This is a genomic window from Mariniradius saccharolyticus AK6, assembly GCF_000330725.2.
Lineage (GTDB): Bacteria > Bacteroidota > Bacteroidia > Cytophagales > Cyclobacteriaceae > Mariniradius > Mariniradius saccharolyticus.
The window spans coordinates 115343-172122 of the sequence record NZ_AMZY02000009.1 but is presented as its reverse complement, the minus strand read 5'-3'; the positions used below and the strand labels follow the sequence as shown (position 1 = coordinate 172122).

Below are 56780 nucleotides of genomic sequence, written 5' to 3'. Positions count from 1 at the left end.
GCTTATGGAAGCCGACCCTACCCAAATACAAAAAAATGGTATGGCAATGTCGGCAACAGCTTTGTGGCCGTGGTCGAATTTGGCGAAAAGGTGAAGGCAAAGAGCCTACTAGCCGGTGGCCAAAGCGGTGACCCTAGTTCTCCCCATTTTACAGATCAGGCGGAAATGTATGCACTCGGGAAGTTCAAGGACGTCAGTTTTTATCGCGAAGATGTTTTGAAAAACACAAAGAAAACCTATCGACCGGGAGAAAAATGAATAACCTTGTACAAAGAAGAACGTCTTTTTTCTATACAACAGAAGGAACCTATGATTGAAAGGCCCGGTATATAGAATCCACAAAAAATGGGATAGAACCACTTTTTATTTTCAAATGATATTTCTAAATTTGTCATATGAAAAATATAAAAAAGTATCCCGAGCTGACACCAGAAGATCCTTCACTGTTGAATGAGTTTCAGGCTTCCTATGATTCCCCAAGCACTTTTGTGGTCCAAAAAGGAGGAAAGACGACCAGCTACAATGTCCTAAAGGGCTACGGGTACTATCTAAAAAGCCTCAAAAATATTCAAAGCCTGACTGACGTTGGAGCACTGCTGGACAGGAATCTGACTTTTGCCGAGATTAATGACATTGTTAATTACTTGGATATGAAAATGATCGATGTTGCCAAATCCGCATCAGTGTCTCCGAGTACGGTTTCGAGATGGACAGCTGATAGCCCGATAGGTACTCCGGGTTCCTATCAGTTTTTCAAAATAGATGAAGCCATCAAAAAGGGGGTCGCATATTTTGGCAATCCAAGCCGATTAAAATCTTGGCTCAATAGCCCCAATTTGGCCTTGGGACAAGCACGCCCAGCTGACTTGATGGTGTCTTTGACGGGCATTGAGTTGGTACATGAGGCAATAGATGCCCTTCACTTTGGAAATGTCCTTTAGTCATGCTGCACTATTACCGCATGATGTCCGAAAAGTACTACCAAGAGCCCTACAGCAGTTCCTTATCCGGTGGCAGATGGAATCCAAAAGGCATGCCGATGATCTATGCCGGAAGTTCGGCGGCATTGGCAGCCTTGGAATACCTCTGCATCAAGGGGACGGCCGCCGCGCTTGAACCATGGTATGTGGTCATTTATGGAATAGATGATGTCTCCATGGTGGGTGCATTGGACAAAGACAGCCTGCCTGGAACTTGGGATATGTTGCCGCATGGAAACTCCACCCAGGAATTTGGAAGGCTTTGGTTAACCGAACGATCCTTTCCTTTTCTGAAAGTACCTTCTGCCCGGCTTCATCCTTCTTTCTACCCAGACGAGCACAATCTCTTGGTAAATCCGAACTTTCCCGGTATTCATGACCTTTTCAAAGTCGTAGACACGAGGAGGTTTGAGTATAAGCTTGGGGGTTAGCTATATTTCGATTGCTTCGAAATCGGGAAAAACATTACGACTTATCGATTCTCAACGGCCAATTGGCCAACCTTCACCAGCCCTTTTCCCAGGCAAACCAAATCAACCTGCCTCCAAAATAAATGAGGACGACGCCGACGAGGTAATTGAGCTTGGCCATGAGCTTGGCGGTGACAAAGCGGGAAAGCTGCTTGGCGATAAAGGCTTTGAGCAGGTCGATCACAAACACGGTCAACAAGATTCCCGTGTAGAACAGCCAAACTTCTGCCCTTCCAAACCCTTCTTTGAGATTAACCAAGCCGGCGATGGAAATCCAAAATAGCATCACAAAAGGATTGATACCATTGATGCTGAAACCCTTCATGAAGCCGGTCCGCTTTTTTGCTTTGGGAAGTGGAAATCCGCCCGAACTTGGTCGGCTGACTCGTTTTTTTAGCAGCGTACTGACACCAAATCCCACCAAAACCAGTCCTCCGACGAACCCGAGGACCACTTCAAAATGCGGATTGGAAGCGAAAATAGAGACGCTGAGGTACGTTAGAATGACATAAATCAGATCCGAAACCAATATCCCCAAGGCCAATACTGCTGCATACCTAAAGCCGTTTTCCAGACTGTTTTGGATCAAGGTGAAAAAAACGGGACCGATCATGGCCGACAGCAAAAGCCCGATACTCAGTCCCTCCGCAAAGGCCTGCATCATAGGCTAAGCCCTTTCTTGTCGAGAAACTGTAGCCAGTCCAGCATCTTGTCCCCTTTGAGTACGCGGGGAAACTTGTTTTGGCCACCTTCTTTACCGTGCATTTTCATCCAATCGTAGAAGTCCGAAGGTGATAGCACAGTAAGTTCGATTTTTTTCAAGGCATGTTTTCGCTCCACCACATAGTCATCGTTGAGCGTCTTGAGGTTATCATCGATTTGTTTCAATAGCACTTTTTGATCCACAGGATCGTCAGTGCCGACAAACCAATGGTGCTTAAACAAGCTTCCGTCGGGCAAGCCCAAAACGGTGAATTCCCGAATATTGAGGTTCATCTGCTCGGAAACCATTTCAACGGCTCGGTTCATATTGTCCATGGAGAGGTGCTCTCCGCAAAGGCTCAAAAACAGTTTAGTCCTGCCCGTGATGATGATCTCGCTTTCTTCTTTGGAGACAAAGCGAATGACGTCCCCAATCATGTAGCGCCACGCCCCTGCACAGGTACTGATCAATAAAGCATAATCTACTCCTTCCTCTACCTCGTTGATGTGGAGTGTTTTGACGCTTGGCCGCAATTCGCCCTCTTCGTCAAAGTTATCGTCGTTGTAGGGGACAAATTCATGGAAAATACCATTGTTGAGCACCAAGCGCATGGATTTACGATTCGGCAAAGCCTGAAAAGCCAAAAAGCCCTCTGAAGCCAAATAGGTCTCCATATAGATCAGTGGTTTTGCCAACAGCGTTTCAAAGCCCTTCCTGTAGGGTTCAAACGACACACCACCATGGACAAAAATCTGGAGATTGGGCCAGATGTCGTGGATGGTTTTCAGCTTGTACCGTTCGATAATTTTCTCCAACAAAATCTGCAACCAAGCCGGGACGCCCACAATGATGCCGATGTCCCATTTGTATGCCTTCTCGACAATCTGATCGAGTTTTTCACCCCAGTTTTTATTCTTCGAAATCTTCTTTCCCGGCTTGTAGAACCTTTGAAACCAAATCGGCAACTTGCCTGCAGTAATCCCGCTCAAATCTCCCGAAAAGTAAGTGCCATTGAACTCCAAATCCGTACTTCCTCCTAGCATCAGGATTCCTTTTGTGAACAGCTTATTCGGCAAATCATATTTCGAAAGGCTAAGTATCTGTCTCACGCCTGTCTTTCGGATGGCGTTGACCATATCTTTGGTGATAGGGATATATTTTGAAGTAGCTCCTGAGGTTCCCGAGGTCAAAGCAAAGTAGCGGATAGCCCCGGGCCAAGTGATATCCTCTTCCCCTTTCTTAAGGCGGTACCACCACTCTTTGTAGATTTTGTTGTAATCGTAGATCGGAACTTGGGAGGAGAAGGCGTCGTAAAAATCATCCTCTCCTTTTTTAAATTCACGTAAGATTCCCTCGAATTGGTACTTCCGGCCAAATTCCGTGTCCGCAGCCTTAATCAGGAGTTTTTTCAGCTCCTGTTTTTGAAGGTCGAGGGGCGAGCTATACTCCTGCTCCAAAGATTCCCTCAGTCTTATTCCTTTTTTTAGCAAGGTACCCAATATCGCCATATCTTTGTTTGAAAAGTGTAGGGCCAAATTTACTGGAATGAGCATTAAGGCAAACCTTTCTTCAATAAAAAACAGTTTTTATAATCCTGCCTGCTTGCTCATCGCCGTTAGCAAAACCCAGTCTAGTTCGGCGATCTTGGAAGCCTATGGCGCAGGGATACGTGATTTTGGGGAGAACAAAGTGCAGGAACTGACCGCTAAGCAAGCCGAACTTCCCGCAGATATCCGCTGGCATTTTATCGGCCACCTACAAACCAATAAAGTGAAATACATTGCGCCCTTTGTCCACCTGATTCATGGAGTGGACTCGTGGAAGCTGCTATTGGAGATCGACAAACAAGCCGAAAAATCAGGTCGTGTGGTTTCCTGCCTCCTGCAGATTCACATCGCCCAGGAAGAAACCAAGTTTGGTCTTGATCGGGAGGAACTACTGGCAATACTTCAAAACCCCGAACTTCAGCATCTGAAAAATGTGCGGATCATCGGCCTGATGGGAATGGCGAGTTTCACGGAGTATATACATCAAATCAGAACTGAGTTCAGATTCCTGAAAAACCTTTTTGACGAATGCAAATCCCTTCAGCTACCAGAAAACGTACAACTTTCAGAACTTTCCATGGGCATGAGCGGTGATTATCTGATTGCACAAGAAGAAGGAAGCACGATGGTAAGGATCGGAACGGCGATATTTGGAGAACGAAATTATACTAAACAGTGAAAAACAGAAATTACATGCAAATGGCTGCCATGCTAGGGATGTTGGCGGTGGGGATCGGCGCATTTGGAGCACATGGACTTGAGCCGACTTTGGAAGCCAACGGCCGCACAGAAACCTTCGAAACAGCCGTGAAGTACCATTTCTACCATTCCTTGGCAATCTTGGCGCTGGCAATTTGGCTTCAGGTACAGCCGAAGCATACATTTTTGAAATCGGTGATGGGTTTGTTGGTTTTGGGAATATTGATCTTCTCGGGTTCACTGTATGTGTTGTCCCTGACGGGTATCAACTGGCTGGGTGCCATTACACCCATCGGTGGTGTGGCTTTCATAGCAGGATGGTTTTGGTTATTTTGGTCGGCACGCAAACTCCAATCATGATCGAAAAGCGTCTAAAGACCGTCATTTTCCTTTTTGCTGGCCTGTGGTATTGCCAAAATACCTGGGCACAGGATCCGGAAATCCGCGCCCATTATGTCGGCTTGGATAACCTGCTGAATGAGCAGTCCTACTTTGGGAACCACTTCACAGGGTTTATGCTTTTTGACCTGGACAGCCAAAGGGTATTGTTTGAGAAAAACAGCCACCTCAATTTTATCCCCGCCTCAGTCACCAAGCTGCTGACCTTTTATGGAGGAATCTCGGTCCTTGGCGACCGCCTTGCCGCTTTTCGGTACGTCGAATCGGGTAAATCCGTCAAAATCTGGGGAACCGGATATCCGCTATGGCAATACCGTGACATGAAGCATCCCGATATAGATGCTTTCCTCGCCAAGTATGATACGGTCTATTTCTCCGATCAAAACTGGAAAGATGAGCCATATGGCTACGGCTGGCAATGGGACGATTTCTTTTATTCCTATTCTGTGGAAAAATCCGCCTTCCCGATCTACGGCAATTTCGTGACGTTCAAAAACTCCAATCGGGTTCCCAAACCGAATATTGCCTACTTCAACAAGCCCCTACAAGTCAGTGAAAAACCCAGCAAAGAGGTGATGCGGGAGCTTTGGGCTAACAATTTCTATTTCAATCCCGCCACCTACACAGCATCCGAATCAGAAGTACCCTTCATTACCTCAAGTGAACTTTTCGCCAGTTTGGTCTCCGAAAGGATCAAAAAGCCGGTCGTGGTGATCAAAGATTCAATCCCTAGCGAGCATCTGGTCTTTGAGGTCGAAGGAGCAAAAGAAGTATGGCAGGAAATGCTGCAGGAAAGTGACAATTTCCTCGCGGAGCAGCTACTGTTGATGGCAGGCGAATACCAAACGGGTGAATTGAATACCGAACGCGCCATCGATTATATCCAAAAAACATTCCTATGGGACCTTCCCGACCAACCAAATTGGATGGACGGTTCAGGCCTTTCTCGCAACAACCTGGTCACTCCCCGGGCCATGATCCAATTGATGGTAAAGCTCGAACAACTCATCCCAAGGGAGGAATTGAAAAACCTGCTCGCGGTAGGTGGTGTCAGCGGGACGTTAAAAAACACATACAAAGCCTCGAGCCCTTATATTTTTGCAAAAACAGGAACGCTCAGCAATAACCACAATCTGGTGGGAATTATCAAAACCGACTCAGGAAAACACTTGGCCTTCGCATTTATGAACAACAATTACCTCCAAAAAGCCTCCGAAGTCCGCCGGGAAATGGAGAAGGTGATGGGGTATGTGAAGCAGCATTTTTAAACCCGGTAAATTGGAAACATGAAGATCGAAAATGCGAGATTTGACTTTTCATCCCCGAGGGAGAAAGAAAAAGAAGAATCGCCGAAATCAGGTCATTGAGCTACAACGAAAGGTTGGAGAGACTTTTCGCATTACTTGAGGTTTCCAAAATGTTTGCGAACGGGAAGGTTGTGAAGCGTGAGTAAAAATTTCCACGTGATAATTGTGCGAAGAGAAAGAAGCATTTATTGGGATTCTCTATTGCGTTTGTCGGAATACCCTATTTTTGAAAAGAAATTTCCCAATCATGAACAAACGCCATTTCCTCAAATCCACTCTACTGGGACTTGGGGCTTTTCCATTGCTATCCTTTGGCGAGCATTCCGAGGATTCGCCAAAACTCCTCCTTCCCAAACCTTTGCAAAAAGGAGACACCGTCGGCCTCATCAGCCCTTCTGCGGCCACCTCTGAGCGGATTCAGTTTGACTTTGCCAAGGAAGCACTAGAGGCTTTGGGATTTCAGGTGAAATTGGGGGAAAACCTCAAAAATCGGCGCGGTCACCTTGCAGGCTCGGATGCAGAGCGCGCTGAAGATCTCAACACCATGTTTGCCGACCCGGATGTAAAAGCAGTAATATGTATTCGCGGAGGCTCGGGCGCTGCGAGGATTCTTCCCCTGATCGACTACGAAACGATCAAAAAGAACCCAAAACCGATCTTGGGATATTCGGACATCACCGCGCTGCATTGTGCCATCCATAGCCAAACTGGCCTTGTTACCTTCCACGGACCCAACGGTTCCGGAAGTTGGAACAACTTCAATGTCAGTCAATTCCAAAAAATGTTCTTTGACCAATCCCTTGTCACATTCGTCAACGAGCAGGTGAAGGGAGACGATCTTGTCGTCAAACAGAACCGCACGCAAACCTTAGGTCCCGGCACCGCTCAAGGGAAAATCCTAGGTGGAAATCTAACGGTCTTGGTATCCCTATCAGGAACCCCCTATTTCCCGGATTTCAAAGATGCCATCCTTTTTATCGAAGATATCGGCGAGGATCCTTACAAAATCGACAGGATGATGAGTACCCTTGCGCTGAATGGAACGCTTTCAAAAATCAAAGGCTTTATTTTCGGCCAATGCAGCGACTGTAATCCGGGCGGTGGCTACGGTTCCCTGACTTTGGATGACATCCTTGACGACTATATCCTACCACTGGGAATTCCTGCATACAAGGGTGCCATGATCGGCCACGTAGCAAAACAATTCATCGTTCCGGTCGGCGCGAAAGTGGAAATGGACGCGACCCAAGGCACTTTCCGCATGCTGGAACCCGTTTTTCCTAAATGACATCAACCATGAAATACCTTTGGATATTCGCTTTTCTGATTACGACACTATTCCTTGATTGTATGGAAAAACCCGTAGATAATCCCATAATCCAAAACAAGCCTGCGACCTATTTGGCCCTCGGCGATTCCTACACCATCGGCGAAGGCGTTCCCGAAAATGAAAGATACCCCAACCAAGCGGTAGATCTTTTGAATGCGAAGGATATTCAGATCCAAAAACCCTTGATCATTGCCCGTACGGGTTGGACAACCGACGAACTGGGTGAGGGGATCAAGAATGCCAACATCGCGGGCAATACCTACGATTGGGTGACGCTGCTGATCGGCGTCAACAACCAATACCGCGGCAGACCCATTGAGAACTATCGTGCTGAATTCAAAACACGATTGGAACAAGCAATCACTTTTGCAAAAGGAAATCCAAAACGCGTCGTGGTACTGTCCATTCCCGACTGGGGAATAACGCCTTTTGCAACCGCAAGAGGCACAGACCAAGCCAAGGTTGCCAGGGAAATTGACGCCTACAATGCTGCAAAAGCGGAAATCACCAAACAACTCGGCGCGCATTATATTGACATCACCGATCACTATCGTGAAGTGGGTGCCAAACCCGAAAGTGTCGTCGCAGACCAACTCCATCCCAGTGGATTGATCTACAGGGCTTGGGCAGAGAAACTCGAAAAGGTTATTCAGTCGGAAATGCAATCCTCAGAAAAGTGATCTGGTCTGCATTTTTCGCAAACTATTTCTTGAAGATTAGTAAAAACGAATTACCGTTTCAATCACAAGCAAACTAAATTGACACCATGAAAATCCATTTACTGCTTTTCTCCTTGCTGATATTGGGAATGATTTCCTGCAAAACCGCCACCAAAAACAAGGCTCTGAATACCGTGGAAAAGACATTTTGGATCAATAGCGCAAAACTTCCCTGCCAGGGCGTCGGTCCGATGTCTTGCCTGCAGGTACAGGATGGCGAAAAAATCGAAGAAGGCAAATGGCAAAATTTCTTCAGCAACATCGAGGGATTTGAGTATGAGCCGGGAAATATTTACAGGATTGTCGTGGCGGTGGAGCAGCTTCCCCCTCCTATTCCGGCCGATGCTTCGAGTTTGCGGTACAGGTTGGTCAAGGTCATATCCAAAACCGCAGACAAGACCTTGGCGATTACGGACATTTGGTTGGTGGAAAAAGTCGGTGAATACGAAAAGCCAAAAGGCATGGGCGACAAATCACTCACCTTCGAATTCAATGCCTCGGAGCGCCGGATGTATGGTTTCTCCGGCTGCAATACCTTGCGCGGTCCGATCACAAAACTAACGGAAACGGAACTCGAATTCGGAAACCTCGCCAGCACAATGATGGCCTGTGGCCAAGCCAATATGGAACTGGAGCGGGCGGTGTCCAATGCCTTTTCCCAAACAAAAAAATACAAGTGGGACGGCATGCTGCTGACGCTGATAGGCGCAGGCAACGAGGTCCTGATGGTGCTACGAAAAGTAGATTGATGCGCTCAACCCATGCTCAAAGGCGAGGCTAAAGGGAAACCTAAAGCCTCCGCTTGTTCGGGTTCAAATTGACGTAGCCGATAAGCTCGTCGTAGCGGGAACCCATATCACGGTAGTAGAGGAAAACCTCGTATTCGTTTTCCGTTTCAAAGTAATTGCCTTCCAATTTGCCGGTATCGAACCCATCCTTGGTCAGGTAGGCATATTGATAGTCATACCAGCCTTGCTTGAGCAAAAGCGTAGCCTGATAGGTATTCGTCTTGTTGTTCAATTCCATCTTGGCGGTGGGTTCCTTGCCCCAGCGACTCATGGATCCGATGATATAGGGAGTTTCGGTCACTCCAGCCGCAGAAAGGTTGAACGTCACCAACATGTACTCGCTTTCGCGTTCGTAATTTTGTCGCTCCATGTTCATGACCGCATATTGGCCGTTGATGTCGAGGTATTCGGAATAGACTGATTGAGTACGGATTTTGTCCGTTCCCGCTTCGGCAAAAACCACATCCTCCTCCATTTTGACAGCGGCCACGTTCAGCCCCCTGGCACGTACAAATCGCAGGTCGACAAACCTGAATTCATTCCCTGCCCAAAAGGTATTGCTCCCATCAAACAACTGGTATTCGATCATCTTGATGTCCTCCCTAATCATCGTCGGATTGGGAAGCACACGCGCATTGTCCCAGCGTTGGTTTTGGCGGATAAAGACCCTCAGGTTGTTTTTCGGATCAAACAATTCCCGGCTTTTGTAATTGACATTGACGTTGATCTGCTGGACTTGGCGGCGGTTTTCGGTTTGGGCGGGTGGCACGATTTGCGCACCGAGTGCAAGACCTTTTTGATAGACCATAAACCGCTTGGTCAGGACCATTTGGTTTTGGTCCCTGCCCCGATAGACCAACACGGCGTAATTTCCGGATTTCCTGACCCGCGGCAACACGAACTGGTATTGGATGTAGGGGATACGCGTATCAATGGAGTAATTGTACTCTTGGACATTGAACTCGTTGTATTCACTCAAAATCTCCGGGTCCTTGAGGTCGGAGGGTGTCCAGTCAAAATTGCAGTGAACAATCTTAACCGAATACATATCAGGGTCATATGCCAAATCATCAAAAACCAACCTGAGCGACATACCCCCGAGTTCGACCACAGGCGACATCATCTGGGCCTCGTAGTCGGGCAGGTTTGGAAACAGCCGCGCCGATTGGATGTTTTCTTCGAATACCTTGTCTTCATAGACAACCTTCTGTTTTTGGGAAAAAGCAGCATGGCAAACAAAAAAACCAAACAGTAGAAATATGTTGAGCGATTTGATAATGACTTTATCCATAATTCAATGATAGAAAAAACTACGCTTTTGTCCTAAGACAATCCCTTTGCGATTGATGTGTTGCGAAAATCACTCTAAGGGTAATCACATTCAGAATCCCAAAAACAATACCAAACCTACACGAATTTGCAATCTTCAGGGTGTTCAACTATATTCCGTTTTGGTATTTGACGGGGAATACCAATTTCATCCCAACAATTGTCGTGGATGGAAAGAAAGAAAGGGTGGAATTGCATCCGCGATGAATATCGGGGTTTATTTGGTTTTGTTTCATCTTTCCAGGAAATGTAATGTAAGAACCGAAATCCTATATCATAGAACGGCTAAGCTACTGCTAGGAAAGGAACTAAATGAACATTTTTAGAATGACAACGACTAAAAAAAATTGGTCTCAGATAATTATGTGGTGGGAAATTAGAAGGATACCCTACAATATCATTATGTATCTCGTTGGACTGTTGAGTTTTCAAATCGGTTATGTGACTATTCCGCTTGTTTATCTGGTTCTCGGACTAGGCCTAAATGCTCTTTATACTTTTGGATGGATAGTTGAATTACTAGTTAGCAACAAACTGGCGGAAAAAGATAGAATGATCTATTATCCGAAGTATGCGTTTGCCACTTATTTGACCATTTCAACGGTAGTAGTTTTTGCCATCTCCATTTTAATTTCGATTGGATAATAGGATCGAAATTAAAATCAAGAAACAGAAATATTAACGAAAGAGACTTGGGTGATGAAAACAGCCTCCAATTTAACACACACCCCTTCCGAGTTTCGGTAAATCATTCTAAAGAAATTCACCTTCAATATACCTAACCTCGGTATGCAATAACAAAGGTGGTCGGTTAATTTCGTAAACCCCATTCAACCCTCGCCACGACTTCCAAAGCAACAAACCTTAAATTTTTTTCTTGACAACTTGTCAAGATGACTTTATCTTTAGATAAAATTATGTTCCATGACCTTAACCATGCACATTGGAGAGTTCAAGGCACGGTTTTCCGAAGTCGTCGAGCTGGTACGCGAAGGTGCGGTAATCAAGGTCGTCAAAGGAAAATCCAGTGAACTCGTAGGCTATTTTGGCGTGAGCAACAAGCCTGAAAAGACCAGCACTCGCAAGCTTGGATTTTTCAATGACCAAGATGTGGTGATCAAAAAAGAGGACATGCAATGGACTGATGAGGAACTTTCCGAGATGGGGCTATGAGGTATTTGCTGGATACGCATGTGGTTCTTTGGATTGCTTTCGATGATACCCAAATCAGCCAAAAAGCCAGAGATATCTTGTTGACCGACGATACAGAGATTTACCTCAGTGCCATCAGCATTTGGGAAATCTGCATCAAATACCGCCTCGGCAAGTTGGATCTCAAAAACCATACACCCGAAACGCTGGTAGATGGGTTCAAGCGGAATTTCGAATGTAGGTTCCTAGACTTGGAATTCGACGATGCAGTTTCATTTTTCAATCTCAATGCGGACCACCACAAGGACCCTTTTGACCGGATGTTGGTTTGGCAGGCGCTGCAACATCGGCTCTGCATCATCTCAAACGACGAAAAAATCCATGCCTACAAGGACACAGGATTGAAACTAATCTGGTAATTGAAGCTTTTTTTGAATATCTTTTTGAGCAGGTTGAAAACTCACTACGCAGTCCTTGTCCCCGTCTAGTCGTAGAATGACGCAGGCGCTACGCGTAGAATTACGTCAGCGATGATTCTCGGGACCCGCCTAGGCAAAAGCAAAAGTCTCAATTAGGATTGGGCGCGATCCTGCCGCTCAAAACGGAGTATTGGAAAAAACTTATATTTGCAATATGAACCTGGACAACTCAAGCATAGAATCAATCAAACAATACTTTAGGATGAAACCCGTCCTAAAGGCTTATTTGTTTGGATCATTTGCAAGAGGACAAGCTAACGATCAAAGTGATATCGATATCCTCGTCGAACTCGACTACTCTCAAAAAATCGGCCTTGGATTCGTCCAAATGCAACTTGACCTCGAGAAAATTCTAAAAACCAAGGTTGATTTGGTCTCTTACGACAGTTTGTCGAAGTATATCAAACCTCACGTTGATAGCGAAAAGCAATTGATCTATGCGAGGCAAATTGGGTGACAAGGCGCGACTTAGCCCACCAAGTCGTAAAATGGCGTAGGCGCTAGGCGTTATTTGAGATTAAGCCTTTGTATCAAAACGGTATTTGTAATTCACCTGATATCAAACTATATTCCGTTGTGGTATTTGGATTTGGATTCCAATTTCACCCTCCAACCCTGATCACATATGAACTCTATGAAGATAAAAACCATTTTCGCCTTATTGATTATCTCAACTTTCGGCTGTCAAACAACGAACGTACAAAAAAAGCTCAGCGAACTACAGAACCTACAGCCTCCAGATTTCAGCCAAATTAAAGAACCCCAACTGTCCGAACCAAAGGCTCAAATGGAGAATATACTGATGGAACTGTACGAAGCGGATACTGCTGCCATTACCGCAACTGGAATGTTCAAGTATGGAACCGATTCGACTGTTCTTATAAATCAATGGTTTAGAGCAACCTTTGTGAACTCAAAAAAAATTACTGATGCTACGAACGAGGAACTTTCTGACAACTTAGCCCGTGAAATCGGGATTTTCCTAAGAGCAAGAATCCTGAACCTTGAAGACTATGATAAAATGGAAATCATCTTTATCAATCAAACACCAACCTCAACTAATGTTGCGTCAGGATCGATTAAACAAAGAATACATTTGTCAATCCCTGAACTAAACTTCATAAACTAACTGAAAAGAGGTCCACTAATGAAAGGTGATTGGTAATGGGTCAAGGCCCCCTTTTTTAAAGGTAATTTCGGGACCTAGCCGCTCCCGAGTTTTAAAGGGAAGCCAGGAGCTGTTTTTCTTCCCCACCAAATCAAAACGGCACAAATCCAGTCTCCAAAACCTGAATTTGTGCCGCTTTTTTGTGGAATCAAATTAGCTCCAAATCAATTCCAAGGCTTTCTGGGGAGTTTTTCGTCCCGTTGGGCTGTGTTGTAGACCAAGGCAGCGATGATGACCGCCGCTTGGGTCATGTCCGCAAACTGCATCCGTTCGTACAGGTCCATGTTGGTATGGTAGCCTTTGCCGTAGTCGATTGGGTCTTGGATAAACTGAAAGCCGGGAATCCCTACCGCATCGAATGCCACGTGATCTGTCGAACCCGTATTTCTGCGTGTCACCGTATTGGCCCCCAATTCATGGAATGGCTCCAGCCATTTTTCAAAAATCGGCACTACCATGTCATTGCCTTCAACGTAGATGCCGCGGATTTTTCCGGAACCATTGTCAAGGTTGTAATAGGCGGAAATCTTATCCCATTCCGCCTTTTTTTCCTTCTTGGTACGGTCAGCGACATACTGCTGCACATAGCCCCGTGAACCATGTAGGCCTTGTTCTTCCTCACCCCAAATCGCGATTCGGATCGTACGCTTGGGCTGCACGCCGAGCGCTTTGAGAATCCGGATCGCCTCCATCATCACCACGACGCCAGCTGCATTGTCATTGGCACCCGTACCGGCATGCCAACTGTCCATGTGTGCACCGAGCATCACGATCTCGGATTTGAGGGTCTTGTCTGTTCCGGGGATTTCGGCCAGGACGTTGTAGCCTTTGTAATCATCGTCCAGCCATTCCACTTGCACCTCGGCCTCCACAGTGACGGGCTTGCCATTTTTGATCAGACGATAAATCCTTCCATAGTGCTCCGCAGCGATTTCGATCTCGGGAACGGTTGGCTTCTTGTCGGTGCTGTAAGATCCGGCACGTGTATGGAAAACGGTACCAAAGCTTCCCCGGGTACCCGTCAAACGCAGCGCAACCCCTTCTTCCAGTAGGAATGTAGCCAGCTTTTGGTCGAGTTCGCGCTGGGCGCGCATTTGTGCGAGGGCCTCGGGCGTATACCGGGAAGGCTGCACACCAGTAGATATCTCCTTTCTTTGTTCCAATTCCTCCTCTGTCCATCGCTTTGCTTCTGCTTCAAAGGCTGGATTCAAGGTCAGGTTGGCAGGTGCCATGACGATTTTCCCGCGGATTTTTCCCCGGTATTTTTCCAAATCCGCATCGGTGGATATTTCCAACAAAACAACTTCGGACGAAACTTGGCCTGCCGTGCCATCTGTCCATGCCTTGGGATAGCCTATGATCTGCGCATAATAGGGTGCCTTCATGGCGATGTAGGATTTCTTCACGTTCCAGCCGCGGCCAAATTCTCCCCAAGCATCAATCTTGACATTGGAAAGTCCCCATTCCTGGAATTTCTGCGAAGTCCAAGCCCTTGCATTGCGGAGATTCGTTGAACCCGAAAGCCGCGGCCCGATAAAGTCGGTCAGGTGGAAGGACAAGTCCTGGATTTGGGATTTTTGGATGCCTTCGGTCTTGATCCGGTACATCATCTCCAGGTCCACTTTCTCCTGCGCCACAATTGGAGAAATAAAGGCCAACCAAGCCAGTAGCACCAGCATTGTAGTGTTTTTGTAATTCATAACTTGCATCTAAAATTTTTGAACTATTTTGTGTCGGTCTAACGACCTGTTTAATATTCGCCAAAAATGGGAAAAATTCAAATCGCACCGTAACCACCAGTCAAATTCCTTGATCCATGGCAAATAATATTTCGGAAACCAGCACGGACGTTTTGATGGATGTCCTCAAGCATGCGGGCATCCTGAACGCGGGGGATAAGTTTTTGGAAATCTCCAAAGCTGGTGAAGGAAACATGAATATCGTCCTGCGGATGAAGACCTCGGAAAGGACCCTGATCCTCAAACAATCACCACCCTTCGTCAACAAATATCCCCATATACCTGCACCCGTCGAACGGATCAAGGTCGAATATGCCTATTACGGGCTTGCACAAAAAGACGCTTTTTTAACAAAATTCTCCCCAAAAATCATCGGTTTCCTCCCTGTTTATCACCTTTTGGTCATGGACGACTTGGGGCTGGGATTGGACTATCGCCATCTCTACGAACAAAAGACAAAGCTACCGGAGCATGACTTGGAGCTTTTGGTCAATTACCTGCTACGCCTGCACCAGTTGAAGGTCCATGCATATCCGGACAATCGGGGCATGCGACGGCTCAACCACGAGCACATTTTCAAATTTCCGTTCTTAACCGAAAATGGGTTTGACTTGGACCAGGTACAAACGGGGCTACAAGAAGCGGCAAGCAGTATTCGTTCAGATTCGAGACTGTTGCAGCTTATCGAACAGCTGGGCTCACGGTATCTCTCCAAGGGAAGGTCCCTGATTCACGGGGATTTCTATCCGGGAAGTTGGCTTGGAACAAGCGATGGAATTAAGGTAATCGATACGGAGTTTTCATTTATGGGCGATCCGGAATTTGACTTGGGTGTACTATGTGCACATCTGATGATGTCCAACACTTCCCCGCAGACTATTTTCCAGCTGAAAGCAATGTACATGGCGGAGAAGAAACTGGATTTGGATCTATTGGATCAGTATACGGGCGTAGAAATCCTACGGAGATTGATTGGCTTGGCACAGTTGCCAGTGACCCTCAGTCTGTCTGAGAAAAAAAGCCTAATCGATTATGCGAGAAACCTAATTTTGCACGCATGATGGCAAAAATCAGAGTTTGCTATTTCGTTTTCTTCCTTTCCTTTCTTTTTTCCTGTATGCCTTCCTCAAAGGAAGATCCTGGCCACCCTCCTCTCCAAATCTCCAAAGCCGAATTGTATGACAAAATTTTAGGCATGTTGGTCGGATCGGCAATCGGTGACGCCATGGGGGCACCGACGGAGATGTGGCCTAGACAGGAGATTGTCAGCAAGTTTGGATTCGTCACTGGACTGGATTCAGTCATCCGTGATGTTTCACCAGAGGGGGTCTGGATCAAAAATATGCCTCCGGGAGGTACCACTGACGACACCCGCTGGAAAAAACTGATTGTGGAATACCTCGTCGATGAGCCAGACCACAAACTTGACCCAAAAGCTTTTTCCCAAAAAATCCTGCACACCTATGACCATGCGCGGGCGGAGATTACTCCCAAAGACAGCTTGGATTCACTTGTTTTGGAACAAAAAACACTCCCTGTCCTGTGGCTCCATGAATGGGCGAAAGCCGCAAATCCATTTGTTTTGGGAGACTTTCCCCAATACCAAGATCAATTGAGTACGTTTTATGGCGGAGAAATGGTCTGTGCAGGTTTACTGTACGGTCCTGCAATCGGAGCATTTTTTCCTGTTGATGTACCGAAAGCCTATAACGAGGCCTTCAATCTCGCCCTCTTTGACATCGGCTATGCGCGGGATATCACGGCGCTCTCCGCAGCATGGACTTCGCTGGCTATGAACAAGGAGATCAAGGGGGATTCGATGGTAAGTGTGATAGAAAAACTCGACCCCAAGAGTTTCTCTGAAGCGCGATTGGTCGGACGGACAGCCCAGCGTATCCTGCGTCACGCACAGGACATTGACCGGCAGACTAGAGAAAGCTTTCGGATAAAACAAGGGAAGGATTCGACATTTGTAGGATTTGATTGGACTCCTGAGAATCTCCAACCAGCCTATGCATTGCTCGACAAGCATCTTCAGGATATGCCCTTTCATGCCGGGGAGATTTACCTGCAGGTTTTGACGGCCATGTTGGTTGCTGATTTCGATTTTGAAAAGACGCTCCAATTCCTGGTCAATTATGGCCGGGACAATGACACCAGTGCCGCCATCGCTGGAGCGATTCTCGGCGCGAGGACGGGATTCAAAAAACTGCCCGATCAAATGAAACAAAAGGTGCTTGAGGTGAACAAGGAAAAATTGGGCATTGATTTGGAGGAATTAGCATGTAAGATGAATGAAAAAATCTTGAGGCTTCACACCAATACTAGTTACGATTCAACTCTTTGAAATTGAGAACAAAGTTCCCTCGATCTTCTCACCACCATTAGGTATTTTCATCCATAAAACCCTTTTCAAGAGGTGAAAAATCAAGAAAAAAATTCATTTATTTCTTCAATATTTCGAGAGTTTATTTGGCAAAAAAATCAAACAAACTATTAACGCTTAAAAAACATGACATTAAATCAACTTGGGTCTGAACTCAGCAATATGTATAACAATGCCCAAAAAGGGGAAGCGGTTGCTATGATACACCTTTTTGGAATAAAGTATGCCAAACAAATTCATGAGGGAAAATACTCAATTAAGGACATCATCGACATATCCGGAATTCACAAATCCTTTTCTACAGAATTATCAAAAGGGATAAAACTAGCGAAATACGTTAGCTTTAAAACGAACCCCTGAAAAAGGGGTTTAAGAATTGATGACATTAGTTTTCCTTTTGGGCGATACAAATTAAAAAGCCCCAAAGATTGCTCTCCGGGGCTGCTGGTTGTGGTTAATCTACAAATAGAGGTTTCTGGTTCTTCCTTTGGCGTCGGTCACTTTTACGCTTACCTCCCCTACCTTCAGGTTTTTGAGGTGGTAAACTTTGGTAAATGCTTCGGGTTGTTTGACTGATTCTTCAAAAATGGTCTTCCCCTTGGCGTCAAATATTTCAACGTTTACGCCTGGTTCATCCAAACCGATCACCGACAATCTGAATGAATCTCCGTCGATGGCTTTTCCGTATGCCATCAGTGGAAGTTCCGCAGAAGCTTCGGTCGTTTCTACGCTGTATACCATTTTATCCTGGACAGGATTTTTGGGGGCACTTTCGATTACGACAAAATACTCGCCTGCGGGCATTTCAGAAAGATCATAAGGCAATTTCGTAGTGTTCTTGACATTTAGGCTGCGATGGTGAAGCTGGTTGCCATTATGGTCCAAAATCGAGACTTTGACTTTGCCAATACCCTCAGCAAGGTTGACTGCGATCTTCTTGTCTTTGGAACGGACTGAGGACATTTCAGCGATGTTTTCGTTTGAAGCGTTTGCAAAGCTGGCGACACCTAGTGTGGCAGCCAATGCGAGAGTGAGGAATGTTTTCATTTTTGTGGTTTTTTAAAGTTGGTATCGGTCATTGTCCATCTTCTGTACCAAAAAATTTCCGTGGTCCTGCAAGACGCTATTTGCCCCTATCAAATTGAAAAGCCAATGCGAATGAATGTTAATTGAAGATTTCCCGATCTGTGAAAACGACGCCTGACCTTGTTTCAGTTTGATACAAACACCCTAAAACCTGTCCGCATTTCGGACAATTTTGGGGTGGAAAGGACAAACTCCCATTCCCAAAAGGTTGCATTTGTCGAAAAATTTTAACCTAAATTAATTTTCAATTTTTTTATCAAAAAAATCAGTCGTCCTACCAGGTAAAAAAACCTGTACGGTTGCGTACAGGTTGCGTTCTTTCACGGTCGAAAAATGCGGACACTCATTCTGCCAACCTGGCTTTCAGCATTTTAACCCGATCATAGATTGTCATTTGCTTGATATCGAGATTTTCGGAGGTAGCCTTGAGGAAGTCCAAAACCGCCCCTTGATGGTCTGTAGATTTCCCATCATGTACAGTTACATACCGCATGGTGGTCCAAAGCACCGTCTTGAGTTCCTTCTTCGAATCGTCCGTCATGTAATACTCCACCACGAGTGAATGATGGTCATACCAAAGCAGTCGGCTCCTAATACGCACCCATTCCCCGACGCGCGCCGGCCGGACATACGATATGTTGTGGTTGTAAACCACCCATGCGGCTTTGTATTTTCGGATGAAATCGATCATTTCCACGCCATACAGCTTAGGAACTTGATCTTCACGGGCGTTGAAAAAGTAGTCGAAATACTTGGCATTGTTCAGATGCTGAAGCGGGTCACAGTCCTGAAAGCGGATCACAACACGGCTTTCGGTTTCCTTCGGATAATGCTTTTCTGGATCAAATTCAAACATGGCATCGTCTTTTTGATTGCTCGAAGATAATCAGAATTGCCGAGGGGGATTCCAATTGGCCAATCAAACATCAATAATTTCAAAACGAGCCACGGGCAAAAATGTGGAACGGATATTTTTCTAACTTTAAAGAATGAAGCCACTCCACCTCGATATCAATTGCGACCTGGGCGAAGGCCTGCCCAATGATGCGGTGTTGATGCCTTTTTTGGGAAGCTGCAATATCGCGTGTGGCGGACACGCTGGTGATGAAAAAACCATCTCGGAAACGCTCATTTTGGCTAAAAAAAACCAAGTGAAAGTCGGTTCACATCCATCTTTTCCGGACAAGGCAAACTTTGGAAGGAAAATCATCGATATGCCAGAAGCTGAATTGGAACAAAGCCTGATCGATCAGATCCGATTATTTCAGTCCATTGCCGGCAAACATGGCTTGCAGATGCATCATATCAAGCCCCATGGTGCGCTTTACAACCTTGCTGCGCGGGATCCCAAAACGGCAGAATTGATCACCAGTGTCATAGTGGAACATTTTCGCGAGACATGGTTGTACTGTCCTCCATTTTCTGAAATGGAAAAATCAGCGCGGTCTAAGGGAATCAAAGTCGCCCGGGAACTCTTTGCCGACAGAAATTACAATGCGGATTATTCACTCGTCGAAAGAAGCAATCCAGAAGCCACCATCCACGATGGTGGCGAAGCGGCAGCACACGTTCGTGAAATGGTATTCAACCATCGCATCAAGACGCTGAACGGGAATTATCTCCCTATCGAAGCGGAGACAATCTGCGTCCACGGAGACAATCCAAACGCATTGGAAGTCTTGAAATCAATCCACAAAATCCTCCATCATGAAACCTCTCAAGATCTTCAGGGCGCATAGCAAGTGGATTGAGATATCCTGGCCAAAGGAAATCTCTGCCGAAATCCTCAGGGAACAGTTGGCCGTAAGGTCATTTTTGGAAGCGGAGTATGGAGAGGGAATCAAAGAAATCCGGATGGGTTTCAATACACTCTCCCTGAAGCTTTCGATCCCGATCTCGCCATCCGATGCCCAGGATCTCTTGGCTGAAATCAAGGAGCTTGCCGTAGCCCATGTGTCCAAGTTTTCAAAGCTTTGGGAAATCCCCGTTTGCTATGCGCCGAACTTTGGGAAAGACCTGGGCAAGCTGGCCGCCCTTCATGGGCTGAGCGAAACCGAGGTGGTTCAACTCCATTACGAAAAAGACTACTTGCTGCATTTTTATGGCTTTTTGCCGGGATTCATGTACCTGGGCGGGCTGGATGAAAGATTGGTGACACCGAGGAAGAAGACCCCCGACAGGTTTATGCCCGCGGGGACAGTGGCTATCGGTGGCCAGCAAACCGGCATTTACCCCATGGACAGTCCTGGGGGCTGGTATGCAATCGGACGTACCCCCATGAGTATGTTTGACATCAACCGGTCACCGGACCACATGCCAAAAATCGGCGACACAGTCCGGTTCGTGCCTATCACCGTGGAAGAATTCACGGAAATGAAAGAAAAAACCGTGACCACCTTATGATCAAAAGCCCCGCCTATGTGCATTTTCTGCAAGCCGGGTTGATGACCTCGGTTCAGGATTGGGCGCGCCAGGAAATGGCCGATTTCGGCGTTCCCTATTCCGGCGTCATGGATCGGCTTTCGATGGTATTGGTCAATTATTTATTGCAAAACCCCCAAAACGCCGCCGTATTGGAAATGTCACAGACCGGCCCTGAAATGCTGTTTGAGATGCCGACACGAATCGCTTTCGCAGGGGCGATTGCGGATATCTACCACAACGATAAACCGGTGAAATTGGGGACGATCATTGACATCGACGAAGGGGATCGGGTCATCGTCAAGAGATTCAGGCGCAGGCAATGGCTCTACATGGGCATTCAGGGTGGTTTTGAGACGGACGTGGTCTCAGGTAGCCGAAGTTGGTACAAAGGAATCACCCCACAGGAGAAGGTCGAAAAGGGCGACAACCTTTGCTACCTTTATGAAGAAAGGTACTTCCCTCCTCCACCGGCAAATTCGAGAATCAAGGATTCTTGGTACCGGCAAAGCGAAATCATGGTCCATCCGGGCCCGGAATGGGAAATGTTACCCAGGCTGAGTCAAAATCGGATCATCCACAAGTCCTTTACGATATCCGAAACCGTCAATCGGATGGCCTATCAACTCGTGGAACCCATCTACAACAGCTTGGAATCGATCCTCACAGCGGCAGTCTATCCCGGCACGGTGCAACTCACTCCCGGCGGCAATTTGATCGTATTGATGAGGGACGCACAAGTCACGGGAGGTTATCCAAGGATTTTGCAGGTGGAAAACAACTCTTTGAGTATCCTTTCCCAAAAGCGGCCGGGAGACAAAATCAAGTTTTCCTTTGTGAAAGAAGAATTAACCTGAAATTTCATGGGCAGGCTTTTTCATTGCATGCCGCAATCTTTATATTAAAGGTTCAAAAAAACATACCAACATGAACATACAGCTAGAGCAGCAGATTTTGAAACAAGGGATGTCAGTTGAAAAAGCGAAAGAACAACTGAAAAACTTCGCCGAGGGCTTTCCTTTTTTGCCCATCGTAAGGGCTGCAACGATTGGGGACGGCATCAAGGTCCTGACAGATGATGAAATCAAAAACTACCAAAAAACCTACCCCAATCGGGTGAAAGACAAGGAGGTGGTGAAATTTGTACCTGCTAGTGGTGCCGCTACCCGTATGTTCAAGGATTTGTACTCTTTTCTGGATGGGGATGGGGATATTTCCAAGAGCAAGTTTGTGGAGAAGTTTATCGCAGAACTCAAGAAGTTTGCTTTTTATGAAGATCTGGACGACAGTCTTCGCAAAGTAGGAAGCAGCATCGACGATGCACTGGCAAGAAAAGATTATAAATTGATTGTCTCCCACCTTTTACAGGATTTTGGCTTGGGATATGGCAATCTCCCCAAGGGACTATTGAAATTCCACCGCTACGCAGACCATCAGCGGACTCCTGCCTACGAACACCTGATTGAAGGCATCACACATAGCTTGGGCAAGGATAATGTGATTCGGGTCCATTTCACCGTTTCGCCGGAGCACGAACCTAAGTTTAAAGAGTTGATATCATCCATTCAGCCGAAGCTGGAAAAGGACCACAACGTGAAATTTGAGGTAAGCTATTCGCAACAGAAGAAATCCACGGATACCATTGCAGTCAACATGGACAACACGCCATTTGTCGAGGATGATGGTTCGGTACTTTTCCGACCCGCTGGACACGGTGCATTATTGGAAAACCTCAACGACATCAACGCAGACCTCATTTTTATCAAAAATGTGGACAACGAGGTACCCGACAAACTCAAGATGACTACACTGGAATACAAGGTGGCCACTGGTGGACTTTTGTTGGACATCCAAGATAAAGTCTTCGCAGCACTGCGTGCGCTGGATGCAGGTGCTAATGAATCTTCGATCAGCCAAGCTGAAAAAGTCATCACCGAGGTCTTGGGAGGGATTTTGCCCGAGAAATATTCCAACCTGAATACCACCGAAAAGGCCGCTTACCTTCACGGAAAGTTGAATCGGCCGCTGCGCATATGTGGCATGGTAAAAAATACGGGAGAACCTGGAGGAGGTCCATTCTGGGTACAGGATGACGACGGTTCACTCTCGCTCCAGATTGCCGAAACGGCCCAAATCGACTTAGCAAACCCGGTCCACAAAGCGATTTTCCAATCCTCTACCCACTTCAATCCTGTGGATTTGGTCTGCGCAACCAAGGACTACAAAGGCCGTAAGTTTGACCTCTTGCAGTTCCGCGACATGCGGACAGGCTTCATCACGGAAAAATCAAAAAGCGGCCGCGACCTCAAAGCCCTGGAGTTGCCGGGCTTGTGGAACGGCTCGATGGCGGGTTGGAACACGGTTTTCGTCGAAGTTCCGCTGATTACCTTCAATCCCGTCAAGACGGTGAATGATTTGCTCAGGGATGAGCATCAAGGGTAAAATTGTGTCATTGGTTATTGGTTTGAAGTTACAGGCTAATCGCTGGAAAAAGTCCCGCCTTTCTTTAGGTGGGACTTTTTAGACTCTTGATCCCGAACTTGGCTATGGGTTTAAAGGTTAAAAAAATACCGTTGATTAGATTGAGCACAAAAAATTAAAGGAAATGGACTACAAAGAACTCATCGAAAGAAATCCAAGCGTATTGGGTGGTAAGCCGATCATTAAGGGAACAAGGATTTCGGTGGAATTGATTATTAGGAAACTGGGTGATGGATATTCCATTTCTGAAATTCTAGAAAATTATCCACACCTGACAACCGAACAGGTCAAGGCCGCATTACAATACGCAGCCGACGTGATTGCTTTTGAGGAGACGATTACGACCTGATTTTTCTTCTCCGAAAGCAGAAGGCTCTTTTTTAATCGATTTCCATTTTGGAAAACAGGATAAATGATGTCACTTTATAGTAGCAACCTCCTTTGCGTAAAATTCCTTCCCAACCCGATTGATATGCGAACGCAAGTCCTCGGATTCGATTTGGTGAAAAACGGCCAAATCAATCAAGTAAGGTGAATCAAGATCATCCAAATCTATCCAAACACGGGAGCGTGTCTTATCATTCACCCGGCTTCCTACCAAAACGAGATCGATGTCACTCCCCTCGCGGTAATTCCCCATCGCCCTCGAACCATAGATCAACACCTGATCGATTTCGGGGTATTTGACGAATACCTCGCGGAACTTGAAAATCAAATCATCTTTCAATCCGAACATCATATCAAATTCTTCATCGTATTGTAAAACTCACTGAATAGGTCGAAATAAATTTCGATAATGTTTTGCACGACCTTTTCGGCTGTCGTTTCATCATAGGTATGTACCGTCAGTATCCTGTCGTTCACCATTTCCATCCATCGCTCACCATTTTGAATCAATCCCCTACTGAATGCCTGCCGGATAGCATCACGACTACCGGTAATGCCAACTGTTCCTTGGTACACCAAATAATCCTTCATCAGATTCCAGGCCAGTTCATAGCTGTACTCAAAGCATTTAATCAGACCCTGTTCCTCAAACTTATTGAGTTCCCTTTTCTGGATGAACTCATCTAATTGAAAGAATGCCTTTTCAAAATTCTGAAAACGTTGCCTCCACCTGATATCGGGGTTGTCCATTGAGCATTGAGTTGAAATGTTCTGCCAAAATCTACACTGAATTTAGCATTTTTGCCTCAAAACCTCACCTTCTGTACCTGCTCTTGCAGATATTCCTTTAGCTCTTCGCCTTCCAGGACTTTGATTTCACCGGGAAGGCCAAGGATAAACCTTGCCAAGCCGGGCAATTGGGGAATTTTTCCTTCAAAAAAGTATTGGTTTCGGTTTTTGGTGTAGGTAAAGGGCTTCGCATCCGGAAATTCCTCCACCATGTACTGATAGGCTTTTTTACTCATTTTGAGCAGTACATAAAACTGGCTTTGTCCCGAAAACCCGAAAAGTCCCTGCTGCAATGGCTTGTGGAAGTCCTTGAACCGAAAAGGCTTGGCCGTAAGCATCAATTCCCCGATTCGCTCAACTTTGAACATCTTCATTTCCTTTGTCTCCACCTCCAAGGCATAAATCGAATCAAAGTTCTTATTGAAAGCAACTGGCTCGACCAAGCGATCTGAGACAGAATCCGAACTAACGGAATAATAATCCTTCAAGATCACTTGGTTTTCGTCCTTGATCGCCCGGGCAATCAGGTCCACGAATACGCCGAGGTTGGCATTGAATAGTTGGTTGACGCTTTGGCGAAAATCCGAGCGGATATTGATCTTTTGGAGAATGGAGTCTTTCAGCAGGTTTTTGCTTCCTTGTTTTGCAATCAACTCGTTCAGAAACTGGATTTCCTCATCGTTGAAAGTGCCAAAAGACAAATCGATCGGATTCTCGACCCGATCCACGATCCGGAATTTTGAGTACTTCTTTTCGATCTCAAACCCCAGCGCCTCCAACAGTTTGAAATAGCGGTAGATTGTTCTTGGGTCGGTTTCCAATGACTCTGCCAAGCGGTGGACAGGCTTGCCGATGTTACCCCTCAGAAGGTTGATGAGTTTGAAAACCCGAAGTATCTTTTGTTGTTCGATCGTGTTTGACTTTGCCATGGCTTTTTGGAAAAGCCAAAAGATACGCCATCACTTCCACTCCCGCCAAACGAATGACACAAAATGTCACCAAATACTATTCCCTTGCGGCCCTTTTTCTTCCTGTTGCAAAAATTCTGTTGACATTGAAGCCCAAGCGGAATTCCTCACCCGGCACACCATTTCCACCCGCAAGGAGGTATTGCTCATTCAGGAATTGGGATGTGACAAAATACATCTGGAAAACATGGCCACCGGCTTCCAAATCGATTCCAACGCCAAGATTGTTGCGGAGATCTGAGTTGAGATTGGGGATCCACTGTGCCGTGAGGGATGCACGTTTAGAGACCTTGTATTTCCCGCTGAAACCCAAGGCAAGGTAAAGGTTTTGATCTCCTTCGATGAAATAAATCTGTCGGGGATCCACAAAATAAGCCAACATCGGACTGACCTGTAGACTGAATTTGTCTGAAAATTTCCTTGCCAACATCAATTGCAAGGCGTAGGAAGTTCTTTCCGAAAAGTTGGGCGCTTCGTTTTGTAGGAAGTCATAATTGGAAGTATTGACACCTGCACCGCCCATTACCGATAGCGATAGCGGCATGTTGTTGTTTTCGGTCTGCTTGAGCAAATGGTAGCGTCCGTACAGGTTGTATACTTTGTCTCGGCTTTGCCTCGCAATTCCGAGTGAGAATCTCTGCGAAAATCCATATTCAAAACTCAACTGGATGTTTGCGCCATTGTCCAATCCCCAAAGATTCTGCGCACCACCGTCCACTGTACCGAAGGTATGCATGATCGCAAAATGCAAGCCGCGCTTTTCCAAGGGCTCGACGGTCAGCAAATTGATGTGCCTCGGCGCATGGAAGGTCAACTCGACCTCTTGATTGGCGTTGGCGAGTTTGCGCTCAAGCTGGGAAAAAGCCGGTAAGCTGAGGAGCAAAGCCACAGCGACTGCAAAATATCTTTTCATAGGATGATGGGATTATTTTTTCAAGTTGGCCTGAATGGTCACGAGCTGTTCCTCGGCCAATTCATAGAAAACGACGGAAGGAATTTCGATTTTGAAATCGCCCAGCAAAATCGGGAAGGACGCATCCAAGAGTAGCTCATTCGCAGACAACATCTTGATGGTTCCTTTGACGGAAATTTCCTTTTGCACGCCATGGATCTTAAAAACCCCCTTGGCGACTACAGGCCGCGACTCACCCACCACCATTGTGGGAATGGACTCCAATTTACCCGTAAACTCCGCAAAGGGATACTTCTTTGTCTCGAGGTAATTGTCGCGCATATGGCTGTCGCGCAGTCCGATACCTGTTTTCAGGGTGTTCAAGTCGACGTAAAAATCCAGCAGATTTTTTTCCAGGTCGATCAAGCCATTTAGCTTGGAGGATTTCCCTGTAAATTCATTCATCGGCGCTTTTGACAAAAAAGTCACATTTCCGGATTCTGTCTTAAAAGATTGGGCCCGAAGTGCGGAACTCCATCCAATAAGGAAAATCCAAATGATTACCGAGAGTCTGGACCTCATCAGCTTTTGGTAACGGTGAGCGTTTTGCCGTTGAGGCTAGTGGCATAGCTTCTCAATGGCTGAATCGCCGGCCCTGTCAATACTGCCCCGGAAGTATCGAATCTTGATCCATGGCAGGTACAGGTAAATACATTGCTGGCAAAAGTCCAGTTCCGATCGCAATTGCTGTGCGTGCAAACAGAAGTCAGTGCGCTGAAATTGTTGGAACCTGTGTTGACAATCAGCGTTTGGGCTTCTACGACAAGGGCCCATCCTCCGGTATTGGCAAGAGCCGTCGCCAAGTCCAAGTTAACCGTGATGGTATTTCCAGAAACCGTGATCCCAGAGCCACCTGCAGGCGGATTTGGAGTCGGTTGCGTATCTTCATCTGAGCTACAACCTGTAAAAAATGCTACTCCAAAAAGGGACATGGCGGCAAGCGCACCTGATTTTTTGATAAATTCTCTTCTCTCCGGGCTAAGTTGCCCTGATTTAGTTGCGGTGATCGTCTTCATTTGTTCAAATGCAGATTAAGGAGTTGATTTGGATGATTTTGAAACGCCCAAAAGCCCGTTTTGTTTGAACGGTTGCGTGATTTTCGAAAAAAAGAGCGTAGAGTTAAAAGGAGATTTTTAGTCCAATCCCTGTTGGACACTCATATGGCAATTAAAAAAATATCATGCTTACTTAGACCCTCTTAAAAATGCTTCCTCGCCAAGACCTCGCTTAGAATGATCGCATCCTTTGCTGTCTTGGGGTTCAAGAGCAGTTGTTTGTAGCGGTTCTCATGAACTTCCACTTGTTCCTTTTCTTGTAATATTGTCGACTTGATGCCCGAAATATGTGATGAAAGACGCTCTTGGTCCGCCAATTTGACCCTTTCGGGTGCTGTGCGCTCTTCTACCACACCTTCATAAGTCTGGTATTTGTTGGTTTTTTTAGCAGGCTTTGGGGCTTTTTGTTTTGGCTGCTCAAGGGGACGACCTCCCCTTTCACTCCGCATTTGCTCCGGCGTACGAGAAGGTGTAGGCTGGTTGATTTCACGCTCCCGTTGTTCCTGCCCTTGGCGGATTTCCTTCAACAGCTCTTCGAAAGAAACAGGCTTTTTCTTTGGTTCAGACATGGTAGGCTGACCAGGCTCCTCCAATTCTTCGCCATTTTTGTTCTTCTTAATCGCCGTGTATATAAAATAAATGATGACGGCTGCCAAATAAACCAGATTCCCTGCGTCCACTTTTCGAATGGTTAAATTTCGACCCAATATAAAAAGAATTCGAGGAGATGCAACCCGTAGGAAGGAAGGATGTAGTCAGAATCTGGAATGATGATTGGTCTATGCCAACAGGCAACTGATCTCTACAAACTGGTGACTGACCTCTGCTATCTGAGCACTGAGCCCTGCCGACTGATCGGCCTTGGTTAATTTCTGAATTCAAGTAATTTTGTCGGGATACAATTCAAGGATATTTGGGATGCTGCTGAGCAAGCTGGAGATAAAAGGTTTCAAGAGTTTCGGTGACCGCATGGTCATCCATTTTGACAAAGGGATTACGGGTGTGGTCGGTCCAAACGGATGTGGAAAGTCCAATGTGGTCGATGCAATCCGTTGGGTACTCGGGGAGCAAAAATCCCGAATGCTCCGCTCCGACAAGATGGAAAACGTCATCTTCAACGGCACCAAAAACCGCAAGCCCACCAACCTCGCGGAGGTTTCGCTGACCTTCGAAAACACCAAAAACCTCCTTCCCACCGAATACACGCAGGTCACGATCACCCGACGCTACTACCGAACCGGAGAAAGTGAGTACCTGCTCAACGGCGTGCACTGTCGCCTGAAAGACATCACCAATCTCTTCATGGACACGGGCATCAACTCCAACAGCTACGCCATCATCGAGCTGAAAATGATCGATGAACTGCTCAACGACAAAAACAACTCTCGGAGGGAACTCTTCGAAGAGGCAGCGGGGATTTCAAAATTCAAGACAAGGAAAAAGGAAACCCTTCGAAAACTCGAGGATACAGATGCGGACTTGGAACGTGTGGAAGACCTCCTTTTTGAGATTGAAAAAAACCTGAAAAGCCTCGAAAAACAGGCCAAGCAAACTGCCAAGTATTTTGAAATCAAACAAGAATACAAAGAGGCAAGCATCAATTTGGCAAAAAAATCGGTTCTGAAACAGACCGATTCACTCCTCGAACTAAACAAGAGGATTAGTGCCGAGCAGGACCGAAAACTTCAAATCAATGCCAAAATTGCGGAAAAGGAATCCTATCTTGAATCAAGCAAATCGGATTTGATCCAAAAGGAAAAACTCCTAGCCTCCCGCCAAAAAACACTCAACGAGCACGTCAACAAAATCCGGCAGTTTGAGAGCGACAAAAAAATCAAGAATGAGCGCCTGCGCTTCCTCGAGGATCGTTCACAAAAGCTTCGCGAACAAATCGACATCGACAGGAAATCAAACGACAGGGCAGGGTTCAGCATCCGTTCGCTTGAACACGAATTAGAAACCGCCAGAAAAATACTCGCGGAAAAAGAAACCATTCTGGGAGAATTAAGGCAATCCTATGAGACGCAAAAGCAAACCCAATCCCTAACCCAAGAAAAACAGCGGGAATTGGCAAGGCTTCATGGTGCCAAGAAGGACCGGGTTTTCCATCTTTCAAAAGATCAGGAAATCAAGCAAATCCAGTTGTCGACGCTCAAGCAGGAACTGGAAAAAACCACCTCCGACGATAGCCATCAGGTTTCCAACTTGGCTGAATTTGAGGGAAGAATCACCGCATTGAAGTCCGATTTGGACGAAAAAATGGCCGCCTTGGATTCGCTCAAAACCAAACAGGAAGACCAAAACCAGAAAATCGAGGAGACCAACCGCATCATTGAGATGATCCGGGAAGAAGTCACGCAGACTTCCAGAAAACTCGATGCCAAGCAAAACGAATTTAACCTTACAAAATCCCTGGTGGAGAATTTGGAGGGTTTCCCGGAAGCCATCAAGTTTTTAAAGAAAAACTCCACTTGGGCCAAGGACATTCCCCTGCTTTCCGATATCCTGACGACCGAGGAAAAATACCGCGTGACGATCGAGAATTTCCTCGAAAACTACATGAATTACTATGTGGTCGACACGGAGGCGCAGGCGATCGCGGCTGTGAACCTCCTCAGCGACGCGGCGAAAGGAAAGGCAAACTTCTTTGTTTTGGAGCATTTCCAAGCATTTCATCCTGGACAGACCAAACTCTTTGCGAATGCGATACCGGCTACGGAAATCATCGAATACGACGAGAAGTACGGCAAATTGATCGGGTTCATCCTTGACAATGTCTACATCGTGAAGGGTGAATATGGCGATTTTCCGCAGGCAGATGGCGCGACGTTTATTTCCGAAAGCGGCAAATTCACAAAAAGGAAATTCAGCATTTCCGGCGGATCTGTCGGACTTTTTGAAGGAAAAAGAATCGGGCGTGCCAAAAACCTGGAAAAACTCGAAAAGGAAATCAAGGAACTCGGGAAGAAAGTGTCGGGCACAAGATCGAAATTGGATGAGAAAGTCAGTGACCTACTCAAACTCAAAGAGGTAAGCTACAAATCGCAAATCGAATCCCTTCAGCAGTCAATAAACGAAGTCAACCAAGACTACATCTCCATCCGCACCAAAAAGGAACAATTGGCGGAGTTGCTTTCTTCCAACGCCAACAAACGGGAAGATATCTTGGATCGGATCGATTCCCTGCAGATCAGCCTTGCCACGATTTTGCCTGACTTGGAAGATGCAAAAGCAGCCTTCGAAACGCTGGAATTTGATTTGGAGGAAATCAATCATTTGCTGCAAGCTGAAACAGACAGCCTTAGCCAAAAATCCGCCGCCTTCAACCAGGAGAACATCCTGTACCACCAGCAACTGAACCGGGTCAATAGCCTTTCGCAGGAGATCGAATTCAAACAATCAGCTTTCGAAAGCAGCAAGGAACGCATCGAAAAATCCCAATCAGAGCTCGGCCACATTGACGCGGAGATCAAAAACCTTTTGGAAAACAATGAAATCAAGGACGACGAATTGATCGAATTGTATGCGGAAAAAGAAACCATTGAAAAAGGCGTTAACGAAGCCGAAAAAGACTACTATGCCACCCGTGGCGAAATAGACCTAGCCGATAAGCAAATCCGTGAACTGCAAAAGTCCAAGGAATCCTTGGATGCGCTGATCCACGAAATGGAAAACTCCATGAACGAGGTCAAGCTCAAATTGGCAAGCCTGAAGGAGCGACTTAGCGTGGAGTTTGAGATTGACTTGGATGCGCTGATGGAAGAAAACCCAGCTTTGGATCCAAATTATACTGAATTGTCCGAGGCTGAAATCCGGGATATCGTGGGCAAATGCCGTGAACGCCTGGAGAAAATCGGACCGATCAACCCGATGGCGATGGAAGCCTACGACGAAATTAAGGAGCGCTACACCTTTATCAATACCCAAAAAGAGGATCTGATCAAGGCAAAAAACTCACTAGTCCAAACGATTTCGGAAATCGACCAAGTAGCAAAGGATACGTTTTTGGATGCATTCGGCAAGATCAAGGAAAACTTCGTCAAGGTATTCAGATCGCTGTTTACCGCAGAGGACGACTGTGACCTGAAACTCGTCGAACCGGAAAATCCCCTGGAAAGCCCGATCGAAATCATGGCCAAGCCGAAGGGTAAGCGTCCGCTGACGATCAATCAATTGTCGGGAGGGGAAAAAACCCTCACGGCTACTTCCCTCCTTTTCGCCATTTATCTTTTGAAACCCGCTCCGTTCTGTATTTTTGACGAGGTGGATGCGCCGCTCGACGACGCCAACATCGACAAGTTCAACAACATCATTAAAACTTTTTCGTCTGAATCCCAATTCATCATCGTCACGCACAACAAGCGCACCATGGCGAGTACCGACATCATCTATGGCATTACGATGATCGAGGCTGGGGTATCACGGGTGGTTCCGGTGGATTTGCGGGAGTTGGCTTAAGAATGTGATTTCATTTTTCCAATTTATCGTGACTTTTTGAGTAGAAAATATTAGGGAAATCTTAATTTTTCTTAATTCCGTCAAATCTTAAGTTGTTTATCTTGCGTATTTAGGTATTATCAACTAAATTAGACGCACACATTTTCCATTTGCCACCTTTCAACAAAACTCCCTTTTTATGAAAACCATCCAAAAAATCTTCGCCTTTTCAATGCTGATGGCATGGGCATGTTCCAGCCCACCCAAAGAACCAAATTACGGCATCACCATTGCCGGAAAGATCTCCAATCCAGGAGCAGCCACCATCAAGGTCTCCTTGGACGATGACTTGGCCACCGATTCATTGGATGCGGACGGCAATTTTGTCTTGAATTTCGAACACAAAGAAACCGAATCCTTCATGGTTCAGAGCGGTGACCTGCGATTCACGCTTTACTTGAGTCCGGGCGATAGCATTTTTCTGACCGGCGATGCGAAGGAATTTGGAAAAACATTCAAGGCGGAAGGATCCAAAGCGCTGGAAAATTCCTATTTGAGAAAAAAAATCATAACCAGCAATGAATCCGGATTGGACAATTGGATGGAGCTGATGAAGCATCCCAAGGATGTGTATTTCGCCAAAAAAGACAGCATTTTGGCCTTGGTAAAAAAGCCATTTGAGGAACTTTCCGCCAATCCCCAAGCCGACCAGGCGTTTTTGGAAATGGAAAACGCCTATTTCAAGTACCAGAGCCTTTTTATGGACGCCATGTTTCCGATGTACCACGGATATATCAATAAGATCCACGCGGACTCAGTCGATTTCCCGGTGGAGGAAACCAAAAAAGCCATCCGCAACCTCACATTGGATGATCCAAAGTTACTTAGGGTACAACCCTTCCTAAATATGTTGGACCTGAGGATCGGAGAAGCCACGACGGAAGTCTTGAAAATCGACAGTACACTCAAGTATGAGGACGTCAATTGGAATGTGGTAGATACTTTGGTGAAAAACCAGGACGTAAAGGATTTCCTCAGGTTCCAAGCGATCAAGATGAACCTCGAATACCGTGGACCTGTACATAGCGAAAAAGATATCCAAAAATTCAAAGCATCAACCAAGTCTGAAAAATACCTTGGCAAACTGGATAAGCTCGTCGCCAAATGGGAACCCATCAGCCCCGGCAAACCTATACCTGATTTCTCCTTTACCGATATCAAGGGCCAGCCTGTCAAAATCAGCGACCTCAAGGGAAAACTGGTCTATATCGATATCTGGGCTACCTGGTGCGGACCCTGCATCGCGGAGCATCCCCACTGGGACAAACTCAAAGCTGACTACAAGGATAAGGATGTAGCCTTCCTGACCGTGTCGATCGACGACAGCCGCGAGCCTTGGGAAAAAATGGTTAAAGAAAAGAAAATGGACGGATTACAGTGGTTTGCGGAAAATGCCTGGCAGTCAGAATTGGCCCAACATTTCATGGTCAATGGTATCCCAAGATTTTTACTTTTGGATAAAGAGGGAAAAATCATCGATCCCTCAGCCGACCGTCCCTCCGGACCAATCCGCGAAACGCTGGACAAACACCTCCAAAGTTGATCGATACTCAGTAGAAAAGACTCCCGCTGGAAGACCGACGGGAGTTTTTTTATTTACTATTAAATCGTAGTAAAACGCACCTACACGAAGTTGGATAAAGAAGACGGTTTAAAACCTACTTGACCAAAAATATCAAAGCTTGATCACATGATGAGTCCACACCCGATTTCCATTACCAACCCTCAGCACATAGCGTCCCGTCGGAATACGGCTGAAATCCAAATTGATCATCGCCGGGCTGGATGCAACGAGACCATCAAACAAAGTCACAGCCAACCTTCCCATTCCATCGATCAAATCAACCTTTACCCATCCCTCCGCATCTACTTTTAGCGTGGCAAAATCCCTCACGGGGTTTGGATAGAATTTGATCAAACTGGCTTCCCGATCTTGGATGGAGGTCACGACGGCATTTTTCACGACGGGAATTTGGTCAAATTCCCGCAAAGTTGCCGCCATCGAAGCACTTTGGTCCGCCTTTAGCCACTGACTCAGGAGCGAGCCGTAGACTTGGCGAAAATCGACCTCCATTTCTAAGTTGTCCCTGTACACTTCAGTCCCTTTGATTTTGGGGGTTTTCCCTTGGGAACCTCCATAGGACATATTTCCAAAAATAAACAGTGGTGCTGCCGCACCATGGTCGGTGCCCATACTCGCGTTGGAGACAATTCTTCTGCCAAACTCCGAAAAAGTCATCCCCATCACACGATCCGCTACACCTTGAAACTCCAAGTCCGCCATAAAAGACATCACTGCGTCATTCAGGTTTTTGAGCAATTCGGCGTGCTCACCTTTGGTTTTGTCTCCCCCATCGACTTGGTTGTCATGGGTATCAAATCCTCCCATTCTCACCAGGTACAATGGCGTCCTTAGCCCGCCGGATATCAAGCGGGAAACGATTTTGAGCTGGTTGCCAAGTCTCGTGTCCGGATAGGGTTTCTGCTGGCCAATTTTATCAGCCGCTTTGCGGATCGAAGCACCATACTTCTGGGATTGCTGCGCAATGAGGCGGATATGTTTCAGCCGATCTCCCGCCATCGTATCAGGAACTTCATCGATTGTATTGCTGACCAATTGATAAAAAGCATTGGTATTGTTGATCACCATGCTGCAGCCGGCTCTTTCGCCCTGGAAAAGCATCGAGGCACCGTAACCAATTTCAACTGCCAAAGGATCAGGAAAATCTGCGTTGGGGTATGCCTCCGGATACTCTGGATGCGCCGCCTCCAAATACCTGCCTGTCCATCCCGTCGGGATATTCTTGTCCGCATCAGAGGCACTCATCCAAATGTCGGTTGATCGGAAGTGTGAAAAATTCTGCTCGGGATAGCCCACGGATTGGATTACTTGGAGACGGTTTTCCTCAAAAAGTGACCTGAATCCACTCAAGGAAGGGTGAAAGGCGAAATCCATGCCGTCCAAGCTCAAGAGCCTGTTTTCCGGCATAACCACATGCGGGCGTACATTGGTAAGGCCGCTGTAATTGGTCAAAGGAATAACTGTATTCAAACCGTCGTTTCCACCTTCAAGATAAATCAAGACCAAAGCTCGGTCGGTTTCATTGGCCAAATGCAGGAATGAATTCAGGGTTTTGCCAAAAGATTTCCCGCTGAACGCACTCAAAAAGCCCGGTATAGCCAGACTGTGCGCTGCATGTTTGATAAATGATCTTCTTTTCATGGGATTACATCAGTTGTGCCTCGGCCAGTTGCAGCATGACCTGAAAAGCGGGTTTCAACCTATTGACGACAATGTTTTTTTTCTCTTGGTTGCCCGGCTCGGCCATAAAAGTCAGCCATGCCCCGGTCCAATAGTAGTCTTGATCTTGGCCATTGAGGAGAATTTTCTTGATAAAATCGACCTGGGTATCCGTCAGTTCGATGCCCATATTGAGTAGCGCAACCTGTCTCACGAGTGCATTGGGGTCCTCGGGCGTATCAAAAGTCTTCACATACTCGATCAGGTCAGCAGGGATCTCCACACCGTTTCCGATCCAAAAACCCCAATAAACCATCGAGTCTGACGTCAAAGCCCGCTTGGTGATGGAGTCCGTATTGATCCAAAGTTTGTCATACATCGGCACTTGGTAATAAGGCGTCCAACCTGCCACATTGGGTGGATCTCCGATTTCCAGGCCGATTCCGCTCATCTGCCACAGCATGCTGGAATAAAAGCTTCGCTCAGCGGATGCTGAGGCCGCCCTTGGCATCTCAAAAGTCCTCCACAGTCCAATCGTATGGTCAATCGGAGTTTTGATCATCGCTCCCATTACTTCAGGATGGAAAAAATGCGCCGAACCCAGCAAGGCCCTGAGTGCCGGTAGGATGTTGTAGTTATTTTGCCTAATCAGGTTTGCCATTGGGGCAATCACATTGGCCTCCGCATTTTCGGAAATCTCCGTCGCAACGAAAAAGGCATAAAGTTTCCTTGAAATGTGCTTGGCACATTCCGCCGTACCAAAGATCATATCGAGCAGCTCGTCAAGTTCGCCTGCACCAGCGGCACCGGTTTTTCCGGTGATCAGCCTGTTTCCGTAAAATGCCGAAAACTGCTTGTTGCCTGTGTGGTGCATTTCCGGATTGAAATAGGAGACCGGCGCGCCAGCCGTATGAATCGAATTCCAATCCACCGTCCAGCCAGTCAATACCCTCGCGGTCGCCTGCACATCGGATTCCTTGTATCCCGCTCCGGGACCTTTTCCAATACAAAAGAGTTCTTGGATTTCCCTTGCATAGTTTTCGTCCGGCGTGTCTTTGTTGTTGAAAGCCCCACTCAGAAATACCAGCATCGCAGGGTCCATGGTCAATTCCTTGATCAGGGTCTTGAAATTTCCCAATGAGTTACGATAGAGCATTTTGATATACCGATAGCCCGACTTTGCCACGAAAACATCCCAAAGCTTGATCGGCAAAAAATTCCACCAAAAAAGCAGCATTTTTTCCTGTATTGTAGGAGTGGAAGACAATATCCTGCCAAGCAACCACGTCTTCATGGAAATGATCCGCTCTCCTTCGATATCTTGGTGGAAAGGAGCTTCGACAACACTTGCTCCCAAGGGAACAACCGGATCGATTACACCCTCACCTGCATCATTATAGTTGTTGATAGGAGTACCAATGTTTTGGTTCACAACCAATATCTCATTGAGAATCGCATCTATTGATCTTCCTCTATGCCGGCGAATGTCCTCCATTTTCATTCCAAAAAGTGTCCGCTTAAGCAGATGGGCAATATGTCGATCAGTCAATTGTCCCGAAAAGGGCTCCAAACCTGTGGTGACAAACTGCAACCTCGCGTTGGAATAATCTGTGTTGGCGTCGAATTGCTGTCGAATGACTTCAAAATCTGGAGGCGCTACCTTGCGGTATTTGGCAGCCAAGTGGCGATACTGTCCACATCTGATCGGTTCCATAAAATAAAAATTCTAGGTTGAATAGAATTTGACAATGTGTACCCGTAGCCTGATATCGGCACCGGTTTTTACTATCCTATTTTTCAACGTTGGGGATTGGGTGATCAACATTTGAAAGTCCCAATTTAACGCATTGATATTGAGTAAAAAAGATCAAACTAAAAGTATTTTTTAATCATATTTTTTTTGCCTTAACTGCCCACTTTTTTGGATTTTAAAACCTGAAACAAAAATTGACACGAACCGATCCGAGGGATTGCACCGGGTCAAGTAGGAGCTCCGCAAAATTTAAATTGGAATTCCCAATCCAAGTTTCTATTTTCACAAAATGAGACAATAGAAAAACATCATGAGAAAAAATACCCTACTATTACTTATCCTATGCTTGTTTGGCTTTTCGGCCAATGCGCAGGAAGCACTTTTCCGAGCCCAACAGATCGTGTCGCCAGAAATACACTCTGACAATTCGGTTACCTTCCGACTGTTTGCACCCAATGCGACGGCTGTGCAGATTACAGGCGATTTTCTTGCAACGGAAAAAATCGAAACACCCATGGGTCAAATGGACGGTCCTGGAAAAACCAATCTGAAAAAAGTTGAAAATGGCGTTTGGGAATTCAAAACCAACCCACTCGGACCTGAGCTTTACAACTATTCGTTTATCGTGGATGGCATGCCATCCACGGACCCAAGCAACCCATTCTTGATTCGTGATGTCGCCTCAGTCACAAATATTTTCATCATTGGCGGCGGGCATGCGGATTTGTTCAAGACCAACGATATCCCTCACGGAACTGTCGCTCGGCGATGGTACGATTCTCCAGGACTCGGCATGGATCGCAGAATAACGGTTTACACGCCACCGGGATATGAGAACTCTACACAAAAATACCCGGTCCTTTACCTACTCCACGGCGCCGGCGGCGATGAGGAGGCCTGGGTTTCACTCGGCAGAACTGCCCAGATTCTGGATAACCTTATCCACCAAGGCAAGGCCAAGCCGATGATCGTCGTCATGCCCAATGGCAACGTGATCCAAGATGCCGCGCCGGGCGAGGGAAGCATGGGATTCTACAAGCCGCAATTTATGGTTCCAAAAACCATGGACGGCACCTACGAGTCCACTTTTATGGATATCGTAAAGTTTGTGGAAAGCAACTACCGCGTACACGCCAACAAAGCCAATCGGGCGATTGCAGGCCTGTCGATGGGAGGCTATCACACGATGCATATCTCGAGATTCTATCCAAATACTTTTGATTACATCGGCCTGTACTCAGCGGCTATCATGCCGCGGGAAGACGCCACCGGCAAAGTCTACAACGACATCGAAGGCACGCTCAAAACCCAAATGCAAAATGGGTACAAGCTCTATTGGATCGCTATCGGAAAGACGGATTTCCTCTACAAGGCCAATGTCGAATACCGTGACATGCTCGACAAAATGGGCATGAAGTACGAATACGTGGAATCCGAAGGCGGACATACCTGGAGAAATTGGCGCGTATATTTGAGTCAATTCGCACCGCGCTTGTTTCAATAAAGAATTCAGCCCAACAAAAAAGCAGCCATTAAAAGCTGCTTTTTTTGTTTGATTTCTGGGGAAAAGAGAGTGATTTCTACAACGTTGGGACAGAATGGGTTATTCTAGTTCCCATTTCCTCAGTCTGTCCACACAGCCTTTCATGGACCTGAATTGGTGGTAACTCGCCTTCCAGATATGGCCCTTATCTGCAGTTTTCAATTCGGGCTGCTTGTCAAGTCCACCAGAAAACCAATCCCCATGCTCCTGGTCGATCAAATGCTCTTGATTGTAGCGCCAGAGTTTTTCGAATTTCCCAAAATAGTCCATCGAATCTTCCGGAAAATACTCCGCCATCATCAGCAGCGTATTCATGCCCTCGGACTGTGCCCACCAGTTTTTGCTGTCCTTGATCACCCTTGGTTCAGTCTCACCTGCGAAATAGTAACTCTCGTCGTAGAATCCACCCATTTCATTATCCCAACCAAACCGAAGTGCATGGTCAACCATTTTCTTGGAGACAGCGAGGGTCTTTTCGTCATCACCCCAGCCCAACACGTGGGCACTCTCCATCAGGAGGAAGGCTGTCTCCACATCATGGCCGTAGGATACATGATCGAGACCTCGATGCCGTAGGATTTCTTCTTCCGATAAGTGTTGGAACGAAACCGGCGTCCAATTGGGCTGCAGGAAAAGAACGAGCGAACCCTTATCGTTGACAATAGTGTCCCGGATAAGGACCAGCATTTCTTCCAAGCGGGTCTTCAGCAAGGGGTCTTTCCAAACTTGGTACAACTCCGTAAAAGCCTCCAGCAAATGGATCGAGCTATTTTGATCCTTGTAACCCAAATCGGAGGTGCTTGGCGTATCCTCTGCCCTGGGTATTGGAGTACCGTTTTGGTCCAAATGCTGGAAATAGCCTCCGTAAATGGAATCATGGCTGTGCTTCTCAAGCCAACGGAAGGCATCAATCGCCAAGGCCAGCCCTGTCGAGTCGCCTGTCGCCTCAAAATAGGCCGCAAGGCCAAAAATGGCAAAACTATTCCCGTAAGCCGTCTTTTTTGGTGATTTCTCCAACAAGGGCTCACCCGAGCGACTTACCAATTGATAGAATCCGCCATGTTCCCTGTCCCACATCTTGTCCCTGAGGAAAGCAAATCCATGCTTGGCCCCATCCGCATAATGTTGGACATCGGGATATCGAATGGCCGCCTTGGAATTCGACCACAAATGCCGCGCCTGGGTGACGATCATCTTTTCCTGCGCATCGTCCTTGCGCTGAAAATCATACGAAAAATTGCTGAAATAGCCTCCGGAATCCAGATCCAGGGCTTTTGGATACCAAGTTGCCAGTAGATTCTCTTGAAGCGATTTTTCTATTTCCTCCGAAATAACTGCGTAGGAATATGCTTCTTCTGAAGACTGCTGCTGACAGGCAATAAGTAAAAAAACGAGAGGTACAATGCTGAGAATGGACTTCATAGGTGGCTGGTTTGGGTTTGATTTGAAAAATAAAAAAAATAAAGCAGTAAATATGGAATTTTCACATGAACTACTACATTAGACTTTTGCAAAAACTACCCCACTATGAAGCCGAATTTATTTTCTTTCCTTATCCTGCTTGCCATTGGCTACCATTTTGACGCTCAGGCCACTGAAAAAGAACTCAAGACAAATATCCAGCAAGTGACCATTTTCAGCAATGGCGCCCAGGTTTTTGAAAATGGTTCGGTGCAGGTCGATGCCGGGGAAACGACGCTGATCATCAAAGGGAAATCTCCTTACATGGACGAAAAGAGCCTGCAAGTAAAATCCACCGGGGCCCTGACGATCCTTTCTGTCAACCACCGATCCAATTACTTGGAGAAAAAACTGGTATCCCAAAACGACAGCCTCGTCACACTTTTGGACAAGGAAAATCTAAATCTTGACAAATTGGTCGCTGAACAGGATGTCTTGAAGGAGAAAATGGCCCTCCTCCAAAACAACAAAAACCTCGGCGGCGCCAATATTGGCCTATCGATGACGGCACTGAAGCAGGCGCTTGATTTTTTTGAAAAAGAAATTTCCGCCATCAAATCCGAGGAAATCAACAACCGGAGAAAACAGCAGGAAACCCGCCTAAAGATCCAAAGACTGGAAAAGCAAATCAATGATTTTCAGTCCGAGCCGATCACACCCGTATCCGAAGTCTGGATCAAAGTCAGCGCGCAGAGAGCAGGCACGGCCAATTTCGCCGTTTCCTATTTGGTATCGGGCGCGGGATGGTTTCCCAAATACGACATCCGGGCAATCAATATCCAAAAGCCCATCCAAATCCAATACAAGGCCGAAATCTGGCAAAACACGGGCAACGATTGGAAAAACGTCAAGATCAAACTTTCCAACGCCCAACCCAACAAGAACAGCAGCCTCCCCGAACTCCAAAAATGGAACCTCACCTACGCTAGAAACACGATCGTAAGCTCAGGGGCACTCAATAAGGTGGATGGTGTAGTGAGTGGAGTCGTCTGGGACGAAAATGGAGGACCACTTCCAGGAGCAATTGTTCTTGCAAAAGGAACCACTATTGGGACAACGACCGATGTAAATGGTAGATACTCCATTACCCTGCCGAATGGTGTCAATAGATTGGTTTTCAGCTTCATTGGGTTCAAAACTTTAGAAATGCCAGTCCAAAGCAATCAAATGAATGTAAGGATGGCAGAAGATATCGCTGCGTTAAATGAGGTGGTGGTTGGATATCAGACCAAAAAAAACGAAAAGAATAAGCGCAGGTACTGTCGCCACAATCAATGAGGATGCCGAAGACGCCTATGAACCGCTGGAAACCGTGATCCGGGAAAACCAAACCACGGTGGAGATTGAAGTCGAGAAGCCTTACACCCTCCTGACCAACGGCGAAAAGCTCCTCGTGGACCTGAAGACAATGGAATTACCGGCTAGCTATGAGTATTTTTCCGTACCGAAATTGGATCCCTCGGCCTTCTTGATCGCTCAGGTGACGGATTGGGAGTAACTCAACCTGCTGCCTGGTGAGGCAAATCTGTATTTCGAGGAGACATTTATCGGGAAGACGATACTTGACCCGGTGGCATTCCAAGATACCTTGAGCATTTCGCTTGGAAGGGACCAAGGCATCAACATCAAGCGTGAAAAGGTCGCCCAATTCAGTACCAAGCGCAACGTCGGCTCCAATGTGAACGAATCCCGTGCCTATCAAATCCAAGTCAGAAACTCCAAGAGTGTGCCCGTCAAACTCACCATCACAGATCAAATCCCGGTGTCCGTCGTCAGCGACATCACGGTAAGTGCGACCGAACTCAGTGGTGCCAGCAAGGATGATGAAAAAGGATTCCTGACTTGGAAGATGGAGCTCCCAGCCCAGGGTCAAAAAACGCTCGAATTCAGGTATGAGGTGCGCTATCCGAGAAGGGAAAAAGTGATTTTGGATTGAACGGACAGCGGCGAAAAAGCAAATGCTTTTCGCCGCATTATTTCACTTGCTTGAAATCCACGCGATTGGCTACATTGCGCACTCAAACCTAGCGCCGCCTCTACATGCCGAGATTGACCAGTTCCAAGACCGTTTCAGGATTCATCATGGCCATTTCTTCGGCCATTTTTTGGGGGATATCCGGCACTTGCGCCCAGTTTCTTTTTGAGCAAAAGCAACTCAACCCCGCTTGGCTGGTGAGTTGGAGGCTGATGCTGGCCGGTGGGCTTTTGGTTGGGATCGCTTTTCTGCAAAAAAACTCAGACGCTGCCGCCATCTGGAAAAAGCCGAAAGACATCTTGCAGTTGTTGGTCTTTGCAGTCTTGGGCATGGTAACCGTGCAGTACACCTATTTCTACAGCATCGACCTATCCAACGCCGCCACGGCGACCGTCCTACAATACACCGGGCCGATGTTTGTCGTGGCATTCTATGCGATCAAAAACCGACGCTGGCCCATCATGCTCGAGTACGCCAGCCTGTTTCTGGCAATCGGTGGGACTTTTCTGTTGGTAACCCACGGGAGCTTCAGCAGCCTCGTGATATCCGAAAAAGCCCTGCTTTGGGGATTTCTGTCGGCGGTCGCCTTGGCGTTTTACACCATTTATCCAGTGGTTTTGTTGAGAAAATACTCTGCAGCAACGGTCACGGGTTGGGCGATGCTGATCGGTGGATTGGTACTTTCGGTATGGACCCAGCCTTGGGAAGTCATTGGCGTATGGGACATCGGCACTTGGTCTGCCTTTTTGTACATTATCCTTTTTGGGACACTGATTGCGTTCTACTCATTCCTGACGGCAGTGCCGGTCATTGGCGCGCAGACAGCGAGCTTGCTATGCTCTGTGGAACCCTTGGCCGCTGCCGCTGTAGCGGTAATTTGGCTCAATGTGCCTTTTGGCGGCTTAGATTGGCTCGGTACGCTTTTCATATTGATTACGGTGGTACTGTTGACCTTGGGGGCGAAAAAGGAAGGGGCTAAAAAACTAGAAAAATCACATTGATAAATTCGATGTCTTCTGGATTTTCAATATCCTATTTCCCTGCCGAAATTGGATTCCGACTCAAAATGAATTTTCTGTAGAGATAAAGTAGTTATGTTGAGATCAACATTTGAAAGGCTACCAATCAACACTTACAGAAGGATTTACTTTCTGTCGAAGCGAATAAACCAATCAGATAGCTCAATCGGGAGTTTTGCGAATACCGAGAATGCCCTGTTTGGATTTGTCCAACAACCAAAGAAACCATAAATTACAGGTGTCAATCACTAATCAATATGTACACGTACAAGATACATTTACACAAGGAAGCAGAAGGTGGTTATACCGTTTCTGTTCCTGCATTGCCGGGCTGTATAACCTATGGAGAAGATGTGGATGAAGCTATTTCCATGGCAAAAGAAGCCATTGAACTCTATATTGAAGAATTGCAGGCTCGGGGCGAATCTGTCCCTGATGACCGGAATACACTGGAATATTCTTTGAACCTTGAAATGGCATGAACCTTAGCCCAAAGAACCTTATCAAGATTCTAGAACAACACGGCTTCATTTTCAAACGCTCCAAAGGTTCGCACCACCTTTATTTCAATCCCATCACCAACAAAACGGTCATTGTACCGGTACACGGAGGAAAGGATATGAAAAAGGGCACTTTTCTAGCTGTACTCAAACAGGCCGGCATTGACAAAACAATTTTAGACTAAAGTCACCTTTTTTGCCAATTTTGACGTTGGTCTCGAGGTCTCTAAATAGAATATCGAAAATAAAACGTCCCTGACTTCACAGCTTTTGATTCATCCACTCCCAGTTGAGGGTAAGTACGAGAATCCTTGAGCTAGGATTTCGGGAAGAGGGCTACCATCTCATGCGGCTTTTGACATCAACACGAAGCCCCTCCTTTAGTCAAACAAACCCTAGTAGCAATACTTTTCCAGATTCCCAGATACGAGACTTCGCAATGTTTCGATTGAACAGAATTCCTCTATAAAATGGTCCGGTTTATATATTTGCAAATCATCAAGATTCAAGACACGAACCTCTTCTCCATCAACGAACCAAATACAATTCCTGACGAACTTTACAGAAAAAAGGAATGAGAAGTTATATTTTTCCAAAATCCTTAATCCATCATACATAGACCTGTCATAGTCGTCGGGTCCAAACTCTTTTGAATCGCTGTAAGCACAGAAAGATCGAAATTTTCGCTTTTTTGTGCCTTCATGGAAAGCCAGATAGGAGTCGTATTTTTTTCATTCAAAACAATAACACTGGAAATAGGAAATCCAGAGGAAGGAACCAAGTGGTCAACGATGTCTTTTTCGATTTCATCATTCAGTAAAGTCTTTGAAAATTCAAAAGAGGCAATTGGCAGGAATTCAAGTTTTTTGGAATCAAGTCTGACAAAAATACTTTCATTTAATCCATCACCAACACACTTGATATATGCCTTTCTTGCAGTCTTTTTGTTCTTAATCCAACTCCTGTCTAAATCAAGATTATCCAGTTGTGCGTTTGCGGTGTTAATATTCAGAAACAAGATTGACAGGATTATAAATTTCAAATTCTTCATCGCCAGATTCTATGAATTGTAAATGATGGAAACCTGTAGGATCTAAACTTCAGTGTGCTGAAGAATCACCCCACTTCGGTGTAGTATAGACAATCGTTGGTGGCTGGGTTGCTTTTAAGTAAACCTTCTGTAAAAACCGATTTGTAATTGGAATCTATACCCCAAGACCGCAGCGGAATATAGTTTGAGATCGGTTGAATTACAAATCCAACTTAAAAGGAATGCGTGATTTCAAATCATGCCTGGCGCTTACATTACACCTCCCACATTGGGGAAATTCAAAGCTTAACCACCCGCCCATCTCACGACAGGCGGATGGCCTTTAGTGTTTGGAATCAGGATTTGACCAAGTTTTTGTTTTTGGCTACCCCACGGAGGATTTCCTCCCACTTTCTCATGAGGACAATCTCGCCCATTTGGTCAGAAAAGAGCGCTGAGTTATAGAATTCCAAGGTGTAGTTCTTTGGAATCGGCGCCCTTAAGCTGATCTGGAAACCCATCCGATCCATAAACTTATCCGGCACAGGACCTTTTTCAGCCAAATTACTGTCCGAAAGCTTGTAGCTTTTCAGCTCAAAAGGATATCCCAAATCCAATAGATGAACGGTTTCCTCCTCCCCAAACTTCACATAAAGCAACTGTCTCTGCCTTTCATCGAGGCCGAGGGCATATTTGTTACGCCAGAAATCCACCGCATCCGGCGAAATATGTGCGTCTTTGGCAAGCAGTGCAAAGCGGGCATGTTGCTGCCTTGTCGTTTTTCGTTGTTTGCTGATATGGTACACAAATGGTGCGCAAAACGCGGCAAATAACACCAAGGATATGACCAAGGTGATTGGTTCAATGTCAAACATGTTTTGTTGAATTTGTAGGTAATCAATAGGAAATCAAGGCCTTCCCTGCGGGAAGATCCAGGTGGGTATGTTCAAAAATTCAATTGATCACCAAAAAAAGTGGAAGGGATAAAGCACGCGACTGATATCAAAAAACACAAGCCTTTTCTTCCACCAATCAATAATCAGAGACCTTGACTTGAGGATTTTTACTGAGAATGGAAAGCTTGTAAAGCAAAACTGGTCGACCGGGAACTTGAAGCTTTCAATCTGGCTTTGGAAAACCTTGAAGTTCGGCTGCACCAGATTCGTATGGTCAGTCAACCCATAAGATTCTACCCACGTGGATTTTCCGGGGGAATCCTGACGGTTCGAATCCGAAAAGCCACCAAATCCCAAGCTAAGCATGAGAAGACTGAGCGCCAGGAAATTGGAGAATATCTTTCTAATTGAAGCCAATGGAATGGGAGCCAAAGATCTGGATAATTAACGACTTACAAACGTAATAAATTCCTATTCCATACTTAAAAAAAATTGGTGCTAAGATTGTCAATCAATAAAACAATTGTATTTACCTTTCCCAAAAAACCGCTGATATGATACTTTCCATTGTATTGCTGCTAGTTGGCTTCGTCATTTTGATCTTTGGTGCCGACAAATTGGTCGAAGCGGCTTCGGCCTTGGCCGCCAATTTTGGGATTCCCAACATCGTCATAGGATTGACTGTGGTGGCTTTCGGCACTTCGGCGCCAGAACTTGTCGTCAACGTATTTGCAGCGATCAACAACTCACCGGAGATGGTCATGGGCAACGTTTTGGGAAGTAATATTTTCAACGTCCTTGGGATTCTTGGCGTCTCTGCAGTGATTTATCCGCTTGCTGTGAAGTCAAATACCACTTGGATTGAGATTCCCTTGGCATTTTTGGCGGCGTTATTGGTGCTTATCGTAGCAAGCGACCAGCTTTTGGATAAACTGCCGGAAGATTTAATTACAAGAAGCGAAGGCATCGTGATGCTACTGTTTTTTGCAGTGTTTTTGGCGTATAATATCATTGTCTCAAAAAACCCCGGCCAAAAGCCCGAGTCAATCGAAATCCCGAAGTATTCCAGTGCCCAATCCATGCTTTGGATCATCGTCGGATTGGCGGGATTGGTCTTTGGAGGGAAATTGATCGTGGACAACGCTGTCTCCATCGCATCCTCGCTGGGAATATCGGAACGTGTCATTGGCTTGACGATCGTCTCAATCGGCACTTCCTTGCCGGAATTGGCAACTTCTATCGCAGCAGTCCGCAAGAAAAAAGTCGATATCGCCATCGGCAATGTCGTGGGCTCCAATATTTTCAATATCTTCTTCATTCTTGGAGTATCATCGACAATCCTACCAATCACGATCCAACCGGAAAACTTTAGGGACATCTGGATGAATATCATTGCAGGACTACTCCTCTTTGTATTTATTTTCACTGGAAAAGAAAGAAAATTGGAAAGGTGGGAAGGTGTAATCTTCCTCGTGCTTTACACTGCCTATGTGACCTCCTTGGTCATGGATTCACTGTAAAATCAGTTTTGGAGCGGTGGCGGGCAACGAATTTCCGCCATCGATTCAAGACAATCAGGACTGATCTTCAGCATATTCCCCATCGAAGTTGATCCAAAGCTGCTTTCCGGGAAAGTAATCCTCTTCCTCTAGGTTGAGATTGGATATGCCGATCCCCAAAAGGCGCACTGCTGCCACGAGTGGCTCCTGATGCCACAGTTCCCAGATTATTTCTTTGATTCTCGCAGGTTCCAGAAACTTCTCGATTGTTTTGCTGCGCGTATGTATCGTGAAATCATGGTACTTGATCTTGAGTGTCACGGTTCTGCCTTTGACGCCGGATCGTTCCATCCTACGGACAACCTCTTCCCATATCCGCTCCAAGGCATCCGCGATTTGCTCATCTTCGCTGATGTCTTTGGAAAAAGTGCTCTCGGCACTTAAGGATTTACGGATGCGGTTGGGTTTGACCTCACTTAGGTGGATTCCACGGACGATATTGTAAAAATGGAGCCCCGATTTTCCGAATTTCTTGGTCAAGTACTGTACGGAATACTGCTTCAGGTCAAATCCATTGTGTATACCCAACTCCTTCATTTTCTCCGCTGTCACCTTTCCGATCCCGTAAAAGCGCTCAATCGGCAATTTTTCCAGAAATGCCTCCGCATTCTTTGGCAAAATCACGGCCTGACCGTTGGGCTTATTGATATCAGAGGCGGTTTTAGCAAGGAATTTATTGTAGGAAATACCAGCAGACGCATTCAATCCCAACTCATCCTTGATACGTTTTCTGATTTCCAAGGCGATTCGGGTCGCAGAGGGGTTATTGACCTTGTTTTCCGTCACATCCAAAAATGCCTCGTCCAAGGAAAGCGGCTCGACAAGGTCCGTGTAATCCAAAAAAATTTGTCGGATCTGGCCCGAAATCTCCTTGTAACGCTCAAACCGCGGCCGCACAAAAATCAACCCGGGACATCTCAAAGCTGCAATCTTCCCGGGCATCGCGGAGCGCACGCCGAATTTTCGGGCTTCATACGACGCCGCCGCCACCACGCCTCGTTCGCGATTGCCGCCCACGGCAACAGGTTTTCCACGCAGCTCAGGATTGTCCAACTGCTCCACCGAAGCGAAAAACGCGTCCATGTCCACATGGATGATCTTTCGTATCGTGGATTGGTCAATCATCGTTGTCGAGTCAAAACTTCCAATATCGCCGAGGCCTTGAGTAGACATTCCTCATACTCATATGCAGGATCTGCATCATAAGTAATCGCCGAACCGACGGCAAAATAGCCCTTACCGATGGACTTGTCGAATACAATACTGCGGATGATCACGTTGAAATCAAAGTCCCCGTTCGGCTGCACGACACCCAATGTCCCGGAAAACCATCCTCGCTTGAAATTCTCATAGCGCTCGATCAGTTCCATGCACTTGATTTTGGGCGCGCCGGTCATACTACCCATCGGGAAATTGGCATGGAAAATATCCTTTAGTGAAACGTTTTCCCTGAGAGTAGAACTAACCGTTGAAATCATCTGGTGAACTTTGGGAAATGCATAGACCCCAAACAGTTCATCCACATCGACCGTACCGATTTCAGAAACCTTGGAAAGGTCATTCCGCATCAGATCCACAATCATGAGGTTTTCCGCTCTTTCCTTTTCGGAATCAAAAAGCCGAAGTCTCAGCATCTCGTCTTCCGCCTCGTTTTTGCCACGTCGAATTGTGCCTTTGATGGGCTGTGCGATCAATCTCCTGCCTGTCTTTTTGAGAAAACGCTCCGGACTGGCGACTAGCAGGTACAAGTTATTGGCCTTGTAAAAAGCCGAAAAAGGCATCAAAGAGATCCGCATCAGATCGAGAAATCCCAAAATTGGATTCCAGGAATATTGTTGAAAATGAAACGCTTGGCAAAAATTCAGCTCATAAATATCTCCTTCTACAATATGCTGTTGGATTGCTTTGACTTTCTCCGAATAGGTTTCTTTGGACTCAAGTCCAAGAACCTCAACGCGGGGGTTTTTATCCGGCAAAACTTCCGAAAACCGCTCGAAATCAGTGGCCAACATGCTGGCCTCTGGATGCGAAAAGACCAAAATGCCCTCCTCCCATGAAATCGACAATTCAGCCTCCCAAAAAACATAATCCGGACAGGCAATCATGGCAGGATTTTCACTCTTCAAAGCCTCAATCTTGTTTTTGTAGTCATATCCCACCAACGCAACCAGGTCGTTCTCGAAAGGCACATTTCCGATCTGTCCCCAGGATATTGATTTGCTACCAGCTAAAATACGCCCTTGGAATTCACCATTTGGATAGCCGAAGTGGGTTGTCGGCGAATACAAAAAAAACGGAAAACGAGCATCCAGCCACGCCAAGAGTTTGCGCTTAAAAAAATCAGACTGGCCCGTAGGTACTTGGATTTCTACTTTCACGCAGTAAAAATAAAAAAAAGGGTGACCCGAAAGTCACCCCTACTTCCAACTGGTTTAACGATCTGAATCAATTGGTTGTAATCTCAAAACCAACGCTTACAGTATTGTAGATAAATTGGTCTTTAGCTTTGTCAACAGCGGCACTTTCATCTCCGTAAGACAATCCCCAAGCGGTTCTATCGATGTTGAATCCGGCCTTAGCAGAAACTTTGCCTTCAGTGATAGTCACCGCAGCAGGAAACTTGATGTTTTTGGTTGTACCACGCATTGTCAAGTTGCCAGAGATCCAATGGGTAGGATTGGCAGGAGCAATTTCTGAATCTTTCTGAGGCGTGTTTGCTGATGGGAACTGAGTCAGGTCCTGAATAGCCGCAACACCAAAAGGTTCTACACCGGTAACTTCAAACACTGCCTGTGGATGGTTGGCAGCGTCAAAGAAATCAGGAGATTGCAAGTGGCCCCACAGTTTTCCGTAGAATTCATTGGTCTCTTCCATGTCCTGGATTTTCAAACCCGTGATATCGAAAACGAATTTCGCTCCGGTCAACTCATTTTCCTTGACCATTACTTCTCCAGAAACCGCTGGAATGTAGCCAAAATGCTTACCGGTAGGCTTGTATCCTGTCCAGTTGATCTTGCTTGTAGCTGGGTCAACGGTCAAAGTTGCTCCTTCTGCTTCTGCAACTTCCTGTGCTTCGCTTGTTTCTACTGTCTCGCCGGGCTTGCTGCATGAAAGCACCAAGAACGTAAATGCGACAAATAAGCCTGTTCTTTTTACTAAGTTCATAATGTTTGGTTTGTTTGGTTTCGACATTAAATGTATATACACGTAAACTGATTTGCTTAAAAAAAGTTCACGGTGCAGAAAAAAAAAGAATATTTTTGAAGAGAAAGAAAAACCATATCCGAGGAAAATGGCGCTCATAAAAAGTGTAAGGGGATTCAAGCCTAGATTTGGAGAAAATTGCTGGCTTGCTGAAAATGCGACAGTCGTTGGTGATGTTATCATGGGCGAGAATTGCACCGTCTGGTTCAACGCCGTCGTCCGCGGTGACGTCCACCAAATCCGGATCGGAAACGACACCAATATCCAAGATGGCGCAGTCATTCATTGTACCTACCAAAAAGCCGGAACGTATATCGGTAACAAAGTCTCCATTGCACACAATGCCATCGTCCATGGCTGTACGATTCATGATAATGTATTGATTGGAATGGGGGCAATTGTCATGGACAATGCGGTAGTTCATTCGGGCGCTGTCATTGCAGCCGGTGCCGTTGTGCTGTCAGGGACGGTGGTCGAAGCCAACTCAATTTACGCAGGAATGCCGGCCAGGAAAGTAAAAGAAACAGGACCTGAGATGCTTGAAGTCATCCAACGGACAGCGCGAAATTACCCCATGTATGCCGAATGGTTCAAATCCGAGGACGAATGAATTCATTTTTAAAGAACAGTCAAAACAAGGTTTTGGCGATTTTGGGCGTATTGGTACTGGTTTTCAACCTATGGCTGCTTCCATTAGGTACTGAGGGAAAAATCCCACTTGACCTCAAGTTTGGCTACGACACGAAGGAAGCTTTTGAGGTTTTGGATGAGTTAGGCGCAACAATACTTCCAAAGTATAGATTTGGCCTTTTGGTCACGGACATGATTTATCCATTTGTTTATGGTGGATTTCTCTCCCTGCTGCTGCTGAGGGTCTGGGGAAAAAGGTGGATTTTGATATTTCCGGTTTTGGTGATGTTGCTCGATATCGATGAAAACCTATCAATTCTTACCTTGGTGGATACTTTTCCCCAGCTCTCAGATTCCGACGTCGAAAGGGCGAGCCTCTTAACCTCTGCAAAATGGGTGATAGTGGGAGTCACATTCTCAATCTTGATTGCCGGGTCGATCAAAGGACGCTTCCTCAAGTAATGCCGTGATAATTTAGCACTGATTTCCAGTAAAATCACCCATTCAGTGATGAAACTATTTCTCACTGAATTCGAAATCCATCGATTACCAAAACCACGTTCAATATTTCTGTCCGGATTTACCCAAACGCCTAAAATGTTTTAGGATTTTTTTTGTGAATCCTGAAAAGGGGGCTATTTTTAGTAGGAATAGACGATCCAATTTTATGAAAGAAGAATATTTCAAGTGGTATTCCCCGCATTTGCATCGGGATGTGCAAATGCTTGTTTTTGGCCACAGAGGGTATCCCGTCGTGTTGTATCCCACATCGATGGGCTCCTTTCACGAAAACAAGGATATGGGTCTCATTGGGTCCGCCCACTGGTTTATCGAGCAGGGGCTGATCCAGATTTACTGTCCGGAAAGCAATGACCGAAACAGTTTCTACAACAAGCATGTCCATCCTCACCAGCGTATCCAAAACCACATCGCCTACGACCACTTTATCCTAAATGATGTAGTGGAAAAAGTCCGGCATCACACCGCCGTCGGCAAAGTGGTGATGGCGGGTTGTAGTTTTGGGGGATATCATGCTGCGACATTCGCTTTCAGACATCCGGATGTGGTGAGCCACATGTTTTCGATGTCCGGGGCTTTCGAAATACGCAATTTCATGGATGGCTACAATCACGGCGACATTTACTACAATTCCCCATTGGAGTTTTTACCCGGCCTGCACAATCCTGCACTTTGGCAAATGGACATCGTGCTCGGTACGTCCAATTGGGACATCTGCTTCGATGCCAACATCAAGTTAAGCGATGTACTCGAAGGAAAAAGGGTACCACATTGGCTGGATGCGCGCAAAGACCGCCACCATGATTGGCCGCTTTGGAAGGAAATGTTCCCCCATTATTTGTCACGAATCAAATTCAATTAACTAAATACCACCATTTATGAAAAAAATCGGAATCCTTTTTGGCATGGAAGACACTTTTCCCCATGCTTTCGTGGAACGGGTCAATGAAAAGAAAGAAAAAGGCATCATCGCCGAGCCTGTGTCGATCGACAAAGTCATCCAAAACCAACTGACCGAGTACGCGGTCATCATTGATAGGATTTCGCAGGATGTACCCTTTTACAGGGCATACCTGAAAAACGCAGCCCTGACAGGGACAGCGGTCATCAACAACCCCTTCTGGTGGAGCGCGGACGACAAGTTCTTCAACAATTGCCTTGCGGACAAGCTTGGTGTCCCTCTGCCGAATACCGTGATTCTCCCTTCCGCGGAACATCCAACCGATACCACCGCAAAGTCATTTCGAAACCTCAAAATGCCATTGGATTGGCAGGGAATTTTCGACTATGTGAAATTCCCCGCCTACATGAAGCCCTATGCCGGAGGTGGATGGAAAAATGTCTATAGGCTGGAAAATAAGGAGGAGTTTTTCCAGAAACACAGGGAAACCGGCCAGTTGGTCATGTTGCTTCAGGAGGAAATCGTATTTGACGAATACTTCCGGGTGTATTGCTTGGGCGGAAAAGCCGTACGCATCATGGAGTACGAACCCAGGAATCCACATCATCTGCGCTACGTCGTCAACCGACCACCTGCCTCGAAGAAACTGCTGGCGAAGGTTAAGGAGTATGCAATCGCCCTTTGCCAAGGTCTGGGATATGACTTCAATACCGTGGAATTTGCCGTCAGGGATGGAATCCCGTATGCGATCGATTTTGGAAATCCAGCACCGGATGCCGACGTCAACTCAGTAGGTCAGGCCAATTTTGATTGGGTAGTGGAAGAAGCTGCTAAAATGGCCATTGCATATGCAAAAACCCAAAAACCAGGAAAAATCAACCTTACCTGGGGGACGTTCATGAAGGATGCAGTTGCCGACGCCAAAAGATTCTGATCTATGCTAAGAAAATTGCCGGTATTTACCCTCGGGGTGGAGGAAGAATACCAAATCATTGATCCCAACACACGGGACTTGAGATCGCACATGTCAAAAATCGTAGATGGCGCAAAGATCTTTCTCAAAGAGCAGGTGAAAGCGGAAATGCACCAATCCGTGGTGGAAGTAGGTACCAACATCTGCCAAACTGTGGCCGATGCGCGAAAAGAAGTGTCTTTCCTAAGGAGAAAAATTGTGGATTTGGCCTCTGAACAAGGCCTGGTCGTAGGCGCTTCGGGCACACACCCCTTTTCCAAATGGCAGGACCAACCGATCACGGATGATCCCAGATACCATATGATTGTAAAGGAGCTTCAGGATACCGCGCGGTCCAACTTGATTTTTGGCCTGCACGTACATGTGGGTATCGAAAACCGGGAAATTGCGCTTCACATCATGAACCAGGCCTGCTATTTCCTGCCACATATCTATGCGCTTTCGACCAACTCCCCATTTTGGGAAGGGCGAAATACGGGATTCAAAGCATTTCGCGCGCACGTCTTTGCGAAGTTTCCGAGGACAGGACTGCCGGAGTATTTCGATTCTGTCCAATCCTACGATAATTTCCTCGAGACTTTGGTCAAGACCAATTGCATCGACAACCCAAAAAAGATCTGGTGGGACCTGCGGATGCACCCTTTCTTCAGCACCATCGAGTTTAGGATTTGCGATATGTGTCTGACGGTAGACGAGACGATTTGCATTGTGGCATTGATTCAGGCCGTTGTTGCCAAATTGTACAAAATGCACATGATGAACACCAGCTTCAACATCTACCGCATTGCCCTAATTCGTGAAAACAAATTCCGTGCGGCAAGATATGGTACCGATGGATTGATGATTGATTTCGGACAAAAAACCGAGGTACCCTATAAGGAACTGATGATCGAACTCTTGGATTTTGTGGATGATGTCGTGGATGAACTCGGAAGCCGCGAGGAAATCAACTATGTGCATCAAATCCTCAAAACAGGAACAGGCGCCGATAAGCAACTTCAGGTATTCGAGGATGGTGGTCATGACTTGACCAAGGTGGTGGATTTCATCGTGGGAGAATTCACAAAAGGAATCTGAATCCGCTAAGAATGGAAAAACGGTAATGCAAAATCAATTCGGATAATGCCAAGCGATTTTGCATTACCTTTCGGCCTCACCCAAATATTGAAACCATGCATGAAAAGATCAAAGTCGCAGTCTTGGACATGTACAACGGCAAAGCAAACCAAGGCATGCGTTGTATCCATGACATCGTTGGCAGGTTTCCAAACGACCTTAGCCTGGATGTCTTTGATGTGAGGCAGCGGGCTGAGGTTCCCGCGCTGGACGATTACAACCTATATATCTGCTCCGGAGGTCCCGGAAATCCCTTGGAAGGCGATGGAATTTGGGACAAAAAATTCTACGGACTCCTCGATGGCATATGGAATTGGAACCAACAAAATGAACGGAAAAAGTACGTACTGTTCATTTGCCATAGTTTCCAAATGGCAGTGCAGCACTTTGGCTTTGCAGAAGTCTGCAAACGAAAATCGACCTCATTTGGGGTAATGACGATACACAAGACCGAAGAAGGAATGTCAGACCCACTTTTTGAGGGCTTGGACAATCCCTTTTGGGCGATTGACTCACGGGACTACCAGGTCGTGCAACCCCACGAAAAGCGTTTCAAGGAAATCGGCGCGGAAATCATCGCTCTTGAAAAGATCCGTGACCATGTGGCCTATGAGAGGGCCATCATGGCAATCCGATTTTCTCCTGAAATGGTGGGCACCCAATTCCATCCGGAGGCTGACCCCGTTGGCTTCCTCAACCACCTCAAGAAACACGAGGTTCGCGAAGAGATCATTGAACTGAAAGGGAAACAAAAGTACCTCTATATGCTCGAACACCTCGTCGAAGAGCATACCATCTACAAAACCAACGAGACCCTGATTCCCAATTTCCTCCGCCAATCCATTCAGGCCATCCGCGCCCAACATGAAGTTTTACTTTGAAAGAAACATGATGCTATGATAGAGCCGCACCGCCAGTTTTTCAATCAGGCTTTCAGCAAAGAGAAATACCAAGCGTTTTTGGATGATATTGCCGCAGATTTTGACTATCTCCCCACTTTTCGAATCGCAGAGACACCGCTGTTTATCACGGATAAGCTAAAGCAGCAATTGCTCGAAGGCTGCCAACAGGTCATCGACTTCATCCAAAGACCTGACTTCAATGCACTCACCGAAAAGGCTGTCGAGGTCAACTTCAACGTACCCAACCAAGATGCCCATACTCAATTCCTGGCAATTGATTTTGGGATATGCGAGGAAGATGGCGAGATCGTCCCGAAGCTGATCGAAGTACAGGGCTTCCCGTCCGTGTTCAACTTCCAGTTCAACATGTTTGAAAAACTCAAAAAGGCCTACCCTTTTTTGGAGGATTTCAGCCCCTATCTCGGAGGGTTGGATGCAAAAGGCTATTACGACAAATTCAAAGAGACTGTCCTCAATGGGCTTAACCCAGAAGAGGTGGTTTTGCTTGAAATAGAACCCGAAAAACAAAACACCAAAATCGATTTCTACTATTGCAAGCGGGATCTCGGCATTCCCTTCCTTTGTGTCACCGATATCATCAAGCATGGGAAAAAACTTTACTATAAAGATGCGTCAGGAAAAGAAATCCACATCAAGCGGATTTATAACAGGGTGATTTTCGACGAATTGGTGACAAGGACCGACCTTCCGATGCAATTTTCGTTTTTGGAAGAACTTGACGTGGAGTGGGCTGGACACCCTAACTGGTTTACAAGGATCAGCAAGTTTATCCTGCCCTACCTCAAGGGGCCCTACTTCAATGACACCACCCTGCTGTCAGACCTGCAAGAAATACCCGAGGATTTGGAGAATTACGTACTGAAGCCGCTGTTTTCATTTTCCGGGAGTGGCGTGATTTTCCACGTTCAAAAATCCGATGTCGAGGCCGTCAAGGAAAAGGACCTCTATGTGCTTCAGCGCAAGGCACACTATGCGCCTATTCTTCAGGCACCCGAAGGTCGTGTGAAGGCTGAGGTCAGAATATTGGGCGTATGGCCTGAAAAAGACAGTCAGCCCACATTGATCGGCAACCTGGTCCGTCTCAGCCGGGGTGAAATGATCGGCGTCAAGTTCAACAAGGACAAGGATTGGGTCGGCGGTACGATTGGCTTGTTTGAGAAGGAAAAATAACCTCCTGATCGACATTAAAGGCAAAATTGCCATCACGCATTGGAATCCAACAATCCTAACTATCTGGCTAGAAAGCCCGTAATCGTTTATGGGCCTAATGCCCACTAACCAAAAATCGATGTATTACCTGGAAAGCATTTTGGTAAACAAGGGCGATGAAAGCCGATTTCCATACAACATCCCCGCCTTCCGCACGATGGGTAGGATGGTTTTTGACAGTCCGATCACGGTATTTGTGGGTGAGAACGGCGCAGGGAAATCAACACTTTTGAAAGCCTTGGCCATTAAGCTCAATCTTCCCGCTATCGGAAGTACCGATTTGGAAAGCGATGAGACCTTGGCGGGTTTCCAAACATTTAGCGACTCCATCAAACTTTCATGGCGGAACCGTGCCTACCGGGGCTTCTTTTTCCGAGCGGAGGATTATTTCGGTTTCGTAAAACGCCTGCGCAGCCTAGACCAAGAACTGAAGGGCGATATCGTGGACTTTGAAAAGCGCCTGAGTGGCACAGGTTTAAAGTTGGCGGTCGGTGCCG

60 protein-coding genes (2 of these 60 running past the window's edge) are annotated in these 56780 nt (G+C 46.3%); 39 read left to right on the top strand and 21 right to left on the bottom strand.

The window, feature by feature from the left end; all coding sequences use genetic code 11:
- The 3 genes from C943_RS08535 to C943_RS08525 all read left to right on the top strand — a co-directional run.
- A protein-coding gene (locus C943_RS08535) for a penicillin acylase family protein (RefSeq protein ID WP_008626589.1) crosses the window boundary here: on the top strand, positions 1 to 258 show its 3' portion. The gene continues 1920 nt to the left of window position 1, outside the view; 258 of the gene's 2178 nt are visible here — the last part of the coding sequence; its start codon lies off the left edge, out of view; it ends in the stop codon at positions 256 to 258.
- A 137-nt stretch (positions 259 to 395) separates the two neighbouring features.
- Complete coding sequence (locus tag C943_RS08530) at positions 396 to 941, top strand: antitoxin Xre/MbcA/ParS toxin-binding domain-containing protein (RefSeq protein ID WP_008626587.1); 546 nt, start codon at positions 396 to 398, stop codon at positions 939 to 941.
- 2 nt (positions 942 to 943) lie between these two features.
- Positions 944 to 1411, top strand: coding sequence for an RES family NAD+ phosphorylase (locus tag C943_RS08525; protein WP_008626585.1), 468 nt, complete (start codon positions 944 to 946; stop codon positions 1409 to 1411).
- A gap of 73 nt (positions 1412 to 1484) precedes the next feature.
- On the opposite strand, the gene C943_RS08520 is transcribed toward C943_RS08525, so the two are convergent.
- Together C943_RS08520 and C943_RS08515 are read right to left on the bottom strand one after the other, a co-directional pair.
- A complete protein-coding gene (locus C943_RS08520; protein ID WP_008626583.1) occupies positions 1485 to 2114 on the bottom strand; it encodes a LysE family translocator in 630 nt (209 codons plus the stop codon).
- Complete coding sequence (locus tag C943_RS08515) at positions 2111 to 3661, bottom strand: GH3 family acyl-acid amido synthetase (protein ID WP_008626581.1); 1551 nt, start codon at positions 3659 to 3661, stop codon at positions 2111 to 2113. The genes C943_RS08520 and C943_RS08515 overlap by 4 nt, the downstream gene beginning before the upstream one ends.
- Before the next feature lie 37 nt (positions 3662 to 3698).
- Between C943_RS08515 and C943_RS08510 the strand changes: the two genes are divergently transcribed.
- The 6 genes from C943_RS08510 to C943_RS21380 all read left to right on the top strand — a co-directional run bounded on the left by C943_RS08510 (position 3699) and on the right by C943_RS21380 (position 8903).
- A complete protein-coding gene (locus C943_RS08510) occupies positions 3699 to 4379 on the top strand; it encodes a YggS family pyridoxal phosphate-dependent enzyme (protein ID WP_008626578.1) in 681 nt (226 codons plus the stop codon).
- 14 nt (positions 4380 to 4393) lie between these two features.
- Entirely contained in the window at positions 4394 to 4759 is a 366-nt protein-coding gene (locus C943_RS08505) for a DUF423 domain-containing protein (protein WP_008626576.1), read from the top strand.
- A complete protein-coding gene (locus tag C943_RS08500; protein ID WP_008626574.1) occupies positions 4756 to 6066 on the top strand; it encodes a D-alanyl-D-alanine carboxypeptidase in 1311 nt (436 codons plus the stop codon). The genes C943_RS08505 and C943_RS08500 overlap by 4 nt, the downstream gene beginning before the upstream one ends.
- 286 nt (positions 6067 to 6352) lie before the next feature.
- Complete coding sequence (locus C943_RS08495; protein WP_040479712.1) at positions 6353 to 7393, top strand: S66 peptidase family protein; 1041 nt, start codon at positions 6353 to 6355, stop codon at positions 7391 to 7393.
- 8 nt (positions 7394 to 7401) lie between these two features.
- Positions 7402 to 8115, top strand: a complete 714-nt coding sequence (locus tag C943_RS08490; RefSeq protein ID WP_157198484.1) for an SGNH/GDSL hydrolase family protein — start codon at positions 7402 to 7404, stop codon at positions 8113 to 8115.
- Positions 8116 to 8201: 86 nt separating this feature from the next.
- Positions 8202 to 8903, top strand: a complete 702-nt coding sequence (locus C943_RS21380; protein WP_008626568.1) for a DUF4377 domain-containing protein — start codon at positions 8202 to 8204, stop codon at positions 8901 to 8903.
- 40 nt (positions 8904 to 8943) lie between these two features.
- Here C943_RS21380 and C943_RS08480 read toward each other — a convergent pair whose 3' ends face one another.
- Positions 8944 to 10233 carry a type IX secretion system plug protein gene (locus tag C943_RS08480; protein WP_008626567.1) on the bottom strand — a complete coding sequence of 430 codons (1290 nt, stop codon included), beginning with the start codon at positions 10231 to 10233 and terminating at the stop codon, positions 8944 to 8946.
- Positions 10234 to 11195: 962 nt separating this feature from the next.
- Between C943_RS08480 and C943_RS08465 the strand changes: the two genes are divergently transcribed.
- The 4 genes from C943_RS08465 (at position 11196) to C943_RS08450 (ending at position 13031) form a co-directional block, all read left to right on the top strand.
- Complete coding sequence (locus tag C943_RS08465; RefSeq protein ID WP_008626564.1) at positions 11196 to 11444, top strand: hypothetical protein; 249 nt, start codon at positions 11196 to 11198, stop codon at positions 11442 to 11444.
- Positions 11441 to 11842, top strand: coding sequence for a type II toxin-antitoxin system VapC family toxin (locus C943_RS08460; protein WP_008626562.1), 402 nt, complete (start codon positions 11441 to 11443; stop codon positions 11840 to 11842). Before C943_RS08465 ends, C943_RS08460 begins: the two co-directional genes overlap by 4 nt.
- A gap of 214 nt (positions 11843 to 12056) precedes the next feature.
- The gene (locus C943_RS08455; RefSeq protein ID WP_040479702.1) at positions 12057 to 12359 is read left to right on the top strand and encodes a nucleotidyltransferase family protein; all 303 of its coding nucleotides are present in this window, start codon (positions 12057 to 12059) and stop codon (positions 12357 to 12359) included.
- A gap of 168 nt (positions 12360 to 12527) precedes the next feature.
- On the top strand, positions 12528 to 13031 hold the full coding sequence (locus tag C943_RS08450) for a hypothetical protein (protein WP_040479700.1): 504 nt from the start codon (positions 12528 to 12530) through the stop codon (positions 13029 to 13031).
- Positions 13032 to 13234: 203 nt separating this feature from the next.
- Here the strand turns inward: C943_RS08450 and C943_RS08445 are convergent, their stop codons facing one another.
- Positions 13235 to 14749: a M20/M25/M40 family metallo-hydrolase gene (locus tag C943_RS08445; protein WP_425411277.1), complete on the bottom strand. Its 1515-nt coding sequence runs from the start codon at positions 14747 to 14749 to the stop codon at positions 13235 to 13237.
- A gap of 137 nt (positions 14750 to 14886) precedes the next feature.
- Here C943_RS08445 and C943_RS08440 point away from each other — a divergent pair, with 137 nt between their 5' ends.
- From C943_RS08440 to C943_RS22620, 3 genes are all read left to right on the top strand, one after another.
- Entirely contained in the window at positions 14887 to 15870 is a 984-nt protein-coding gene (locus tag C943_RS08440) for a phosphotransferase (protein WP_008626558.1), read from the top strand.
- Positions 15871 to 16004: 134 nt separating this feature from the next.
- Positions 16005 to 17156 (top strand): ADP-ribosylglycohydrolase family protein, encoded by a 1152-nt coding sequence (locus tag C943_RS08435; RefSeq protein WP_008626556.1) that lies wholly within the window; start codon positions 16005 to 16007, stop codon positions 17154 to 17156.
- A gap of 165 nt (positions 17157 to 17321) precedes the next feature.
- Entirely contained in the window at positions 17322 to 17555 is a 234-nt protein-coding gene (locus C943_RS22620; protein ID WP_040479695.1) for an HTH-like domain-containing protein, read from the top strand.
- 99 nt (positions 17556 to 17654) lie between these two features.
- Here C943_RS22620 and C943_RS08425 read toward each other — a convergent pair whose 3' ends face one another.
- Positions 17655 to 18242 (bottom strand): hypothetical protein, encoded by a 588-nt coding sequence (locus C943_RS08425; RefSeq protein ID WP_008626539.1) that lies wholly within the window; start codon positions 18240 to 18242, stop codon positions 17655 to 17657.
- Positions 18243 to 18624: 382 nt separating this feature from the next.
- Positions 18625 to 19137, bottom strand: coding sequence for an acyl-CoA thioesterase (locus C943_RS08420; RefSeq protein WP_008626530.1), 513 nt, complete (start codon positions 19135 to 19137; stop codon positions 18625 to 18627).
- Between the two features lie 133 nt (positions 19138 to 19270).
- On the opposite strand from C943_RS08420, the gene pxpA reads away from it, so the two are divergent.
- The 5 genes from pxpA (at position 19271) to C943_RS08395 (ending at position 23532) form a co-directional block, all read left to right on the top strand.
- Positions 19271 to 20020, top strand: a complete 750-nt coding sequence (pxpA, locus tag C943_RS08415; RefSeq protein WP_008626529.1) for a 5-oxoprolinase subunit PxpA — start codon at positions 19271 to 19273, stop codon at positions 20018 to 20020.
- Positions 19989 to 20684, top strand: coding sequence for a 5-oxoprolinase subunit PxpB (pxpB, locus tag C943_RS08410; RefSeq protein WP_008626525.1), 696 nt, complete (start codon positions 19989 to 19991; stop codon positions 20682 to 20684). Before pxpA ends, pxpB begins: the two co-directional genes overlap by 32 nt.
- Positions 20681 to 21559 carry a 5-oxoprolinase subunit C family protein gene (locus tag C943_RS08405; protein ID WP_008626523.1) on the top strand — a complete coding sequence of 293 codons (879 nt, stop codon included), beginning with the start codon at positions 20681 to 20683 and terminating at the stop codon, positions 21557 to 21559. The genes pxpB and C943_RS08405 overlap by 4 nt, the downstream gene beginning before the upstream one ends.
- A 70-nt stretch (positions 21560 to 21629) precedes the next feature.
- Positions 21630 to 23144, top strand: a complete 1515-nt coding sequence (locus C943_RS08400) for a DUF4301 family protein (protein WP_008626522.1) — start codon at positions 21630 to 21632, stop codon at positions 23142 to 23144.
- Positions 23145 to 23307: 163 nt separating this feature from the next.
- Positions 23308 to 23532, top strand: a complete 225-nt coding sequence (locus C943_RS08395; protein WP_008626521.1) for a DUF433 domain-containing protein — start codon at positions 23308 to 23310, stop codon at positions 23530 to 23532.
- A 69-nt stretch (positions 23533 to 23601) separates the two neighbouring features.
- Here C943_RS08395 and C943_RS08390 read toward each other — a convergent pair whose 3' ends face one another.
- From C943_RS08390 to C943_RS08360, 7 genes are all read right to left on the bottom strand, one after another.
- Positions 23602 to 23919 (bottom strand): nucleotidyltransferase domain-containing protein, encoded by a 318-nt coding sequence (locus tag C943_RS08390; RefSeq protein ID WP_008626520.1) that lies wholly within the window; start codon positions 23917 to 23919, stop codon positions 23602 to 23604.
- On the bottom strand, positions 23919 to 24320 hold the full coding sequence (locus tag C943_RS08385) for a nucleotidyltransferase substrate binding protein (RefSeq protein ID WP_008626519.1): 402 nt from the start codon (positions 24318 to 24320) through the stop codon (positions 23919 to 23921). Before C943_RS08385 ends, C943_RS08390 begins: the two co-directional genes overlap by 1 nt.
- Before the next feature lie 56 nt (positions 24321 to 24376).
- Positions 24377 to 25288 carry a helix-turn-helix transcriptional regulator gene (locus C943_RS08380; protein ID WP_008626518.1) on the bottom strand — a complete coding sequence of 304 codons (912 nt, stop codon included), beginning with the start codon at positions 25286 to 25288 and terminating at the stop codon, positions 24377 to 24379.
- Positions 25289 to 25364: 76 nt separating this feature from the next.
- Complete coding sequence (locus C943_RS08375; protein WP_008626517.1) at positions 25365 to 26240, bottom strand: DUF5777 family beta-barrel protein; 876 nt, start codon at positions 26238 to 26240, stop codon at positions 25365 to 25367.
- 12 nt (positions 26241 to 26252) lie between these two features.
- The gene (locus tag C943_RS08370) at positions 26253 to 26801 is read right to left on the bottom strand and encodes a YceI family protein (RefSeq protein WP_040479690.1); all 549 of its coding nucleotides are present in this window, start codon (positions 26799 to 26801) and stop codon (positions 26253 to 26255) included.
- On the bottom strand, positions 26801 to 27295 hold the full coding sequence (locus C943_RS08365; RefSeq protein ID WP_008626506.1) for a QcrA and Rieske domain-containing protein: 495 nt from the start codon (positions 27293 to 27295) through the stop codon (positions 26801 to 26803). Before C943_RS08365 ends, C943_RS08370 begins: the two co-directional genes overlap by 1 nt.
- A gap of 182 nt (positions 27296 to 27477) precedes the next feature.
- Positions 27478 to 28014, bottom strand: coding sequence for a hypothetical protein (locus C943_RS08360; RefSeq protein ID WP_008626505.1), 537 nt, complete (start codon positions 28012 to 28014; stop codon positions 27478 to 27480).
- 238 nt (positions 28015 to 28252) lie between these two features.
- On the opposite strand from C943_RS08360, the gene smc reads away from it, so the two are divergent.
- Positions 28253 to 31792, top strand: a complete 3540-nt coding sequence (gene smc, locus C943_RS08355) for a chromosome segregation protein SMC (RefSeq protein WP_040479685.1) — start codon at positions 28253 to 28255, stop codon at positions 31790 to 31792.
- 178 nt (positions 31793 to 31970) lie between these two features.
- The gene (locus C943_RS08350; RefSeq protein WP_008626503.1) at positions 31971 to 33374 is read left to right on the top strand and encodes a TlpA family protein disulfide reductase; all 1404 of its coding nucleotides are present in this window, start codon (positions 31971 to 31973) and stop codon (positions 33372 to 33374) included.
- 132 nt (positions 33375 to 33506) lie between these two features.
- Here the strand turns inward: C943_RS08350 and C943_RS08345 are convergent, their stop codons facing one another.
- Together C943_RS08345 and C943_RS08340 are read right to left on the bottom strand one after the other, a co-directional pair.
- On the bottom strand, positions 33507 to 35054 hold the full coding sequence (locus C943_RS08345; protein ID WP_008626502.1) for a DUF1501 domain-containing protein: 1548 nt from the start codon (positions 35052 to 35054) through the stop codon (positions 33507 to 33509).
- Between the two features lie 4 nt (positions 35055 to 35058).
- Complete coding sequence (locus tag C943_RS08340; protein WP_008626501.1) at positions 35059 to 36786, bottom strand: DUF1800 domain-containing protein; 1728 nt, start codon at positions 36784 to 36786, stop codon at positions 35059 to 35061.
- 349 nt (positions 36787 to 37135) lie between these two features.
- Here C943_RS08340 and C943_RS08335 point away from each other — a divergent pair, with 349 nt between their 5' ends.
- Positions 37136 to 38329, top strand: coding sequence for an esterase (locus C943_RS08335; RefSeq protein ID WP_008626500.1), 1194 nt, complete (start codon positions 37136 to 37138; stop codon positions 38327 to 38329).
- 99 nt (positions 38330 to 38428) lie between these two features.
- Here C943_RS08335 and C943_RS08330 read toward each other — a convergent pair whose 3' ends face one another.
- Complete coding sequence (locus tag C943_RS08330) at positions 38429 to 39790, bottom strand: AGE family epimerase/isomerase (RefSeq protein ID WP_008626499.1); 1362 nt, start codon at positions 39788 to 39790, stop codon at positions 38429 to 38431.
- Positions 39791 to 39895: 105 nt separating this feature from the next.
- Between C943_RS08330 and C943_RS08325 the strand changes: the two genes are divergently transcribed.
- The 6 genes from C943_RS08325 to C943_RS08305 all read left to right on the top strand — a co-directional run bounded on the left by C943_RS08325 (position 39896) and on the right by C943_RS08305 (position 43508).
- A complete protein-coding gene (locus tag C943_RS08325; RefSeq protein ID WP_040479682.1) occupies positions 39896 to 41107 on the top strand; it encodes a mucoidy inhibitor MuiA family protein in 1212 nt (403 codons plus the stop codon).
- Complete coding sequence (locus tag C943_RS21375) at positions 41046 to 41327, top strand: hypothetical protein (protein WP_051069549.1); 282 nt, start codon at positions 41046 to 41048, stop codon at positions 41325 to 41327. The genes C943_RS08325 and C943_RS21375 overlap by 62 nt, the downstream gene beginning before the upstream one ends.
- Before the next feature lie 72 nt (positions 41328 to 41399).
- Positions 41400 to 41765, top strand: a complete 366-nt coding sequence (locus C943_RS21370; RefSeq protein ID WP_051069547.1) for a DUF4139 domain-containing protein — start codon at positions 41400 to 41402, stop codon at positions 41763 to 41765.
- Positions 41766 to 41869: 104 nt separating this feature from the next.
- Entirely contained in the window at positions 41870 to 42805 is a 936-nt protein-coding gene (locus tag C943_RS08315; RefSeq protein ID WP_008626497.1) for a DMT family transporter, read from the top strand.
- Between the two features lie 275 nt (positions 42806 to 43080).
- Positions 43081 to 43305, top strand: coding sequence for a type II toxin-antitoxin system HicB family antitoxin (locus C943_RS08310; RefSeq protein WP_008626481.1), 225 nt, complete (start codon positions 43081 to 43083; stop codon positions 43303 to 43305).
- Positions 43302 to 43508 (top strand): type II toxin-antitoxin system HicA family toxin, encoded by a 207-nt coding sequence (locus tag C943_RS08305; protein WP_008626471.1) that lies wholly within the window; start codon positions 43302 to 43304, stop codon positions 43506 to 43508. Before C943_RS08310 ends, C943_RS08305 begins: the two co-directional genes overlap by 4 nt.
- A gap of 416 nt (positions 43509 to 43924) precedes the next feature.
- On the opposite strand, the gene C943_RS08300 is transcribed toward C943_RS08305, so the two are convergent.
- Together C943_RS08300 and C943_RS08295 are read right to left on the bottom strand one after the other, a co-directional pair.
- The gene (locus tag C943_RS08300) at positions 43925 to 44341 is read right to left on the bottom strand and encodes a hypothetical protein (RefSeq protein WP_211208873.1); all 417 of its coding nucleotides are present in this window, start codon (positions 44339 to 44341) and stop codon (positions 43925 to 43927) included.
- Between the two features lie 368 nt (positions 44342 to 44709).
- Positions 44710 to 45228 carry a hypothetical protein gene (locus tag C943_RS08295; RefSeq protein ID WP_008626469.1) on the bottom strand — a complete coding sequence of 173 codons (519 nt, stop codon included), beginning with the start codon at positions 45226 to 45228 and terminating at the stop codon, positions 44710 to 44712.
- A 575-nt stretch (positions 45229 to 45803) separates the two neighbouring features.
- Here C943_RS08295 and C943_RS08285 point away from each other — a divergent pair.
- A complete protein-coding gene (locus tag C943_RS08285) occupies positions 45804 to 46769 on the top strand; it encodes a calcium/sodium antiporter (RefSeq protein ID WP_008626467.1) in 966 nt (321 codons plus the stop codon).
- A 54-nt stretch (positions 46770 to 46823) separates the two neighbouring features.
- Here the strand turns inward: C943_RS08285 and dinB are convergent, their stop codons facing one another.
- The 3 genes from dinB to C943_RS08270 all read right to left on the bottom strand — a co-directional run bounded on the left by dinB (position 46824) and on the right by C943_RS08270 (position 49973).
- On the bottom strand, positions 46824 to 47933 hold the full coding sequence (gene dinB / locus C943_RS08280; protein ID WP_008626466.1) for a DNA polymerase IV: 1110 nt from the start codon (positions 47931 to 47933) through the stop codon (positions 46824 to 46826).
- Positions 47930 to 49186 carry an anthranilate synthase component I family protein gene (locus C943_RS08275; protein WP_051069545.1) on the bottom strand — a complete coding sequence of 419 codons (1257 nt, stop codon included), beginning with the start codon at positions 49184 to 49186 and terminating at the stop codon, positions 47930 to 47932. The genes dinB and C943_RS08275 overlap by 4 nt, the downstream gene beginning before the upstream one ends.
- Before the next feature lie 67 nt (positions 49187 to 49253).
- Positions 49254 to 49973, bottom strand: a complete 720-nt coding sequence (locus C943_RS08270) for a YceI family protein (protein WP_008626464.1) — start codon at positions 49971 to 49973, stop codon at positions 49254 to 49256.
- A gap of 127 nt (positions 49974 to 50100) precedes the next feature.
- On the opposite strand from C943_RS08270, the gene C943_RS08265 reads away from it, so the two are divergent.
- The 8 genes from C943_RS08265 to C943_RS08230 all read left to right on the top strand — a co-directional run.
- The gene (locus C943_RS08265; protein ID WP_008626463.1) at positions 50101 to 50622 is read left to right on the top strand and encodes a gamma carbonic anhydrase family protein; all 522 of its coding nucleotides are present in this window, start codon (positions 50101 to 50103) and stop codon (positions 50620 to 50622) included.
- Positions 50619 to 51104 (top strand): hypothetical protein, encoded by a 486-nt coding sequence (locus tag C943_RS08260; protein ID WP_008626462.1) that lies wholly within the window; start codon positions 50619 to 50621, stop codon positions 51102 to 51104. The genes C943_RS08265 and C943_RS08260 overlap by 4 nt, the downstream gene beginning before the upstream one ends.
- 205 nt (positions 51105 to 51309) lie before the next feature.
- Positions 51310 to 52023 carry an esterase family protein gene (locus C943_RS08255; RefSeq protein WP_008626455.1) on the top strand — a complete coding sequence of 238 codons (714 nt, stop codon included), beginning with the start codon at positions 51310 to 51312 and terminating at the stop codon, positions 52021 to 52023.
- A 16-nt stretch (positions 52024 to 52039) separates the two neighbouring features.
- Positions 52040 to 52996: an ATP-grasp domain-containing protein gene (locus tag C943_RS08250; RefSeq protein ID WP_008626453.1), complete on the top strand. Its 957-nt coding sequence runs from the start codon at positions 52040 to 52042 to the stop codon at positions 52994 to 52996.
- Between the two features lie 3 nt (positions 52997 to 52999).
- Entirely contained in the window at positions 53000 to 54112 is a 1113-nt protein-coding gene (locus C943_RS08245; RefSeq protein ID WP_008626451.1) for a carboxylate-amine ligase, read from the top strand.
- A 95-nt stretch (positions 54113 to 54207) separates the two neighbouring features.
- A complete protein-coding gene (locus C943_RS08240) occupies positions 54208 to 55032 on the top strand; it encodes a type 1 glutamine amidotransferase (protein ID WP_008626449.1) in 825 nt (274 codons plus the stop codon).
- A gap of 15 nt (positions 55033 to 55047) precedes the next feature.
- Entirely contained in the window at positions 55048 to 56244 is a 1197-nt protein-coding gene (locus tag C943_RS08235; protein ID WP_008626446.1) for a hypothetical protein, read from the top strand.
- Between the two features lie 118 nt (positions 56245 to 56362).
- On the top strand, positions 56363 to 56780 hold the 5' portion of the coding sequence (locus tag C943_RS08230) for an AAA family ATPase (RefSeq protein ID WP_008626444.1). Its footprint extends 368 nt past the window's final position; only the first 418 of its 786 coding nucleotides appear in the window; its start codon is at positions 56363 to 56365; its stop codon lies off the right edge, out of view.

What these genes read in the sequence shown, in the direction of transcription:
- C943_RS21380 (WP_008626568.1), top strand. Translation starts at nt 8,202, where the DNA reads ATGAAAATCCATTTACTGCTTTTCTCCTTGCTGATATTGGGAATGATT.
- C943_RS08385 (WP_008626519.1), bottom strand. Translation starts at nt 24,320, where the DNA reads ATGGACAACCCCGATATCAGGTGGAGGCAACGTTTTCAGAATTTTGAA.
- C943_RS08370 (WP_040479690.1), bottom strand. Translation starts at nt 26,801, where the DNA reads ATGAGGTCCAGACTCTCGGTAATCATTTGGATTTTCCTTATTGGATGG.
- C943_RS08310 (WP_008626481.1), top strand. Translation starts at nt 43,081, where the DNA reads ATGTACACGTACAAGATACATTTACACAAGGAAGCAGAAGGTGGTTAT.
- C943_RS08505 (WP_008626576.1), top strand. Translation starts at nt 4,394, where the DNA reads ATGCAAATGGCTGCCATGCTAGGGATGTTGGCGGTGGGGATCGGCGCA.
- C943_RS08440 (WP_008626558.1), top strand. Translation starts at nt 14,887, where the DNA reads ATGGCAAATAATATTTCGGAAACCAGCACGGACGTTTTGATGGATGTC.
- C943_RS08250 (WP_008626453.1), top strand. Translation starts at nt 52,040, where the DNA reads ATGAAAAAAATCGGAATCCTTTTTGGCATGGAAGACACTTTTCCCCAT.
- C943_RS08285 (WP_008626467.1), top strand. Translation starts at nt 45,804, where the DNA reads ATGATACTTTCCATTGTATTGCTGCTAGTTGGCTTCGTCATTTTGATC.
- C943_RS08350 (WP_008626503.1), top strand. Translation starts at nt 31,971, where the DNA reads ATGAAAACCATCCAAAAAATCTTCGCCTTTTCAATGCTGATGGCATGG.
- dinB (WP_008626466.1), bottom strand. Translation starts at nt 47,933, where the DNA reads ATGATTGACCAATCCACGATACGAAAGATCATCCATGTGGACATGGAC.
- C943_RS08340 (WP_008626501.1), bottom strand. Translation starts at nt 36,786, where the DNA reads ATGGAACCGATCAGATGTGGACAGTATCGCCACTTGGCTGCCAAATAC.
- C943_RS08390 (WP_008626520.1), bottom strand. Translation starts at nt 23,919, where the DNA reads ATGTTCGGATTGAAAGATGATTTGATTTTCAAGTTCCGCGAGGTATTC.
- C943_RS08380 (WP_008626518.1), bottom strand. Translation starts at nt 25,288, where the DNA reads ATGGCAAAGTCAAACACGATCGAACAACAAAAGATACTTCGGGTTTTC.
- C943_RS08240 (WP_008626449.1), top strand. Translation starts at nt 54,208, where the DNA reads ATGCATGAAAAGATCAAAGTCGCAGTCTTGGACATGTACAACGGCAAA.
- smc (WP_040479685.1), top strand. Translation starts at nt 28,253, where the DNA reads ATGCTGCTGAGCAAGCTGGAGATAAAAGGTTTCAAGAGTTTCGGTGAC.
- C943_RS08530 (WP_008626587.1), top strand. Translation starts at nt 396, where the DNA reads ATGAAAAATATAAAAAAGTATCCCGAGCTGACACCAGAAGATCCTTCA.
- C943_RS08490 (WP_157198484.1), top strand. Translation starts at nt 7,402, where the DNA reads ATGAAATACCTTTGGATATTCGCTTTTCTGATTACGACACTATTCCTT.
- C943_RS08480 (WP_008626567.1), bottom strand. Translation starts at nt 10,233, where the DNA reads ATGGATAAAGTCATTATCAAATCGCTCAACATATTTCTACTGTTTGGT.
- pxpB (WP_008626525.1), top strand. Translation starts at nt 19,989, where the DNA reads ATGAAACCTCTCAAGATCTTCAGGGCGCATAGCAAGTGGATTGAGATA.
- C943_RS08255 (WP_008626455.1), top strand. Translation starts at nt 51,310, where the DNA reads ATGAAAGAAGAATATTTCAAGTGGTATTCCCCGCATTTGCATCGGGAT.
- C943_RS08295 (WP_008626469.1), bottom strand. Translation starts at nt 45,228, where the DNA reads ATGTTTGACATTGAACCAATCACCTTGGTCATATCCTTGGTGTTATTT.
- C943_RS08260 (WP_008626462.1), top strand. Translation starts at nt 50,619, where the DNA reads ATGAATTCATTTTTAAAGAACAGTCAAAACAAGGTTTTGGCGATTTTG.
- C943_RS08365 (WP_008626506.1), bottom strand. Translation starts at nt 27,295, where the DNA reads ATGAAGACGATCACCGCAACTAAATCAGGGCAACTTAGCCCGGAGAGA.
- C943_RS08315 (WP_008626497.1), top strand. Translation starts at nt 41,870, where the DNA reads ATGCCGAGATTGACCAGTTCCAAGACCGTTTCAGGATTCATCATGGCC.
- C943_RS08400 (WP_008626522.1), top strand. Translation starts at nt 21,630, where the DNA reads ATGAACATACAGCTAGAGCAGCAGATTTTGAAACAAGGGATGTCAGTT.
- C943_RS22620 (WP_040479695.1), top strand. Translation starts at nt 17,322, where the DNA reads ATGACATTAAATCAACTTGGGTCTGAACTCAGCAATATGTATAACAAT.
- C943_RS08325 (WP_040479682.1), top strand. Translation starts at nt 39,896, where the DNA reads ATGAAGCCGAATTTATTTTCTTTCCTTATCCTGCTTGCCATTGGCTAC.
- C943_RS08420 (WP_008626530.1), bottom strand. Translation starts at nt 19,137, where the DNA reads ATGTTTGAATTTGATCCAGAAAAGCATTATCCGAAGGAAACCGAAAGC.
- C943_RS08245 (WP_008626451.1), top strand. Translation starts at nt 53,000, where the DNA reads ATGCTAAGAAAATTGCCGGTATTTACCCTCGGGGTGGAGGAAGAATAC.
- C943_RS08335 (WP_008626500.1), top strand. Translation starts at nt 37,136, where the DNA reads ATGAGAAAAAATACCCTACTATTACTTATCCTATGCTTGTTTGGCTTT.
- C943_RS08305 (WP_008626471.1), top strand. Translation starts at nt 43,302, where the DNA reads ATGAACCTTAGCCCAAAGAACCTTATCAAGATTCTAGAACAACACGGC.
- C943_RS08445 (WP_425411277.1), bottom strand. Translation starts at nt 14,749, where the DNA reads ATGCTGGTGCTACTGGCTTGGTTGGCCTTTATTTCTCCAATTGTGGCG.
- C943_RS08450 (WP_040479700.1), top strand. Translation starts at nt 12,528, where the DNA reads ATGAACTCTATGAAGATAAAAACCATTTTCGCCTTATTGATTATCTCA.
- C943_RS08425 (WP_008626539.1), bottom strand. Translation starts at nt 18,242, where the DNA reads ATGAAAACATTCCTCACTCTCGCATTGGCTGCCACACTAGGTGTCGCC.
- C943_RS08515 (WP_008626581.1), bottom strand. Translation starts at nt 3,661, where the DNA reads ATGGCGATATTGGGTACCTTGCTAAAAAAAGGAATAAGACTGAGGGAA.
- C943_RS08495 (WP_040479712.1), top strand. Translation starts at nt 6,353, where the DNA reads ATGAACAAACGCCATTTCCTCAAATCCACTCTACTGGGACTTGGGGCT.
- pxpA (WP_008626529.1), top strand. Translation starts at nt 19,271, where the DNA reads ATGAAGCCACTCCACCTCGATATCAATTGCGACCTGGGCGAAGGCCTG.
- C943_RS08465 (WP_008626564.1), top strand. Translation starts at nt 11,196, where the DNA reads ATGACCTTAACCATGCACATTGGAGAGTTCAAGGCACGGTTTTCCGAA.
- C943_RS08375 (WP_008626517.1), bottom strand. Translation starts at nt 26,240, where the DNA reads ATGAAAAGATATTTTGCAGTCGCTGTGGCTTTGCTCCTCAGCTTACCG.
- C943_RS08520 (WP_008626583.1), bottom strand. Translation starts at nt 2,114, where the DNA reads ATGATGCAGGCCTTTGCGGAGGGACTGAGTATCGGGCTTTTGCTGTCG.
- C943_RS08270 (WP_008626464.1), bottom strand. Translation starts at nt 49,973, where the DNA reads ATGAACTTAGTAAAAAGAACAGGCTTATTTGTCGCATTTACGTTCTTG.
- C943_RS08395 (WP_008626521.1), top strand. Translation starts at nt 23,308, where the DNA reads ATGGACTACAAAGAACTCATCGAAAGAAATCCAAGCGTATTGGGTGGT.
- C943_RS08525 (WP_008626585.1), top strand. Translation starts at nt 944, where the DNA reads ATGCTGCACTATTACCGCATGATGTCCGAAAAGTACTACCAAGAGCCC.
- C943_RS08500 (WP_008626574.1), top strand. Translation starts at nt 4,756, where the DNA reads ATGATCGAAAAGCGTCTAAAGACCGTCATTTTCCTTTTTGCTGGCCTG.
- C943_RS08330 (WP_008626499.1), bottom strand. Translation starts at nt 39,790, where the DNA reads ATGAAGTCCATTCTCAGCATTGTACCTCTCGTTTTTTTACTTATTGCC.
- C943_RS08455 (WP_040479702.1), top strand. Translation starts at nt 12,057, where the DNA reads ATGAACCTGGACAACTCAAGCATAGAATCAATCAAACAATACTTTAGG.
- C943_RS08405 (WP_008626523.1), top strand. Translation starts at nt 20,681, where the DNA reads ATGATCAAAAGCCCCGCCTATGTGCATTTTCTGCAAGCCGGGTTGATG.
- C943_RS08265 (WP_008626463.1), top strand. Translation starts at nt 50,101, where the DNA reads ATGGCGCTCATAAAAAGTGTAAGGGGATTCAAGCCTAGATTTGGAGAA.
- C943_RS08460 (WP_008626562.1), top strand. Translation starts at nt 11,441, where the DNA reads ATGAGGTATTTGCTGGATACGCATGTGGTTCTTTGGATTGCTTTCGAT.
- C943_RS08235 (WP_008626446.1), top strand. Translation starts at nt 55,048, where the DNA reads ATGATAGAGCCGCACCGCCAGTTTTTCAATCAGGCTTTCAGCAAAGAG.
- C943_RS08345 (WP_008626502.1), bottom strand. Translation starts at nt 35,054, where the DNA reads ATGAAAAGAAGATCATTTATCAAACATGCAGCGCACAGTCTGGCTATA.
- C943_RS08435 (WP_008626556.1), top strand. Translation starts at nt 16,005, where the DNA reads ATGTTGGTCGGATCGGCAATCGGTGACGCCATGGGGGCACCGACGGAG.
- C943_RS08510 (WP_008626578.1), top strand. Translation starts at nt 3,699, where the DNA reads ATGAGCATTAAGGCAAACCTTTCTTCAATAAAAAACAGTTTTTATAAT.